Annotated in this window: 49 protein-coding genes (2 of these 49 running past the window's edge); 10 read left to right on the top strand and 39 right to left on the bottom strand. The window is 73.8% G+C overall.

Annotation, left to right across the window (positions count from 1 at the left end):
* The 7 genes from mraY to mraZ all read right to left on the bottom strand — a co-directional run.
* Positions 1-240, bottom strand: the 5' end (the start) of a protein-coding gene (mraY, locus tag ACGWYJ_RS12280; protein WP_395106028.1) for a phospho-N-acetylmuramoyl-pentapeptide-transferase. 822 nt of this gene lie to the left of the window's left edge; only the first 240 of its 1,062 coding nucleotides appear in the window; it begins with the start codon at positions 238-240; its stop codon lies off the left edge, out of view.
* Complete coding sequence (gene murF / locus ACGWYJ_RS12275; RefSeq protein ID WP_395106027.1) at positions 237-1,682, bottom strand: UDP-N-acetylmuramoyl-tripeptide--D-alanyl-D-alanine ligase; 1,446 nt, start codon at positions 1,680-1,682, stop codon at positions 237-239. Before murF ends, mraY begins: the two co-directional genes overlap by 4 nt.
* On the bottom strand, positions 1,679-3,289 hold the full coding sequence (locus ACGWYJ_RS12270; protein WP_395106056.1) for a UDP-N-acetylmuramoyl-L-alanyl-D-glutamate--2,6-diaminopimelate ligase: 1,611 nt from the start codon (positions 3,287-3,289) through the stop codon (positions 1,679-1,681). Before ACGWYJ_RS12270 ends, murF begins: the two co-directional genes overlap by 4 nt.
* Positions 3,290-3,394: 105 nt before the next feature.
* A complete protein-coding gene (locus ACGWYJ_RS12265) occupies positions 3,395-5,137 on the bottom strand; it encodes a peptidoglycan D,D-transpeptidase FtsI family protein (protein ID WP_395106026.1) in 1,743 nt (580 codons plus the stop codon).
* Between the two features lie 718 nt (positions 5,138-5,855).
* Positions 5,856-6,428, bottom strand: coding sequence for a hypothetical protein (locus ACGWYJ_RS12260; protein WP_395106025.1), 573 nt, complete (start codon positions 6,426-6,428; stop codon positions 5,856-5,858).
* Between the two features lie 19 nt (positions 6,429-6,447).
* Positions 6,448-7,431: a 16S rRNA (cytosine(1402)-N(4))-methyltransferase RsmH gene (gene rsmH / locus ACGWYJ_RS12255; RefSeq protein ID WP_395106024.1), complete on the bottom strand. Its 984-nt coding sequence runs from the start codon at positions 7,429-7,431 to the stop codon at positions 6,448-6,450.
* Between the two features lie 321 nt (positions 7,432-7,752).
* Positions 7,753-8,184 carry a division/cell wall cluster transcriptional repressor MraZ gene (gene mraZ / locus ACGWYJ_RS12250; protein ID WP_395106023.1) on the bottom strand — a complete coding sequence of 144 codons (432 nt, stop codon included), beginning with the start codon at positions 8,182-8,184 and terminating at the stop codon, positions 7,753-7,755.
* A 527-nt stretch (positions 8,185-8,711) separates the two neighbouring features.
* Here mraZ and ACGWYJ_RS12245 point away from each other — a divergent pair.
* The 3 genes from ACGWYJ_RS12245 (at position 8,712) to ACGWYJ_RS12235 (ending at position 13,974) form a co-directional block, all read left to right on the top strand.
* Positions 8,712-9,809 carry an AAA family ATPase gene (locus ACGWYJ_RS12245; protein WP_395106022.1) on the top strand — a complete coding sequence of 366 codons (1,098 nt, stop codon included), beginning with the start codon at positions 8,712-8,714 and terminating at the stop codon, positions 9,807-9,809.
* A 221-nt stretch (positions 9,810-10,030) separates the two neighbouring features.
* The gene (locus ACGWYJ_RS12240; RefSeq protein WP_395106021.1) at positions 10,031-11,371 is read left to right on the top strand and encodes a DUF58 domain-containing protein; all 1,341 of its coding nucleotides are present in this window, start codon (positions 10,031-10,033) and stop codon (positions 11,369-11,371) included.
* Positions 11,368-13,974: a transglutaminaseTgpA domain-containing protein gene (locus ACGWYJ_RS12235; RefSeq protein ID WP_395106020.1), complete on the top strand. Its 2,607-nt coding sequence runs from the start codon at positions 11,368-11,370 to the stop codon at positions 13,972-13,974. Before ACGWYJ_RS12240 ends, ACGWYJ_RS12235 begins: the two co-directional genes overlap by 4 nt.
* Positions 13,975-14,216: 242 nt before the next feature.
* On the opposite strand, the gene ACGWYJ_RS12230 is transcribed toward ACGWYJ_RS12235, so the two are convergent.
* The 9 genes from ACGWYJ_RS12230 to ACGWYJ_RS12190 form a co-directional block, all read right to left on the bottom strand.
* The gene (locus ACGWYJ_RS12230; RefSeq protein WP_395106019.1) at positions 14,217-14,636 is read right to left on the bottom strand and encodes a DUF3040 domain-containing protein; all 420 of its coding nucleotides are present in this window, start codon (positions 14,634-14,636) and stop codon (positions 14,217-14,219) included.
* A gap of 147 nt (positions 14,637-14,783) precedes the next feature.
* Positions 14,784-16,073 (bottom strand): DNA polymerase IV, encoded by a 1,290-nt coding sequence (locus ACGWYJ_RS12225; protein ID WP_395106018.1) that lies wholly within the window; start codon positions 16,071-16,073, stop codon positions 14,784-14,786.
* 77 nt (positions 16,074-16,150) lie between these two features.
* A complete protein-coding gene (locus ACGWYJ_RS12220; RefSeq protein WP_395106017.1) occupies positions 16,151-16,945 on the bottom strand; it encodes a methyltransferase domain-containing protein in 795 nt (264 codons plus the stop codon).
* A gap of 48 nt (positions 16,946-16,993) precedes the next feature.
* Positions 16,994-17,416: a transcription antitermination factor NusB gene (gene nusB, locus ACGWYJ_RS12215; RefSeq protein WP_395106016.1), complete on the bottom strand. Its 423-nt coding sequence runs from the start codon at positions 17,414-17,416 to the stop codon at positions 16,994-16,996.
* 54 nt (positions 17,417-17,470) lie between these two features.
* A complete protein-coding gene (gene efp, locus ACGWYJ_RS12210; RefSeq protein ID WP_285694103.1) occupies positions 17,471-18,028 on the bottom strand; it encodes an elongation factor P in 558 nt (185 codons plus the stop codon).
* Positions 18,029-18,109: 81 nt separating this feature from the next.
* Complete coding sequence (locus ACGWYJ_RS12205) at positions 18,110-19,186, bottom strand: M24 family metallopeptidase (protein ID WP_395106015.1); 1,077 nt, start codon at positions 19,184-19,186, stop codon at positions 18,110-18,112.
* Positions 19,187-19,243: 57 nt separating this feature from the next.
* Positions 19,244-20,290 (bottom strand): LLM class F420-dependent oxidoreductase, encoded by a 1,047-nt coding sequence (locus tag ACGWYJ_RS12200; protein ID WP_395106014.1) that lies wholly within the window; start codon positions 20,288-20,290, stop codon positions 19,244-19,246.
* A gap of 82 nt (positions 20,291-20,372) precedes the next feature.
* On the bottom strand, positions 20,373-21,038 hold the full coding sequence (locus ACGWYJ_RS12195; RefSeq protein ID WP_395106013.1) for an enoyl-CoA hydratase/isomerase family protein: 666 nt from the start codon (positions 21,036-21,038) through the stop codon (positions 20,373-20,375).
* 12 nt (positions 21,039-21,050) lie between these two features.
* Entirely contained in the window at positions 21,051-21,533 is a 483-nt protein-coding gene (locus ACGWYJ_RS12190) for a PaaI family thioesterase (protein WP_395106012.1), read from the bottom strand.
* Positions 21,534-21,602: 69 nt separating this feature from the next.
* On the opposite strand from ACGWYJ_RS12190, the gene ACGWYJ_RS12185 reads away from it, so the two are divergent.
* On the top strand, positions 21,603-22,178 hold the full coding sequence (locus tag ACGWYJ_RS12185) for a TetR/AcrR family transcriptional regulator (RefSeq protein ID WP_395106011.1): 576 nt from the start codon (positions 21,603-21,605) through the stop codon (positions 22,176-22,178).
* Positions 22,179-22,184: 6 nt separating this feature from the next.
* Here the strand turns inward: ACGWYJ_RS12185 and aroQ are convergent, their stop codons facing one another.
* From aroQ to ACGWYJ_RS12145, 8 genes are all read right to left on the bottom strand, one after another.
* Positions 22,185-22,634: a type II 3-dehydroquinate dehydratase gene (gene aroQ / locus ACGWYJ_RS12180; protein ID WP_395106010.1), complete on the bottom strand. Its 450-nt coding sequence runs from the start codon at positions 22,632-22,634 to the stop codon at positions 22,185-22,187.
* Positions 22,631-23,707, bottom strand: coding sequence for a 3-dehydroquinate synthase (aroB, locus tag ACGWYJ_RS12175; protein WP_395106009.1), 1,077 nt, complete (start codon positions 23,705-23,707; stop codon positions 22,631-22,633). The genes aroQ and aroB overlap by 4 nt, the downstream gene beginning before the upstream one ends.
* Positions 23,704-24,210: a shikimate kinase gene (locus tag ACGWYJ_RS12170; protein WP_395106008.1), complete on the bottom strand. Its 507-nt coding sequence runs from the start codon at positions 24,208-24,210 to the stop codon at positions 23,704-23,706. The genes aroB and ACGWYJ_RS12170 overlap by 4 nt, the downstream gene beginning before the upstream one ends.
* 11 nt (positions 24,211-24,221) lie before the next feature.
* A complete protein-coding gene (gene aroC, locus ACGWYJ_RS12165; RefSeq protein WP_395106007.1) occupies positions 24,222-25,400 on the bottom strand; it encodes a chorismate synthase in 1,179 nt (392 codons plus the stop codon).
* Between the two features lie 49 nt (positions 25,401-25,449).
* Positions 25,450-28,437, bottom strand: coding sequence for a glycine--tRNA ligase (locus tag ACGWYJ_RS12160; RefSeq protein WP_395106055.1), 2,988 nt, complete (start codon positions 28,435-28,437; stop codon positions 25,450-25,452).
* 114 nt (positions 28,438-28,551) lie between these two features.
* Positions 28,552-29,334, bottom strand: coding sequence for an SseB family protein (locus ACGWYJ_RS12155; protein WP_395106006.1), 783 nt, complete (start codon positions 29,332-29,334; stop codon positions 28,552-28,554).
* A gap of 107 nt (positions 29,335-29,441) precedes the next feature.
* On the bottom strand, positions 29,442-30,545 hold the full coding sequence (locus tag ACGWYJ_RS12150; RefSeq protein WP_395106005.1) for a ring-opening amidohydrolase: 1,104 nt from the start codon (positions 30,543-30,545) through the stop codon (positions 29,442-29,444).
* Between the two features lie 5 nt (positions 30,546-30,550).
* The gene (locus ACGWYJ_RS12145) at positions 30,551-31,537 is read right to left on the bottom strand and encodes a carbamate kinase (RefSeq protein ID WP_395106003.1); all 987 of its coding nucleotides are present in this window, start codon (positions 31,535-31,537) and stop codon (positions 30,551-30,553) included.
* A gap of 170 nt (positions 31,538-31,707) precedes the next feature.
* Between ACGWYJ_RS12145 and ACGWYJ_RS12140 the strand changes: the two genes are divergently transcribed.
* On the top strand, positions 31,708-32,508 hold the full coding sequence (locus tag ACGWYJ_RS12140) for a hypothetical protein (protein ID WP_395106002.1): 801 nt from the start codon (positions 31,708-31,710) through the stop codon (positions 32,506-32,508).
* Between the two features lie 9 nt (positions 32,509-32,517).
* Here ACGWYJ_RS12140 and ACGWYJ_RS12135 read toward each other — a convergent pair whose 3' ends face one another.
* The 8 genes from ACGWYJ_RS12135 to ACGWYJ_RS12100 form a co-directional block, all read right to left on the bottom strand.
* Positions 32,518-33,684: a pyridoxal phosphate-dependent aminotransferase gene (locus ACGWYJ_RS12135; protein ID WP_395106001.1), complete on the bottom strand. Its 1,167-nt coding sequence runs from the start codon at positions 33,682-33,684 to the stop codon at positions 32,518-32,520.
* A gap of 31 nt (positions 33,685-33,715) precedes the next feature.
* Entirely contained in the window at positions 33,716-35,017 is a 1,302-nt protein-coding gene (gene codA, locus ACGWYJ_RS12130) for a cytosine deaminase (RefSeq protein ID WP_395106000.1), read from the bottom strand.
* A gap of 16 nt (positions 35,018-35,033) precedes the next feature.
* A complete protein-coding gene (locus tag ACGWYJ_RS12125) occupies positions 35,034-36,365 on the bottom strand; it encodes a WD40 repeat domain-containing protein (RefSeq protein ID WP_395105999.1) in 1,332 nt (443 codons plus the stop codon).
* 45 nt (positions 36,366-36,410) lie between these two features.
* A complete protein-coding gene (locus tag ACGWYJ_RS12120) occupies positions 36,411-36,590 on the bottom strand; it encodes a hypothetical protein (protein WP_395105998.1) in 180 nt (59 codons plus the stop codon).
* Positions 36,591-36,854: 264 nt separating this feature from the next.
* The gene (locus ACGWYJ_RS12115; RefSeq protein ID WP_395105997.1) at positions 36,855-38,246 is read right to left on the bottom strand and encodes an acyl-CoA synthetase; all 1,392 of its coding nucleotides are present in this window, start codon (positions 38,244-38,246) and stop codon (positions 36,855-36,857) included.
* Positions 38,247-38,355: 109 nt separating this feature from the next.
* Entirely contained in the window at positions 38,356-38,775 is a 420-nt protein-coding gene (locus ACGWYJ_RS12110) for a nuclear transport factor 2 family protein (protein WP_395105996.1), read from the bottom strand.
* A gap of 48 nt (positions 38,776-38,823) precedes the next feature.
* The gene (locus tag ACGWYJ_RS12105) at positions 38,824-40,653 is read right to left on the bottom strand and encodes a hydantoinase B/oxoprolinase family protein (RefSeq protein WP_395105995.1); all 1,830 of its coding nucleotides are present in this window, start codon (positions 40,651-40,653) and stop codon (positions 38,824-38,826) included.
* Positions 40,650-42,707 carry a hydantoinase/oxoprolinase family protein gene (locus tag ACGWYJ_RS12100; RefSeq protein WP_395105994.1) on the bottom strand — a complete coding sequence of 686 codons (2,058 nt, stop codon included), beginning with the start codon at positions 42,705-42,707 and terminating at the stop codon, positions 40,650-40,652. Before ACGWYJ_RS12100 ends, ACGWYJ_RS12105 begins: the two co-directional genes overlap by 4 nt.
* A gap of 142 nt (positions 42,708-42,849) precedes the next feature.
* On the opposite strand from ACGWYJ_RS12100, the gene ACGWYJ_RS12095 reads away from it, so the two are divergent.
* Positions 42,850-43,224, top strand: a complete 375-nt coding sequence (locus ACGWYJ_RS12095) for an FKBP-type peptidyl-prolyl cis-trans isomerase (protein WP_395105993.1) — start codon at positions 42,850-42,852, stop codon at positions 43,222-43,224.
* Here ACGWYJ_RS12095 and ACGWYJ_RS12090 read toward each other — a convergent pair.
* Both ACGWYJ_RS12090 and ACGWYJ_RS12085 read right to left on the bottom strand, forming a co-directional pair.
* Entirely contained in the window at positions 43,217-44,146 is a 930-nt protein-coding gene (locus tag ACGWYJ_RS12090) for a carbon-nitrogen hydrolase family protein (protein ID WP_395105992.1), read from the bottom strand. The genes ACGWYJ_RS12095 and ACGWYJ_RS12090 overlap by 8 nt on opposite strands.
* Complete coding sequence (locus tag ACGWYJ_RS12085) at positions 44,143-44,841, bottom strand: carbon monoxide dehydrogenase subunit G (RefSeq protein ID WP_395105991.1); 699 nt, start codon at positions 44,839-44,841, stop codon at positions 44,143-44,145. Before ACGWYJ_RS12085 ends, ACGWYJ_RS12090 begins: the two co-directional genes overlap by 4 nt.
* A 282-nt stretch (positions 44,842-45,123) precedes the next feature.
* Here ACGWYJ_RS12085 and ACGWYJ_RS12080 point away from each other — a divergent pair, with 282 nt between their 5' ends.
* Positions 45,124-45,978 carry a polysaccharide deacetylase family protein gene (locus ACGWYJ_RS12080; protein ID WP_395105990.1) on the top strand — a complete coding sequence of 285 codons (855 nt, stop codon included), beginning with the start codon at positions 45,124-45,126 and terminating at the stop codon, positions 45,976-45,978.
* A gap of 15 nt (positions 45,979-45,993) precedes the next feature.
* Here ACGWYJ_RS12080 and cutA read toward each other — a convergent pair whose 3' ends face one another.
* From cutA to ACGWYJ_RS12055, 5 genes are all read right to left on the bottom strand, one after another.
* On the bottom strand, positions 45,994-48,405 hold the full coding sequence (gene cutA, locus ACGWYJ_RS12075) for an aerobic carbon-monoxide dehydrogenase large subunit (RefSeq protein WP_395105989.1): 2,412 nt from the start codon (positions 48,403-48,405) through the stop codon (positions 45,994-45,996).
* A complete protein-coding gene (locus tag ACGWYJ_RS12070; RefSeq protein ID WP_395105988.1) occupies positions 48,405-48,893 on the bottom strand; it encodes a (2Fe-2S)-binding protein in 489 nt (162 codons plus the stop codon). The genes cutA and ACGWYJ_RS12070 overlap by 1 nt, the downstream gene beginning before the upstream one ends.
* Complete coding sequence (locus ACGWYJ_RS12065) at positions 48,890-49,759, bottom strand: FAD binding domain-containing protein (protein WP_395105987.1); 870 nt, start codon at positions 49,757-49,759, stop codon at positions 48,890-48,892. The genes ACGWYJ_RS12070 and ACGWYJ_RS12065 overlap by 4 nt, the downstream gene beginning before the upstream one ends.
* Complete coding sequence (locus ACGWYJ_RS12060; protein WP_395105986.1) at positions 49,756-51,234, bottom strand: uracil-xanthine permease family protein; 1,479 nt, start codon at positions 51,232-51,234, stop codon at positions 49,756-49,758. The genes ACGWYJ_RS12065 and ACGWYJ_RS12060 overlap by 4 nt, the downstream gene beginning before the upstream one ends.
* Before the next feature lie 168 nt (positions 51,235-51,402).
* Positions 51,403-53,124: a PucR family transcriptional regulator gene (locus ACGWYJ_RS12055; protein WP_395105985.1), complete on the bottom strand. Its 1,722-nt coding sequence runs from the start codon at positions 53,122-53,124 to the stop codon at positions 51,403-51,405.
* Positions 53,125-53,587: 463 nt separating this feature from the next.
* On the opposite strand from ACGWYJ_RS12055, the gene ACGWYJ_RS12050 reads away from it, so the two are divergent.
* The 3 genes in view from ACGWYJ_RS12050 to ACGWYJ_RS12040 are tightly spaced (at most 37 nt apart) and all read left to right on the top strand, a layout consistent with a single transcriptional unit that may run on beyond the window.
* A complete protein-coding gene (locus ACGWYJ_RS12050; protein WP_395105984.1) occupies positions 53,588-54,526 on the top strand; it encodes a DUF2877 domain-containing protein in 939 nt (312 codons plus the stop codon).
* A 37-nt stretch (positions 54,527-54,563) separates the two neighbouring features.
* On the top strand, positions 54,564-56,024 hold the full coding sequence (locus tag ACGWYJ_RS12045) for an FdrA family protein (RefSeq protein ID WP_395105983.1): 1,461 nt from the start codon (positions 54,564-54,566) through the stop codon (positions 56,022-56,024).
* Positions 56,017-56,937, top strand: partial view of a DUF1116 domain-containing protein gene (locus ACGWYJ_RS12040; protein ID WP_395105982.1) — the 5' portion only. Its footprint extends 489 nt past the window's final position; only the first 921 of its 1,410 coding nucleotides appear in the window; the start codon lies at positions 56,017-56,019; the stop codon falls past the right edge of the window. The genes ACGWYJ_RS12045 and ACGWYJ_RS12040 overlap by 8 nt, the downstream gene beginning before the upstream one ends.

The raw sequence follows: 56,937 nt of genomic DNA, 5'->3' as shown, positions 1-56,937 counted from the left end.
GCCCGACACCGTCGGCGCGCTGCCGGTGAACAGGTGCGCGCCCGCGTACCCGGCCAGCGAGCCGGCGATGAACACCGCGCCGCCCATGGTGGGGGTGCCGCGCTTGCCGTGGTGCCCGGACGGCCCCTCCTCGCGGATCATCTGGCCGTAGCCCAGCCGGTTGACGATCCTGATCCACACCGGGGTCCCGACCATGCCGATGACCAGCGCGATCCCGGCCGCGATGATGATATTGGTCACGCCGGGTCACCCCCGGGGGAGGAGAGCGCGTCACCTGCGGAGGTGCGGCCTCCCACACCCCCCGCGGCCTCCAGCAGCCGCTCGGCGACCCGTTCCATCCCGGCGACGCGAGAGCCCTTCACCAGTACGACGTCCCGCGGCCGCAGCCGCTCGCTGAGCGCGGTCACCGCCGCGCCGACGTCCTCCACCTGTACGCACTCTCCCGTCCATGACGCCACCTGCGCGGCTCCTTCGGCCATCGGCGCGGCGTTCGCGCCGACGACGACGAGTCCCGCGATGCCGCTGCGCGCGACATGCTGCCCGATCTTGGCATGTTCCGCCACGGATCCGGGGCCCAGTTCGGCCATCTCGCCCAGCACCGCGTACGCGCGCCCGTCCCGCGCCATGTGCGCCACGACGTCCACCGCGGCCCGCATCGACTCGGGGTTGGCGTTGTAGGCGTCGTTGACGATCGTGACGCCGTCGGCCCGTTCGGTGACCTCCATCCGCCAGCGGCTGGCCGGGCGGGCGTCCGCGAGCGCCCCGGCGACCACCTCGACGGGCAGCCCCGCGGCCCGGCCCGCCGCGGCCGCCGCCAGCGCGTTGCCGACCGCGTGCGACCCGTGCAGCGCCAGCTCCACCGGCGCCGAGCCCTCCGGGGTCACCAGGGTGAAGCGGGGACGGCCCGCGCCGTCCAGCCGGTCGTCCACGGCCCGCACCGTCGCGGCGGGCGAGCGGCCGAAGGTGACGACCTCGCCCCGGGTCCGGGACGCCATCGCGGACACCAGCGGATCGTCGGCGTTCAGGATCGCCGTGCCGCCCTCCGGGACGGCCTCGGCGAGCTCGCCCTTGGCCTCGGCGATGCCCTCGCGGCTCCCGAACTCGCCGATGTGCGCCGAGCCCACGTTCAGCACCACGCCGACGCGCGGTGGAGCGATCCCGGTGAGGTAGGCGATGTGGCCGGCGCCCCGCGCGCCCATCTCCAGCACCAGGAAACGGGTCTCCTCGCCGGCGCGCAGCACCGTCAGCGGCAGCCCGATCTCGTTGTTGAACGAGCCCGGCGGCGCGATGGTCGGCCCGGCCCGCCGGACGACCTGCGCGATGAGGTCCTTGGTCGAGGTCTTGCCGGCCGAGCCCGTCACCGCGATCACGGTGACCCCGGGCAGCCGCTCCAGCACGCCGCGCGCCAGCAGGCCCAGCGCGCGCTGCACGTCCTCGACGACCACCGCGGGCCCGCCGACCGGCCGCTCGGCCAGCACCGCCGCCGCGCCGGCCTCGTACGCCGCCGCGGCGAAGTCGTGCCCGTCGGCCCGCTCTCCCCGGAACGCCGCGAACAGCGTCCCCGGCGCGGCCTCGCGGGAGTCGATGACCACGGGCCCGGAGACCACCGGGTCACGGCCGTCCGCGCCCGCCGGTGTGCCGCCCGTCAGCTCCGCGATCGTCGACAGCGGAAGTGGGATCACGCCTGCGTCCCGTCCCCTCTCACACGTCGTCTGGGCCGCCCGGTCCGTCCGGGGGGAGCCGCCGTCCCGGGGGCGCCGTGCCGGCGCAGCGCCTCCCTGACCACCTCGCGGTCGTCGAAGGGGAACACCTCGCCCGCCACGTACTGCCCCTGCTCATGGCCCTTGCCCGCCACGACGATCACGTCGCCGGGACGGGCCCGCCCGATCGCCAGATCGATCGCGGCGGCCCGGTCGGGCTCGACCACGACCCGCGCCCGCTCGGGACGCGGGACCTTGAGCACGCCCTCGACCATAGCGGCGAGGATCGCCAGGGGATCCTCCGACCTGGGGTTGTCGTCGGTGAAGAAGGCCAGGTCGGCCAGCCGGGCCGCCGCCTCCCCCATGAGCGGGCGCTTGCCGCGGTCGCGGTCGCCGCCGCAGCCGAGCACCACCATGAGCCGCCCCTCGGTGACCGGGCGCAACGCCGACAGCACCGCCTCCACCGCGCCCGGCTTGTGCGAGTAGTCCACCAGGGTCACGAAGTCCTGGCCCTCGTCCACCCGTTCCAGCCGTCCCGGGACTCCCGGCAGCGACGCCACGCCGTGCACCGCGGTCTGGAGCGGGATGCCCGCCTCCACCAGCGCCACGATCGCGGCCAGCGCGTTGGACACGTTGAACGGCCCGGCCAGCCGGACGGCCGCGTCCGCCTCGACGCCGCCGGGGCCGACCACCCGGAACACGCTGCCGTCCGCGCCGGTCCGCACGTCCTCGGCGTACCAGTCGGCGGCCGGGTCCCCGGTCCCGGAGTACGTCGTGAGCGGGATGGTGGCGATCTCCATCAGCTCGCGGCCGTAGTGGTCGTCCAGGTTCACCACGCCGGTACGGGTGTACTCGGGCGTGAACAGCCTCGCCTTCGCCGCGAAGTAGTCCTGCATGGTCGGGTGGTAGTCCAGGTGGTCCTGGGACAGGTTCGTGAAGATCGACACCTCGTAGCGGGCGCCGCCCACCCGGCCCTGCTCCAGCGCGTGGCTGGAGACCTCCATCGCCGCGGCCCCCACCCCGCGCTCCCGCATCATCGCGAAGATCGCGTGCAGGTCGGTGGCCTCCGGGGTGGTCAGCGAGCTGGGCAGCCTGGCGTCCTGGATCCGCATCTCCACGGTGCCGACCACGGCCGTCTCCACCCCGGCGGCGCGCAGCCCCGCCTCCAGCAGGTAGACGGTGGTGGTCTTGCCGCTGGTCCCGGTCACGCCGATCAGCGTCAGGTCGCGGACCGGCTCCCCGTACACCCAGGCGGCGGCGTCCCCCAGCACGGCCCGCGGATCGCGCACCACCAGCACCGGCAGCCCCGTCGCCGCGGCGCGGTGCCGCCCGGACGGGTCGGTGAGGATCGCGGCGGCGCCCGCGTCCACGGCCTGCCGGGCGAACTGGGCGCCGTGCGCGCGCGATCCCGGCAGCGCCACGTACAGGTCACCGGGCAGCACCGACCGCGAGTCGTGGGTGATGCCGGTCACCGACACCCCGTCCAGGGCCTCCGTCCGGGGCCCGATCCGGGGCCCCGTCAGCGTCTCGGCGCCGAGCAGGGCGGCGAGCCCCGTGAGCGGGCGGGCCGGGTTGGTCGTCGGGCGCATGGCGTGTCTTCCGGTACTGGTCGAGGTGCTGGACATGGCGGCCGGCCGGTGCCGGGGGCCGGACGCGGGTGCTGGGCTCACGGCGAGAGAGGGTACTCGCTGCGGTCAGCCGGGGGCGTGGATCTTGATGATCGGCGGTTTACTCCCCGTCGGTGGGATTTTCCGGGTCTGCAGGGCGAAGCTCATCACGTCCTTGAAGACGGGAGCCGCCGCATCGCCACCATAGTGGCTCCCCCTCGTCGGGCCCCGCAGGACGACCTGCACGACCAGTTGCGGGTCGTCCGCGGGCGCGAACCCGGCGAACGACGCGATGTAGCCGCTGCCGTCATAGCAGCCGCAACGCGGGTTCACGATCTCGGCGGTACCGGTCTTGCCCGCCACCCGGTACCCGGGGATCCGCGCCTTGGGCGCCGTGCCCTCCGGAGAGGCCACGCCCTCCAGCATGTCGCGGATCGAGCGGGCCGTGGCGGAACTGACGACCCGTCGGCTCCCGCGGCTCGGCGCCGGGGTGAACGACCCGTCCTCGCCGGTGGTCCCGGCGATCAGGGTGGGCGCGGCGCGGACGCCGTCGTTGGCGATGGTGGCGTACACGCTGGCCATCTGCACCGCGTTCACCGACACGGTCTGGCCGAACGCGATCGGGTACCGGTCGGTGCCCGACCACTTGTCCGGCGGCAGCAGCTGCCCCGCGGTCTCCCCGGGCAGGCCGACACCGGTCTTCTCCCCGAACCCGAAGGCGCGCAGCGACTCGTACAGCTCCCGCTGGGAGATCCGCTCGCTGGCCAGGATGGTGCCCACGTTGCTGGACGTGGCCAGCACCCCCGCGAACGTGAGCCGCTCCGTCGGATGCGGATGGGAGTCCTTGAACGTGCGGTCGTACCGGCGGACGCTGTCGGGGACGGTGAACGGCGTGTTCTGCGTGACCCCGCCCTTCTCCATCACCGCCGCCGCGGTCACGACCTTCCCCGTCGAGCCCGGCTCGTACGCTTCCTGGACGAGCGGGCTCCCCCACCGGCTGGGCGACGACCTGGTGTAGCGGTTGGGGTCGTAGCCGGGCGCCGAGGCCATCGCCAGCATCCGCCCGTCCCGCGGGTCCATCACGATGACGCTGCCACTGCGCGCGCCGGTCGCCTTGACCTGCCTCTCGATGGCCCGCTGCGCGTGGAACTGGATGTCGCGCATCAGGGTGAGCCGCACCCCGCTGCCGGGCACCGGCGGCCGCTTGGCGTCCTCGCCCATCGGGATGTGCTGGCCCTCCGGGCTGATCTCCACCCGCTGCCAGCCCGGCTGCCCGGCGAGCCGCGAGTTCAGCGCGTACTCCAGGCCGGCGGCCCCCTTACCCTCGGCGTTCACGAACCCTATGACGCTGGCGGCCAGGGAGTCGTTCGGGTACTCGCGGCGGTACTCCGGCAGGGTGCCGATGCCCGCGAACCCGTACCCCATGATCATCCGTGCCCGGTCGGGGCGGACGCCGTGCGCCAGGTACTCGAACCGGCTGTCCGGCTTGCTGATCGCCTTCATGACCGCGGCCCGGCTCATGCCCAGCGCCGGGGCCAGCGCGTTCACGATCTCCTGCCGCCGATCCGGCTTGATCATGTACGGGTCGGCGAAGATCGCGCGGGCCTCCACCGTCACCGCCAGCGGATGCCCGTCCGCGTCGGTGATCTCGCCGCGCACCGCGGGCAGATCGATGGTCTGCAGCCGCTGCCGCATGGCCAGCTCGCTGTAGGAGTGCGACTCGATCGTCTGCAACTGCACCAGGCGCCCCGCGAACAGCGACAACACGAACGCGATGACCAGCAGCCCCACGTTGAGCCGCTTCACCGGGTCGCGCCGGTGGAACGGCACGCGCGGACGCGGCGGCCTCCGCCTGGGCGGCCCGCCCCCGGCACCACGCCCCCGGGGTCCCTCCGCACGTCCCCGCGGCCGTGCCTTGCCTGCCGGGCCCTTGGACGCCGCACTCGAACCGGGCGGCCTCTTACCGGAAGCGCCCTGCTTCACGGCGCCACGCGCCTCCGCGCCCCGCCCCTGGACCTTCTTCCCCGCGCCCGCCGAACCGTTCTTGGAACCGCCCTTGGACGCGCCGTCACGCGGCGGCGGCACCATCCCGTTGCGGGACGGCCGCCGCGTCCCCGGTTTCCCCGGAGACCGCGGCGGCTCGCCCTTTCTGCGCCCGGACGCGCGCGCCGCGCCCGGGCCGCTCTTCTCCTCGCCCCCCGCAGGACCCCGGGACGCACGTCCACGCCCCCCGCGCCCACGCCCAGGCGGCACCCCCGCCCCACGCCCCGGCCCCGTCGTCACTGTGCTCTCCGCTCCGCTCCGGGACGGCACCTCGCGACCACTTCCCTCGTCACTCTGGTCGCAAGCTCCCGCCGCTCCTCACTCCAGCGGACGCGCCGCCCCTCCACTCCACACTGTGCTCTCCGCTCCGCTCCGGGACGGCACCTCGCGACCACTTCCCTCGTCACTCTGGTCGCAAGCTCCCGCCGCTCCTCACTCCAGCGGACGCGCCGCCCCTTCGCCTCGCTCACTGTGCTCCCGGCTCCTTAGATTGGCTCTGGCCGGGTCACGGCTTGGCGGGGACGGCGGCGGGGACTCCGTCGCCCGGGACGACGGCGCCGGGGATGCCGACGACGCCCGCGGCGCCCGCGGCCGCGGCGGCGGCGTGCGGGACCGGGCGGACCTGGCCGCCGATCACCTGGCCGGTGACGCCGTCGATGAACGCCAGGCGGGTGGGCCGCTGCATGCCGAGGGCCTCGGCGCGCTGCGCCAGCCGTTCCGGCGACTCCTCGCGGGCCAGCTCGATTTCGAGGGCCTGCTTCTGCTGGGCGAGCAGCTTGTTGCTCTGCTGCAGCCGGGTGAGCGCGAAGGCGTCCTCGGCCAGGACGGCGTTGAGCAGCAGCAGGCTCACCAGCGCGCCCGCCAGCAGCCCGCAGATGAGCAGCAGGAACGGCGCGCGCGGCGGCGTGTGGCGGCGCGCGGGCGCGGCGCGCTTGACCGGCCGGGCCGCCGGCCTCGTCTTGGTCGCCGTGGCGGCCGGAGCGCCGGGCGTCCGCGTACCGCGCTCGCGCTCCGGACGGGCCCGGGGCGGAGCGGCGGGCTTGGTGGCGCCCCGCGGGCGCCGGGTCGTCGTGGTCATGAGCCCTCGCTGCGCTCGGTCATGATGCCTCCCGGAGCCGTTCGGCGGCGCGCAGCCGGACCGACTCGGCCCGTGGGTTGGTCGTGGTCTCCTCGGCGGACGCCGGCTCGGCGCCGCGGGTGAGCAGCCGGAACCTCGGCCGGTGCTCGGGCAGCGCGACGGGCAGTCCCGGCGGGGTGGTGTCGGCCGCCTCGGCGGCCAGGACGCGCTTGACGATGCGGTCCTCCAGGGAGTGGTAGGACAGCACGACGATCCGGCCCCCGACCGGCAGCGCGCCGAGCGCGGCGGGCAGGGCCCGCCGCAGGATGTCCAGCTCCCCGTTGACCTCGATGCGCAGCGCCTGGAACGTCCGCTTGGCGGGGTTGCCCCCGGTACGGCGGGTGGCGGCGGGGATCGAGGTGCGCACCAGGTCGGCGAGCCGCCTGGTGGAGTCGAGCGGTGCGCGCTCGCGCTCGCGGACGATGGCGGACGCGATCCGCTGCGCGAACCGCTCCTCCCCGTACTCGCGCAGGATGCGGGCCAGCTCGGCGGGCGGGTACTCGTTGACCACCTCGGCCGCCGTCAGTCTCTGGCTACGGTCCATGCGCATGTCGAGCGGCGCGTCATAGGAATAGGCGAAACCGCGGTCGGCCTCGTCCAGCTGTGGCGAGGACACCCCGAGGTCGAACAGGGCCGCGTCCACGGTCGGCAGCCCGGCCCTTTCGAGGACCCCGGGCAGCTCGTCGTAGACGGCGTGCTCCAGCCGTACGCGGTCGCCGAAGCGCTCCAGCCTGCGGGCGGAGCGCTCCAGAGCGGTGGTGTCGCGGTCGAGGCCGATCAGCAGCGCCCGGGGATGGGCTTCGAGCACGGCCTCGGCGTGGCCGCCGAGGCCGAGGGTGGCATCGAGGTAGACCGGGGCCCGCGACGGGCCGGCGGCCTCCAGCGCGGGGCCCAGCAGTTCCAGAACGCGACCGAGCATGACCGGTACGTGACCGGTTCCGGCCGCGTGGTCCCCCACGTCCATGCTTCACCCCCTCGTGCTGCCACTTCGCTCGCGGACTGCGTGGCATCGCCGGTCCGGCGCCGGGCCCCCAACCCGGCGGGAAGAATCCGTTCGCCGCCCGTGCGACGGCCTGTCACCGGGCGCGTGGTCGGAGCCGGCGGCCTCGCCCGGCCAGGTCCCCATCCGCTGCCCGTTGAGGAAGTGCACCGCGACCGTGGTGTTCGATCGGGCCGCGGAGTGTCGCCTTCTGGCACCGGGGAAGCTGCGCCAGAGGGCCGGAGAGCGGCTGGAGACCTGGCCGAACGTGGGCCATTGCCGGTCATCGGACCGACGAGTGAATGCTCAAAGGATCCCGGGCAACACCTCCTCGGAGACGTCGGAGAAGCTCTGCTCCTCCTGCTCGAGGTAGGACTCCCACGCCGCGCTGTCCCAGATCTCCAGGCGCGTGTTGGCGCCGATCACGGTGCAGTCGCGGGACAGGCCCGCGTACGAGCGCAGCGGCGGCGGGATCGTGACGCGTCCCTGCTTGTCGGGCACCTCGTCCGAGGCGCTGGCGAAGAAGACGCGGCTGTAGGCGCGGACCGCCTTCTCGGTGACCGGTGCGGCACGAAGCGCCTCGGTGATGCGCTGGAACTCCGCCATGGGGAAGACGTACAGGCAGCGTTCCTGGCCCTTCGTGATCACCAATCCCCCCGACAGCTCCTCGCGGTACTTCGCAGGCAGGAACAGCCGTCCCTTGTCGTCGAGGCGCAGGGCATGGGTGCCGAGAAACATGGCCCCACCTCCCCGCACCGCGCGGGGCGCTACTGCTCCCCACGGCGCCCCACTCTACTCCACTCCTCCCCACCGTCAACTAGGAAAACACCTCTCCATCGCTGTAACGCTCCGGAAATTCGCAGGTCAGAGGGGTGGCGCGAAGTGGGGGGCCGGGCGCGGGCGCGCGCCCCGGACGCCGTCCCGGCGGGCGCCGCGCGGCGGCCTGTCAAGGGGCGGTCAGGGACGGGGGGGTGGGTGGAAGTGGGGCACGGGAGGGAAGGGCCGGAGCGCGTCCCGTGGGGCTGTGATGGTCATTTTGGTGGAGCACAATGGCTCCGGTTCGACATGAACATCGCGACAGCGCGCCCGACAACGTACTGTCGGTGGGAAAGGCACATGACGGGGCACCTGAACCAGGGCACGGAACAATGCCGTACCGGGTCGCTGAGACCGGGCCGCGGTGCCGGCCACGTGGGCGGGACGGACGTCCCGGGCGCGCGGGCCGCCGGCACGCCGCGCGGCCGTTCGGCTGAGGAGGGTTGCTGGTGGCAGTAGGCACGCACGGCGAGTCGTTCATGGACGCGTCCGCCGGCCCCGGGCGAACGGCCGCACCTGACGGGCTGTCCGAGGGAGCCGGGGGCGGGATCCGCGGCGGCGCGTCCACGTCCCGCGACCGTCCCGCCGGAGCGGATCCGGGCCTGGACGGCCTGGCCCAGGTCGCCAGCAAGATCCGGGACGCCGTGGAGTCGGTGATCGAGGGGAAGCCCCGGGTGGTCAGGCTCGCGCTGACGGTGCTGCTGGCGGAGGGACACCTGCTGATCGAGGACGTCCCGGGGGTCGGCAAGACGATGCTGGCCAAGGCGTTGGCCCGGTCGATCGACTGCTCGGTGCGGCGCGTGCAGTTCACGCCCGACCTGCTGCCCAGCGACATCACCGGGGTCAGCGCCTACAACCAGGAGCTGCGCGAGTTCGAGTTCAAGCCGGGGCCGGTGTTCGCCAACATCGTGGTGGGCGACGAGATCAACCGGGCCTCGCCCAAGACCCAGTCGGCGCTGCTGGAGTGCATGGAGGAGCGGCAGGTCACCGTCGACGGCACGACCTATCCGCTGGAGCGCCCGTTCATGGTGATCTCCACGCAGAACCCGGTGGAGATGGAGGGCACCTACCCGCTGCCGGAGGCGCAGCGGGACCGGTTCACCGCGCGGATCTCGATGGGCTATCCCGACCAGGCCGCCGAGCTGGAGATGCTGGACGTGCACGGGCAGACGTCCCCGCTGGACCGGCTGCGCCCGGTGGCGCACGCGGGCGACGTACGCGACCTCATCGAGGTGGTGCGGCACCAGCATGTCGCGCCGCAGGTGCGCCAGTACGCCATCGACCTGGTCACCGCCACCCGGAACCATCCGGACCTGCGGCTCGGCGCCTCCCCCCGCGCCACGCTGCACCTGGTGCGCGCGGCCCGCGCGTGGGCCGCGCTGGACGAGCGCGACTACGTGCTGCCCGACGACGTCCAGGAACTGGCGGTGCCGGTGCTGGCGCACCGGCTGCTGCCGACGGCCGAGGCGCAGGTCGAGCGGCGCCACCCCGAGCGCGTGGTGGCCGACCTGGTGTCCCGGCTGCCGGTGCCCAGCCCCCGGGCGTGATCGGCGGCATGACCGTGCCACTCACCGTGCCACTGACCGTGTCGTTGACCGTGCGACCTGAACGCCGGGCCGCGCCGCGTCCCGTGAACCGGGGCCGGCGCCGGCCCGTGAACGAAGCGGAGGCCGCCCGTGCCGAGCGTGGATCCGAGGCGGGAGCGGGCATGGCCTCTCCCGGCATGACCCCTACCGGGCCGAGCATGACTTCTACCGAGGCGTGAGCGTTGAGGAAGGCGCTGGCGGGGCTGACCACACGTGGCCGGTCCTTCGTGGCCGCGGGAACGACGGCCATCGTGTGCGCGTTCGTGCTGGGCGAGCGCGATCTGCTGCGGGCGGGCGTGCTGGTGCTCGTGCTGCCGCTGCTGTCGACCATGGCGGTGTCGCGGACCCGGTACCGCCTGGCCTGCGCGCGCCGGCTGGAGCCCGCGCGGCTGCCGGTGGGCCACGAGGCCCGCATGGACCTGCGGCTGGAGAACGTCTCGCGGCTGCCGAGCGGGCTGCTGATGGTGGAGGACCGGGTGCCGCACTCGCTGGGCGGCAGGGCGCGGTTCGTCCTCGACAGGATCGAGCCGCAGGGCTCGCGGCAGCTGAGCTACCGGGTCCGGTCGGAGGTGCGGGGACGCTACCGGGTGGGGCCGCTGACGGTGCGGCTGGCCGACCCGTTCGGGATGGTGGAGCTGGTCCGCTCGTTCAGCCTGACCGACACACTGACCGTGACCCCGCGGGTCGTGGCGCTGCCGCAGGAGCGGCCGGGCGGCGCGTGGGCGGGCGGCGGCGACAGCATCGCGCGGGCGGTCGCCGCCGCGGGTGAGGACGACGTGGCGCCGCGCGAGTACCGGCACGGCGACGACCTGCGCCGCGTCCACTGGCGCTCCACGGCCAGGCGCGGCGAGCTGATGGTGCGCCGCGAGGAGCAGCACTGGCAGTCCAGCGGCACGCTCTTCCTGGACACCCGGCGGATGGCGTACTGGGGCGAGGGGCCGTCGTCCTCGTTCGAGCAGGCGGTGTCGATCGCCGCGTCCATCGGGGTCCAGCTGGGCCGGTCCGGGATGGGCCTGCGGTTCGTGACCGACCAGGGTGAGGCGCTGCCGCGCATGTCCGGCGCCGGGGGCGGCACGGCGGGCGGCGGCTCGGGGTCCGGCGGCTTCGAGGGCCCGCTGCTGGAGGCGCTGGCGATGGCGCGCATGTCCAAGACCCGGTCGCTGACCGCGGGGCTGGCCGCCCTGCGCGGCGCGGGCGGTACGGGCGCGAACGGCACGGGACGGGACGGCGACGGCCTGGTGGTGGCGGTGCTGGGCGTCCTGAGCGCGGAGGAGGCGCGGACGGTCGCGTCGGCACGGCGCGGCAACGGCACCTCCATCGCCGTCATCGTGGACGCGGCCCCGCCCCGGAACGCCGGAGAACCGGACGGGGGCGACCGCCCCGAGGGCCAGGCGCGGCTGCTGCGCGCGGCCGGATGGCGGGTGATCGTCGTGCGGTCGGCCGCCGAACTGGCCGGTGCCTGGGCGTCCTCCGGGGATCCCTCGTCCCGCGGCGACCGTGACCTGGCCAGGGGCGCGTCATGAACACGGCCCGGGGCGCGCTGAACCTCCGCATGACCGTCATGGGCGGCATCGCCACGCTGTGCGGCGCCGCGGGGCTGTACCCGCTGTATTCGGGCGGCCCGTGGTTCTGGTCGGGCGTCGGCGCCGTGCTGGCCGTCATGGGCGGCGGGCTGCTGGCGCGGCGGTTCCCCCTGCACCCCGCCGTCAGCCTGCTGGCGGGGCTCGCGGCCCTGCTGGTCTACCTGACGCTGCGGTTCACCGCCGGCGAGGCCCTGCTGGGCGTCGTGCCGACGCCGGGGTCGGTCTCCCGGCTGGGCGCCCTGCTGAGCGAGGGCTGGGACGCGGCCAACCGCTACGCCGCGCCGGTGCCGCTCGTCCCGGGGATCGCGCTGCTGACCACGGCGGGCATCGGCCTGGTCGCGGTGACGGTCGACCTGCTGGTGGCACGGCTGCGGCGGGCGGCGCCCGCCGGGCTTCCGCTGCTGGCGATGTACAGCGTGCCCGCCGCGGTGCGCGAGGACAGCATCAACGTCGTGGCCTTCGGTATCGGCGCGGCGGGCTACCTCGCCCTGCTGGTCGCCGACTCCCGCGAGAACGTGAGCGGCTGGGGCCGGGTGGTGTACACGCGGCGCTGGACCGAGGCCGTCCCCATGGCCGGCAACACCGCGACCCAGGCGGGACGGACCAGGCCCGACTCCAGCGCGCTGGCGGCGAGCGGGCGGCGGATCGGGCTGGCCGCGGTGGCGATCGCGGTGCTGGTACCGGTGGCGGTCCCCGGCATCCACCCGCGCGGCCTGTTCGGGATGGGCACCGGCGGCGGCCGTGGCGGCGGCACCCAGACGGTGACCACGCCCGATCCGCTGGTCAGCCTGAAGCGCGAGCTGACCAGGGCCGACGACTCGGTGGTGCTGACCTACCGCACCACCGACCCGCGCCCGGACTACCTGCGCCTGTACGCGCTGGACCGGTTCGACGGCGACCGCTGGACCTACAGCCCGCTGGAGAGCACCGCACGCGACCGGCTCGACCGGCTCTTCGAGCGGCGCCTGCCCCCGCCGCCCGGCCTGACGCAGATGACGGGCGTCACCGTGGTGCAGACGTCGATCCGCATCCAGCGCAGGGTGCGGGAACTGACGTTCCTGCCGCTGCCGTACGCGCCGGCGCAGGTGTCGATCCAGGGCGACTGGCGGGTGGACCCGCAGTCGCTGATGGTCTATTCGCTGCGCGACTCGGCGGGCGGCCGCTCCTACGACGTGACGAGCCTGCGGGCGCAGCCCACCCCGGAGCAGCTCTCCACTTCGAGCGGCTATCCCAACGACATCATCCAGCACTACACCCGGGTGCCCAGGAACGTCCCGCCGCAGATCCACCAGCTCGCGCGGGACGTCACCAACGGCGCCACCAGCGCGCACGAGCAGGCCGTACGGCTCCAGCGGTGGTTCACCACCGAGGGCGGCTTCCAGTACGACCTGGAAGCGCCCCCGCCGCAGCACGGCAACGACCTCGTCGACTTCCTGCAGAACACCAAGCGCGGCTACTGCGAGCAGTACGCCGCCGCGATGGCCCTGCTGGCGAGGATCCTGGGCATCCCGTCCCGGGTCGCGATGGGCTACACGCCCGGCACGCAGACCTCGCGGGACACCTGGGTCGTGCGGTCGCGCGACGCGCACGCCTGGCCCGAGCTGTACTTCCCGGGGACCGGCTGGGTGCGTTTCGAGCCCACGCCCAGCGGGCCGGCCGGGCAGGGCACGGCGTTCACGCCGTCCTACTCCGACCCGAACGTCGCCGGTGAGAACGGGCAGCAGGAGGAGCCGGCGTCGCCGGTCCCGACCGACTCGGCGTCCGCGGACCCGAGCGCCGCCCCGGAGCAGGCGCAGCGCGACCAGCCCGAGGACCTGGGCCCCGCGGGCCTGGCGGAGCAGGGGCAGGACGACGACGGCCCGCCCTGGGGCTGGATCGCCGTGGGCCTCCTGGCCGTGCTGATCCTCTTGGCGCCGATGACCGCCAGGGCGCTGATGCGCAGGCGGCGCTGGGCGGCCGCCGCCCTGGGAAGGACCCCGGCGAGCGGTCCGGCGCCGAAGGCCGCGTCGATGCTGGGCCGGTGGCGGCGCCGCCCCGCGCCGGGCACCGCGGCCGGCGTCCCTCGCGAGAACGCGGCCGGACGCGGATTCGACGGGGTGAAGGGCAGGTCACGGCCCGACCCGGCCGAGGTGGCGCACGCGGCGTGGCAGGAGATGCGCGCGGACGCCCTCGACCACGGCCTGCCCTGGCGTGCCAGTGACAGCCCGCGCGCGACCGTCCGCCGCCTGGGCGAGCATCTCGAACTCGACACCGAGAGCGCCAAGGCCCTGGGGCGCATCGCCCGCGCCGAGGAACTGGCCCGGTACGCGCGGAGCCTTCCTCCGGCGCCCGCCGAGTCCCTTCAGGCGGACGTGAAGGCGGTGCGGCAGGCGTTCGCCTCGGCGGTGGGCCGCCGCGCCCGGCTGCGGGCCCGTTACCTGCCGCCGTCGAGCATCGCCACGTTCGGCGGCACCTGGTCCCGCGTCCTTGAGGCCGCCAGCCGCCTGAACACCGCCATCGCCGAACGCCTGGCCCGCGCGTTCCTGCCGCCCGCCGACCGCTGACCGCCGACACCGGCGGGCGGCCCGGCCCCGGAAACGCGAAGGCCGCCTCGTGGCTGCGGGCCACGGGCGGCATGGCGTTCTCAGGTCCTGCCGTTCTCGTGCCGTCGGTGTCGTGCCGTGTCGCCGGGGATCGCGGCGTGCGCCGCGGCCGCCGACGATCATGCCCGGCGGTCGCTCGCGGGCAGGGCGCTATCGGGCGGGACGCCACCAGGGGATCCGGGGGTCGCCCCCGCGGAGGCCCCTCACTCCCCTTCGGTGCGGCGGCGCCAGCGCTCCTCCATCCGCTCCATGAAGCCGCGGCGGCCGGCGCGGCCCCGGCGGGCCTGGCGGCCTCCCCCGGCGTCGCCCTCACCCGGATCGGCGGGTTCGGCGCCGACCCCGGTCATGCGCTTCCAGCTGGTCAGCGCCCAGACGCAACAGACGACCATGAGCAGGAAGCCGGTCACGCTCACGGCGATCGTGACCGTTCCGGCGTTCATGACCAGGCCGGTCATCAGCGCGCACACGCCCACCACGAAACCGAGGGTGGCCTTGACGATCCGGCGCTTGTAATGAACCTGTGGGTTGGTCGAGCGGACCGCGTGAGCGAACTTCGGATCCTCGGCGTACAACGCCTGCTCGATCTGGTCGAGCATGCGCTGCTCGTGCTCAGACAGCGGCACGGCGCCTCCCAACGACAGCCCCGCGACGGGGTATCCGGTGCAGGACGGGAACCTCAACGGTGATATGCCCAGAATACGAGCCGCGGGGAGGGGACGAAAGCGAACGGCCAACCGAAGACCATATGGGGGTCAACTCCGCGTGCGCTCTCATTCCCGTACGTCCCTGCCGTCTCGTGAGCCTTCTCGGGCCTCACCTTCTGCCTCACCGTGGGTCGCGCGGCGGACCAGCGCGGCCGGCCGGACGGCACCGCTGCCGAACCGGTGCGCGACCTGGTCCATCGCGCGTTCGGCCTCTCTCCAGCCGATCTCGGGTTCGTCGAGGGCCAGCTGGCGGGGGGCCTGGTCGGCGGGCCCCAGGTTCTCCACCCGGACGCCCACCAGCCGGAGTCGTACCCGTTCCAGGCCCGCCCCTTCGTACAGCTCGGTTGCTGTGACGTAGATCACACGAGCGAGATCGGTGGGCTCGCGCAGCGTACGCGACCGGGTGATGGTCTTGAAGTTCGCCATTCTCAGTTTGACGCTCACCGTGCGGCCCGCGTTCCCGCTCGCGCGGAGCCTGGCGCCCACCTTCTCGGCCAGCCGCAGCAGCTCCCGCCGGATGATCTCCGGGTCGTCGATGTCGGTGGCGAAGGTCTCCTCGGCGCCGATGCTCCTGTCGGGGGTGCGCGGGACGACCGGGCGCGGGTCCCGTCCCCACGACAGCTCGTGCAGGTGGCTCCCCACCGCGTTGCCCAGCTCACGCTGGAGCGTGGCGAGGGGGACGCGGGCGAGCTGGCCCACGGTCCGCAGCCCGAGGCGGGCCAGGGCCTCCTCGGTGCGTTCCCCGACCCCCCACAGGGCGGCCACGGGCAGCGGATGCAGGAACTCCTCGACGCCGTCGGCGGGCACCACCAGCAGCCCGTCCGGCTTGCACCGGGTGGAGGCGAGCTTGGCGACGAACTTGGTGGACGCCACCCCGACCGAGCAGGTGATGCCCTGCTGCTCGCGCACCTGCTCCCTGAGCGCCGCCGCGATCGCCGCGGGCGGGCCCAGGCGGCGCCGCGCGCCCGCCACGTCCAGGAACGCCTCGTCCAGCGACAGCGGCTCGACCAGCGGGGTGACGGTGCGGAAGATCTCGAACACGGAGGCCGACACCGTCGCGTACCGCTCGTGCCGGGGCGGCAGCACCACCGCCTGCGGGCACAGCCGCCGGGCCCGGCTCATCGGCATCGCCGAGTGGACGCCGTACTCGCGCGCCTCGTAGGAGGCCGCCGACACCACGCCGCGCGCCCCCACCCCGCCCACGATCACGGGACGCCCGCGCAGCTCCGGCCGCTCCAGCAGCTCCACGCTGACGAAGAACGCGTCCATGTCGACATGGAGGATCGGGCACCCGGAGTCGTCGGCCGGAGGCCCCGGTTGCGGCCCCGGCCGGTGCAGTTGCTGCTTACGGCTCATCCGGCCACCCCCGCCACGGCGATCGCACGCGGCGCCCGGCGCCGAGGGCGCCCGCCGTCGAACACGCCGGTGACACGCTAACGAACACGGTCCGCGACCACGTGCAGCTGGGTGGCCAGCTCCCGCAGGACCGGGTGGACGGCCGCGACCGCCTCCAGCGCGATCAGCGACTCGGCGTCCTGCTCGGCCTCCAGCAGCCCGGTCGGCACCAGATCGGCGAAGATCCGCACCCCGTGCAGCGCGCCGACCCGCAGACCGGCGTTCTCCACGAGCGCGGACAGCGACTGGCGGGTGAACCTGCGGGGCGTGTGGTCGTGCTCGCCCCAGCGCCCGGACGGGTCGGTCAGCGCCCGGCGGGCGTCGTCGAAATGCCCGGCGAGCGCGCGGTGCAGCGCCGCCGCGACCTGGCCGGGGACCAGCACGCTCACCGACCCGCCGGCGCGGACGGTGGCGGTCAGCGCGGCCATCGCCGCGGCCGGGTCGTCCACGTACTCCAGCACGCTGTGGCACAGCACCAGGTCGGCGGCGTCCCGGCCCAGCAGGTCGGGCAGGTCGACCGCGTCGCCCTGCACCGCGTGCACGGTGACGCCCGACTCCGCGGCGCGGCGTTCCAGGGCGGCCAGCGCGTCCAGGCTGGAGTCGACCACCGTCACCCGGTGCCCCAGCTCGGCCATCGGCACCGCGAAACCGCCCGTGCCGCCGCCGACGTCGACGATGTCATGGGGGGTCGCCCCGGGGTCGAGGCGGTCCAGCACCTTGCGCAGCGCGTCCCACAGGACGGCGCTGCGCACCTTGCCGCCGCCGCGGGGCCATCGCCCCTGGCGGGCGGCCGTGCCGGATCCCTTGATGTCGTGCTCCTCTGGCCTGCTCATCCCTCGTGGCACCCCCCACCCTAGCCAGCCGGGCCCGTCCGCGGGGGCCTAGCCGTCCAGCGAGAGGGACGGTTTGAGCTGCTGGAGCCGCGCCAGCAGGCCGTTGACGAACCGGGGGGACTCGTCGGTGGACAGGTCGGTGGCCAGCGCCACCGCCTCGCTCACCGCCACCCCGTCCGGGACGTCGTCCACCCACAGCAGCTCGAACGCGCCCATCCGCAGGATGTTGCGGTCGACCGCGGGCATCCGCTCCAGCGTCCAGCCGGTGGCGTAGGTGGACAGCAGCTCGTCGATGCGCTCGCGGTGCTCCTGGACGCCGCGCACCAGCCGTACCGCGTGGTCGAAGGCCGACAGCTCGTCCTGGTTGGGGCGGCCGCGCTGCTCCAGCACGGCGACCGGGCTCTCCTCGCGCAGCTCGGCGGCGAACAGGATGTCCAGCGCCAGCCTGCGCGCCTTAGTGCGGGCGGCCATGACCTCGCCTCCGGGCTCGCGTCTCCGGGCCCCGCGCCGGGCGAAGACCGGCCATCAAGCGCGGCCGAGGTATTCGCCGGACCGGGTGTCGACCTTGACCTTCTCGCCGGTGGTGATGAACAGCGGCACGTTGATCTGCGCCCCGGTCTCCAGCGTGGCGGGCTTGGTGCCGCCCGTGGAGCGGTCGCCCTGCAGGCCGGGCTCGGTCTGGGTGACCTCCAGCACGACGGCCGCGGGCAGCTCCACGTACAGCGGGTTGTCGTCGTTGAAGGCGATCACCGCGTTCTGCTCGGGGAGCAGGTAGTCGGCGGCGGTCCCCACGACGGTGCCCGGGATGTGCGGCTGGTCGTAGGTCTCGGTGTCCATGAAGACGAAGTCCTCGCCCTCGCGGTAGAGGTACTGCATCTCCCGCTTGTCGACGGTCGCCACGTCGACCTTGGTGCCGGCGTTGAAGGTCCTGTCCACGACCTTGCCCGACAGCACGTTCTTGAGCTTGGTCCGGACGAACGCGCCGCCCTTGCCGGGCTTGACGTGCTGGAACTCCAGGACCGTCCACAGCTGGCCGTCCAGGTTCAGCGTCATGCCGTTCTTCAGGTCGTTCGTCGTCGCCACGGCGTCCTCTCCCGGCGGGTCCCTCCCGCCTCGGTCGTTCGTCCCGCCCGTCCGTCCGCCCCGGCGGGCCTGGCCCGGCGTTCAGAGGACGAGCAGTTCCCTGGTCGTCTCGGTGAGGAGCTCCGGCCCGCTCGCCCGGACGACCAGCGTGTCCTCGATGCGGACCCCGCCCCGGCCGGCGAGGTAGACCCCGGGCTCGGCGGTGATCGGAACTCGATCCCTCAGCTTACCGGTCTTGTCGTACCCCATGAGCGGGGCCTCGTGGATCTCCAGGCCCACGCCGTGCCCGAGACCGTGGGTGAAGTGGTCGCCGTACCCCGCGTCCTCGATGACGTCGCGGGCCGCGGCGTCCACCTCCTTGGTCGCGGCGCCGGGCACCGCGGCCTCGACCCCGGCCCGCTGCGCCGCGCGCACCAGGTCGTACACCTCGCGCTGCCAGTCCACGGGCCCGCCCAGCGCGACGGTACGGGTCATGTCGGCGTGGTAGCCGCCGTAGCGGGCGCCGAAGTCGAAGGTGACCAGGTCGCCCTTGGCCAGCACCCGGTCCCCCGGGCGGTGGTGCGGGATGGCGCCGTTGGGCCCGGACGCGACGATGGTGTCGAACGCGGGGTTCTCGGCGCCCAGGTCGACCATGCGGCGCTCCAGGTCGATCGCCGCGTCCCGTTCGGTCATGCCGGGACGCAGGGTGGTGAGCAGGCCGGCGAAGGCGCGGTCGGAGATCGCGCACGCCTCGCGCAGCAGGTCGATCTCGTCCTCGTCCTTGACCATGCGCAGCTCTTCCACGGGACGGCCCGCGGGGCGCAGCTCGGGGGCGTCGTCGACCGCCTCCAGCTCGGCGTGCCGCTCGACGGTGACGTCGTGCGCCTCGAAGGCCAGCCGTCCCACGCCGTCCTCGGCGGCCCGCGAGGTGAGGGCGACGGCGGTGGGCCGCGCGACGACCAGCTCCAGCTCCGGGCAGATCCGCTCGGCGGTGCCGGCGTAGCGCGGGTCGGTGCACAGCACGGCACCGCCGTCGGCGGTCACCAGCAGCGCGGCGTTGGAACTGTCCAGCCCGGTCAGGTACCGGACGTTGACCAGCCGCGTGACGAGCACGGCGTCGGCGTCGGCGGCGATCCGGGCGGCGAGCGCCGCCCGCCGCCTCAGGTGCTGCTCTCCCATGAGCCGTACCCTATGGCGGCCGCCGCGCCGCCCCGAACCCAGGCCGTGCTCAGGCGGTCACGCCTCCGCCGCCAGCTCCTTGACCTTCTCGATGAGGGCCAGGCGGCCCTTGTGGTCGCCCGCGATGGGGTTGACGTTGAGGGTGGTGATGCCGGACTCCTTCAGGGCCGACAGGCGCTCGCGGACGTGGCCCTCCGAGCCGATCAGGGACATCTTCTCCAGCAGCTCGCGCGGCACCTTGGCGGCGGCCTCGTCCTTCTTGCCGTCCAGGTAGAGGTCCTGGATCTCCTCGGCCTCCTTCTCCCACCCGTACCGGCGGCACAGGTCGTTGTAGAAGTTGCGGCCCTTGGCGCCCATGCCGCCGATGTAGAGCGCGGCCATCGGGCGGCCGAACTCCAGGAAGCCCTGGACGTCGTCGCCGATGGCCAGCGGGGCCTGGCCGATGATGTCCAGCTCGCGCAGGGCCGGGTCGCGCTTGGCCTTGCCCTCGGCCAGGGACTCGCCCCACACCTCGGCGGCCTTCTCCGGGACGTAGAAGATCGGCTCCCAGCCGTCGGCGACCTCGGCGGCCAGCCGCACGTTCTTGGGGCCGATCGCGGCGACCAGGATGGGGATGTCCGGCCGCACCGGACGGTTGATGATCTTGAGGGCCTTGCCGAGGCCGGTGCCCTGGCCGGGGGGCAGCGGCAGCGTGTAGTGCTTGCCCTGGTGCTCCAGCCGCTCCCGGCGCCACACCTTGCGGCAGATCTCGATGATCTCGCGGGTGCGGCCGAGCGGCGCGGTGTACGGGACGCCGTGGAAGCCCTCGATCACCTGCGGGCCGGACGCGCCGATGCCCAGCGAGAACCGCCCGTCGGAGACGTAGTCGAGCCCGGCCGCGGTCATCGCGAGCAGGGTCGGGGTGCGCGAGTAGAGCGGCAGGATCCCGGAGGCCAGTTCGAGCCGCCGCGTCTTGGCGGCGATGTAGCCGAGCTGGCTCACCGCGTCGAAGCTGTACGCCTCCGGGACGAAGACGATGTCCAGGCCGGCCTTCTCGTAGTCGGCGAGCTCGTCGACGGTCTCCTTGAAGCCGCCCGCGTAGTTGAGGCCCATCCCGATGCGCATCCGGCATCCCTCCTGAGTCCCGCGGAGTCCGCGGCGTGTCTCGACCAACGACCGAATCGGATTCTAGGTGACGGGGTCCCGGTCACCCCAGGACGGGGCCGCGCAACGCCTCGACCGCCCGTCCGTACAGGTCCCCGCGGATCCTGCCGATCACCGCGCCGTCCTTGCCCGCCAGAGCCGCGGCCCTCTCGACCGCCGCGGGCAGCACCCCGGCCTCGTCCGCGGTGCCCGCGACGATCCCGGCGGCCAGCGCCTCCTCCGCCGTGTACCGGCGCCCGGTGAGCATCGCCTCGTGCGCGACGGCCACCGGCAGCCGGGACGAGATCAGCGCGTTCATCCCGGGCGTGAAGCTCATGCCGAGATCGACCTCGGGGAGGCAGAAGTAGCCGCGGCCGGTGCGCATGACGGCGACGTCGTGGCAGAGCATCAGCATGGCCCCGCCCGCGAACGCGTGACCGTTGACCGCCGCGACGGTCGGCATGGGGAAGGTCAGCAGCCGCGCGAACAGCTCGTGGACGCGGACGAGGTACTCCTCCAGCGACCCGGGGTCGGCCCCCAGCCAGTCCAGGTCGAGGCCGTTGGAGTAGAACCTGCCGGTCCCGGTGGTGACCAGGGCGCGCGGCCCGTCCGCCTTCTCCACCTCGTCCAGGGCGCCGCCGACCTCGTCGAGGAACCCGGGGGAGAACCGGTTCTCCCCCTCGTCGTACCGCAGGACGAACACCGCGCCCTCACGCCGCAGGTCGATCACGCCGGGCTCCCTTCACCGCCGAGGCTGGAAGATCATGCAGGTGGTGGTGCCGTGGGCGATCAGCTTGCCGGCGGCGTCGGTGATCCGGCCCTCCGCCGTGGCGATCGTGCGCCCCACATGGACCGTACGCCCCTCGCACCGCAGCCGCCCGCCTTCCAGCGCCACCGGGCGGATGAAGTTGACCTTGAGCTCCACGGTCGTGTAGCTCGCGCCGCCGGTGAGCGAGGTGTGCACCGAGCAGCCCATCGCCGAGTCCAGCAGCGTGGACAGCACCCCGCCGTGCACGACGCCCAGCGGGTTGGCGAACTCGGGACGCGGCCTCAGCCCCAACACCGCCAGGCCCGGCTCCAGCGCGTCGACCTCCATACCGAGCAGCGACCCGATGCCGAAGCCAAGCTCGTCGTTCCGTCCCAGCAGGGTCCGGAGCTGCTCCAGTCCCGCGGTCGGCCGTTCGTCCATGGCGACCCGCCTCGCGTTCGGTATTACGTTCGTCATAGCGAATCATCCCTATGACGAGCGTCATGGAGAAGCGTCTCCTCATATGATGAATGTCATAATCCTTGCATGGGGACCGACAGCCGGGAACGCATGGTGCGCAGCGCCGCCTACCTCTTCCGCGAGCGCGGGTACAGCGGCACCGGATTCCGCGACGTCATCGCGCACAGCGGCGCCCCGCGCGGTTCGATCTACCACCACTTCCCCGGCGGCAAGACCCAGCTGGCCGAGGAGGCGGTGCGCTACGCCGGCGACTTCCTCAACGCCGGCATCCAGGCGGCCGTCGAGGGCGGCGACGCCGCCTCGGCCGTGGAGGCGTTCGTCACCTGGTGGCGGCAGGTGCTGATCAAAAGCGAGTTCCGGGCCGGCTGCCCGATCGTCGCGGTCACCGTCGAGTCGCACGAGGAGGCGCCGCAGCTCGCCGCGGCCAGCGCCGCCGCGTTCGGCCGCTGGCAGGACACGCTGGCCACCGGGCTGGAGAACGCGGGGGTCCCGGAGCCGCGCGCCGTCCGGCTGGCCACGCTGATCGTCGCCGCCGTCGAGGGCGCCACCATCCTGTGCCGCGCCCACCGCGACGTCCGCCCGCTGGACGAGGTCGTCGCCGAGCTCAAGGACCTGGTCCGCGCCGCCGCGACCGGACCCTGACCGGGCTCAGGCCGTGCCGTCGCCCGCGAGCAGCTCGGCGACGGCCCGCAACGCCAGGACGTACGACGTCATCCCGAACCCGGCGATCGTGCCCGTCGCCACGCCCGCGACGACCGAGGTGTGCCGGAACTCCTCCCGGGCCGCGGGATTGGAGATGTGCACCTCGACCAGCGGCGCTTTCAGTTGCGCCAGCGCGTCCCGCAGCGCGTAGGAGTAGTGCGTGAACGCCGCCGGGTTCAGCACCACGGGCAGCCGCTCGTCGGCCGCCTCGTGCGCCCAGCGGATCATCTCCGCCTCGTCGTCGGTCTGCCGCACGTCCACCTGGAGGCCGAGCCGCCGCCCGGCGTCGCGGCACAGCGCGGTCAGGTCCTCGAAGGTCGCCGACCCGTACACCTCCGGCTCCCGCACCCCGAGGCGCCGCAGGTTCGGGCCGTTCAGCACGAGCACTCTGGTCATCGGGCGACCCTCTCGTAGGCGGCCGCGAGGAGCTCCTCCGCCGGGCCCTCCAGACGGCCCGGCTCGGCGAGGCCGTCGAGGACGACGAAGCGCAGCGTGGAGCCCCGCGACTTCTTGTCGATGGCCATGGCGGCGCGCAGCGCGGGCCACGCCCCGGCCCGGTACGACACGGGCAGCCCGGCGGCGGTCAGCACCGAGCGGTGCCGCGCCACCACGTCCTCGGAGAGACGCCCGGCGAGGGCGGACAGCTCGGCGGCGTACACCATGCCGATCGCGACGGCGTGACCGTGCCGGAACCGGTAGTCCTCCTCCTTCTCGATGGCGTGCGCGAGGGTGTGGCCGTAGTTCAGGATCTCGCGGAGCCCGGCCTCGCGCAGGTCGGCGGACACCACGTCCGCCTTGACCCGCACGGCGCGCTCGACCAGCTCCAGGGTGTGCGGCCCGGACGGCGACGCGGCGCCCGCGGGATCCTTCTCGACCAGGTCGAGGATGGCCGGGTCGGCGATGAAGCCGGCCTTGACGACCTCGGCGAGCCCGCTGACGTAGTCCTCGCGGGGCATGGCCGCCAGCGTGGCCAGGTCGCACAGGACGCCGCCCGGCGGGTGGAACGCGCCGACGAGGTTCTTGCCCTCGGGGATGTTGATGCCGGTCTTGCCGCCGACCGCCGCGTCCACCATGCCGAGCAGCGTGGTGGGGACCAGCACGCTCCGCACGCCGCGCAGCCATGACGCGGCGGCGAATCCGGCGAGGTCGGTGGTGGCTCCCCCGCCCACGCCCACGATCGCGTCCGAACGGGTCATGCCCAGCTCGGCGAACCGCGACCACAGCCCGACGAGCACATCGGCCTCCTTGGCGGCCTCGCCCTGGGGGACGGGCAGCGCCGCCACGCGGTACCCGGCCTCCGTCAGGGCCGTCACGACCGGCCGCGCGATCTCCGCCAGCGCGCCGTCGTGGATCACCGCGACCGTCCGTGCCGCCGTCCCGACCAGCCCCGGCAGCTCGCCCGCGATGCCGGTGCCGATCACCACGTCGTAGGGGCCGGCCCCGCCGACCCTGATCCTCCTGGCGCTCACCCGAGCTCCTTGGCGATCTGGTCGGCGATCTCCTCCGGGGCGCGGCCGTCGGTGTCGACGTGCAGCGTGCCCAGGCGCTCGTAGATGGGCAGCCGCTCCTCCAGCAGCCTGCGGAGCCGACTGCGCGGGTTCAGCACGAGCAGCGGCCTGGCCGAGGCGAGGCCGACGCGCTTGACCGCCTCCGACAGGCCCACCCGCAGGTAGACGACCGTGTGGCCCGCTTCGAGCAGCTCCTGCGTCTCCGGGTGCAGGACGGCGCCGCCGCCGAGGGCGAGGACGCCCTCGTGCTCGGCCAGCGCCGCGCGCACGGCGGCGTGCTCCAGCGCCCTGAAGGTCTCCTCGCCGTCGTCGATGAAGATCTCGCCGATCGGCTTGCCCGCGGCGGCCTCGACGTCGGTGTCGGTGTCGCGCAGCGGCAGCCCGAGCCGTCCGGCCAGCGCGGTGCCGACCGTGGTCTTGCCCGAGCCCGGTGGGCCGATCAGCACCGCCTTGGGTCGCACCATGGTCCTCTCCGTCATTTGATGGCCAGGGAGGACAGGTACCCGCGCAGGTTGCGGGCGGTCTCCTCGGCCGAGTCGCCGCCGAGCTTCTCCAGCGCCGCGTCCGCCAGCACCAGCGCCACCATCGCCTCGGCGACCACGCCGGCGGCGGGCACGGCGGTCACGTCGCTGCGCTGGTTGATCGCCTTGGCGGGCTCGCCGGTGCGCACGTCGATGGTGTCCAGCCGGCGCGGCACGGTGGAGATCGGCTTCATCGCGGCGCGCACCCGCAGCACCTCGCCGGTGGTCATGCCGCCCTCGACGCCGCCCGCCCGGTTGGTGCGGCGGCGGACGCCCTCGGGCGTGTTGTCGATCTCGTCGTGCGCCCGGGACCCGGGACGGCGCGCGGTGGTGAACCCGTCGCCCAGCTCCACGCCCTTGATCGCCTGGATGCCCATGACGGCGGCGGCGAGCCGGGAGTCCAGGCGCCGGTCCCAGTGGACGTGGCTGCCCAGCCCCGGCGGCAGCCCGTAGGCCAGCACCTCCACCACCCCGCCGAGGGTGTCCCCGGCCTTCTTGATCTCGTCGATGTGCGCCACCATCGCCTCGGACGCCGCGGCGTCGAAGCAGCGCACCGGGCTCTCGTCCACCGTGGCCAGGTCGGCGGGGCCGGGCAGCACGCCCTCGGGCGCGCTCACCTCGCCCAGCGCGACCACGTGGCTGAGGATCTCGACGCCGAGCGCCTGCCGCAGGAACTGCTTGGCGACCTCGCCGAGCGCGACGCGCGCCGCCGTCTCCCTGGCGCTGGCCCGCTCCAGCACGGGACGGGCGTCGTCGAACCCGTACTTCTGCATGCCGGCCAGATCGGCGTGGCCGGGCCGCGGCTGCGTCAGCGGCGCGTTCCTGGCCTGGGCCTCCAGGACCGCGGCCTCGACCGGGTCGGGCGACATGACCGTCTCCCACTTGGGCCACTCGCTGTTGCCGACCTCGATCGCGACCGGGCCGCCCAGCGTCACGCCGTGGCGCACCCCGCCGATGATCGTGACCTCGTCCTGCTCGAACCTCATCCGGGCTCCCCGCCCATGGCCGAGCCGGCGGCGGCGCAGGGCCTCGGCGATGTCGTCCGAGGTCACGCGCACACCGGCCGGCAGGCCCTCGACGATGGCGGTCAGGGCCCTGCCATGGGACTCCCCCGCGGTCAACCAGCGCAGCATGCGAACAATCCTTCCATCTCCCCGGCCGTGCCCCGTACGCGCCGGGCCTCTAGGCGATCTGGCGCCAGTCGAGGACGCCCGCCACCCGGTCGCGGACGGCGGCGAGGAAGCCGAGCCGGTTGGCGCGCAGCTCCGGGTCGTCCGACATCACCATGACGTCGTCGAAGTACCGGTCGATGGGCTCGGCCAGCGGCAGCGCGGCCGTGGTGAACTCCGGGAGCGACGGCCGCTCCGGCAGGTCCGCCTCGACCTGGGTGAAGGTCTCGTACAGGCGGCGCTCGGCGGGCTCGGTGAACAGCGCGGGGTCGTAGCCCGCGGACGTCCCGTCCGGGACGATGCGCAGCACCCGCTGCAGCGCGGTGGTGAGCCGCATGAAGCGCTCGTCGGTGAGCAGCTTGGTCAGGTCGGCGGCGGCCTGCTCGGCGTACGCGGGCGAGTCGGCGTGGACCAGGACGGCCCGGACGACCGCGACGGGATGGCCGTCGTCCAGGAACGCCTGCTCCAGCCGGCGGGTGATGAACCGGCCGGCCTCGGCGAGCGCCTCCGGGGTCACCTCGACCGGCTGGTGCCCGGCCGCGATCCTCAGGGCGTCCGTGACGGTCAGCGCGCCCAGCCGGGGGTTGCCGCGCAGGATCGCGGTGAGGGCGAGCGCGGCGCGGCGCAGCCCGAACGGGTCGGAGCTGCCGCTGGGGACCGAGCCGACCGCGAACAGGCCGGTCAGCAGGTCCAGCCGGTCGGCGGCCGACAGCAGCGCCCCGGCCACGCCGGACGGCAGCGCGTCACCGGCCGAGCGGGGCAGCTCCATCTCGTACAGGGCCTGGGCGACGGCCTCGTCCTCGCCCGCGCGGAGGGCGTACTCGCGGGCCATCGTCCCGGCCAGCCCGGACAGCTCGATCACCATGGCGGAGGCGAGGTCGAACTTGGCCAGCTCCCCGGCCCGGCTCAGCACGGCCCGCTCCCGCTCGTCCAGGTCCACCCGTGCGGCCAGCTCGGCGGCGATCGCGCGGATCCGGGCGGAGCGGTCGGCCATCGAGCCGAGCCTCTCGGTGAAGGTGAGCCTGCTCAGGCCCGCCATCAGCTGCTCGGGGGTGCTGCGCAGGTCCTGCTGGAAGAAGAACGCGGCGTCCTCGTAGCGGGCGCGCAGCACGGCCTCGTTCCCGGCGCGGACGGCGGCGTGGTCGCAGTCGCCGTTGGCGACGGCCACGAAGTGCGGCAGCAGGCCGCCCTCGCCGCCCGCGCCGCGGACGGGCAGGTAGCGCTGGTGCTTCTTCATGACCGTGGTGAGGATCGGCTCGGGCAGCTCCAGGTAGGACGGGTCGAACGAGCCGAGGATCGCGACCGGTTCCTCCACCAGGTTGACGATCTCCTCGACCAGGGGCCGCTCGGCGGCGAAGTCGATGGTGCCGGACACCTCGGCGGCCAGCGCCCCGGCGGTCTCGACGATCTGGGAGCGGCGGCGCTCCACGGCGGGCTCGACGCCGTGCGCGCGCAGCGCCGGGATCAGCGCGCCCGCGTCGGGGATGGACACGTCCGAGATGGTGGCGGTGCGGTGCACGTGGGTGATGCGGCCCGAGACCAGGCCCCCGGCCTCGAACGGGATCTCGTACTCGTCCAGCAGCGCGAGCACCCACCGGATGGGACGGGCGAACGACAGGCCGGGCGCGTTCCACCGCATGTTCTTCTCGGCGCGCAGGCCCTCGACGATCCGCGGCAGCAGCCCGGCCAGCACGCGGGCGGCGGACCGTCCCGCGATCGGGCGGACGAGCCCGGCGTACTGCCCGCCGCCCACGGTGACCGTGCCGACCTCGGACGGGTCCACGCCCTGGCCGCGGGCGAAGCCCAGCAGCGCCTTGGTGGGGTTGCCGTCGGCGTCGTAGGCGGCGGCCAGGCGCGGCCCCTTGACGACCTGCTCGGTGTCGGGCTCGCGCGGCCGGATGTCGCCGATCACGACGATGACGCGGCGCGGGGTGGCGTAGGTGTGCACCTCGCCGCCCTCGGTGAGCAGCCCCGCCTCCTCCAGGCCCTGGGTCAGCCCGGCCCTGACCTGCTCGACGGCACGGCCGACCTCGTGCGGCGGCAGCTCCTCCACGCCGATCTCCAGCGCGAGGGTGCCGGGCGCGGAGATCTCCGGGTACAGGACGGCGGGCGCCTCCAGGCCCTCGGCGGGACGGGTGGACGCGTCGCCCAGGGGGTGCCCCAGCTCGGCGCGCCGCTCCACCCACAGCTCCGCGACGTCGTGGGCGAGGCGGCGCATCCGGGCGAACGAGCGGGCCCGCTCGGTGGCGCCGATCGCGCCGCGCGCGTCCAGGACGTTGAACGCGTGCGAGCACTTGAGGACGTAGGAGTGCGCGGGCACGGGCAGCCGCGCGTCCAGCATCCGCCGGGCCTCGGCCGCGTACGACTCGAACAGGCCGCGGACGGTGCCGATGTCGGCGTCGTCCAGGTAGTAGCGGCTCATCTCGTACTCGGCCTGGCCGAACGCCTCGCCGTAGCTGATGCCGGGGGCGTAGACGATGTCCTTGAAGTGGGACACGCCCTGGAGCGCCATGATGATGCGCTCCATCCCGTAGGTGATCTCGACGGCGACCGGGTCGAGGGTGAGCCCTCCGGACTGCTGGAAGTAGGTGAACTGGGTGATCTCCAGGCCATCCAGCCAGACCTCCCAGCCCAGGCCCCAGGCGCCCAGCGCGGGCGAGGCCCAGTCGTCCTCGACGAACCGGACGTCGTGGGCGCGCAGGTCGATGCCCAGCGCCTCCAGGCTGCCCAGGTACAGCTCCTGCGCGTCGCCCGGCTCCGGCTTGAGGATCACCTGGAACTGGGTGTGGGTCTGCAGCCGGTTGGGGTTGTCGCCGTACCGCGAGTCGTCGGGACGCACGCTGGGCTCCACGTAGGCGACCCGCCACGGCTCGGGCCCGAGCACGCGCAGCGCGGTGGCCGGGTTGAGGGTTCCCGCGCCGACCTCGGTGTTCATCGGCTGGGCGATGAGGCAGCCGTGCCCCGCCCAGAAGTCGGTGAGCCGGATCAGGGCGTCCTGCATGGTCAGCACGGGGTGTCTCTCCTACAGGGAGGGGCGGGGCCTCTTCCTCAGCGTACGGGGCCTCAGCGTACGGGTCCGGTTCAGCGTACGGGGCCTCAGCGTACGGGGCCGGGCTCAGCGGCGGGCGATGGTCAGCTCGACCCCGCCGACGATCTTGCCGCGCAGCAGCTCGGCGAGCCGGTCGGAGACGCGCTGGACGGCGGCGCGCTCGTCGTGGCCGGGCCGGACGGAGAACCGGATCGCCAGCTCGGCGGCGGAGCCCGCGCCGACCCGCACGCCCGCGACGGCCTCCTCGGAGCCGAACGCGGCCTCGACGGCGGCCAGCACGTCCGGGTCCTCGTGCGGCGGGGGCACCGGGCGGCCCTCGGCGAGCAGGTGCAGCCGCAGGCCCTCCACGGCGAAGGGCACCGGGCCGGCGACGTCCACGACCAGGGCGTCCGCGCCCTCGTCCAGCGCGGTCAGGCACGCCTGCGCGGCGGTCACCGGCATGGGGCGCGCGTCCGGCCGCCACGCCTTCAGCGTCTCGGCCGAGGTGAAGCCGAGCACGCCGCGCCGCCCGTCGTCCCCGATCAGGGTGGGCATCGCCATCCGCCCGGACCGCCCGCCGCACGACCCGTCCGGATGCTCGTCATCGTGGCACTCGTCGCCGCATTCCTCGTGGCCGCCCGCGCAGGCACCCGTGTGGGCGCCCGCGTGAGCGTCGGTTCCCGCGTCCGTTCCCGCTTCATCGGGGGCGGCGACGACGGGGACCAGCAGCCGCGCCTCGGCCAGCCGGTCGAGCACGTGGTGCGGGCCGACGCGCCCGGCGGCGTACCCGGCGAGCGCGTCGTGCAGCCGCGGGTCGGCCGAGCCGTCGTCGGACGGGAACTGCGGTTGGTGAAGGGTCGGTCCGGGCACGGCTCCGAGGCTATAACCTCCCGCCGCACCACACGCCCGGGAGTCCTCACACTCCCCGGAACGATCTCGTCACGGGTGGTGACGTCTCCGGTCGCGGCCCGGTGCGGTCAGGGTTCCACGATGGCGGCCACCGTGCCGCCTCCCGACGGTCCCTGGTGGACGGCGGCGACCGAGACGAACACCGCCGGGTCGCCGGTGACCGAGGCCGCGACGCCGCCCACGCACGCCTTGATCTGGCGGTGCCAGTGGACGTCGGAGTCGTCCAGCATGATGTTCCGGCGGCCCCTGACCTTGCCGCCGGGGTCGGCCTCGCACTTGATGAACACGTTGACCAGGCGGTCCCGCAGATCGTCGGGGTGCGGGCGGTCGGGCAGGTCCAGGCCCGCCGAGCGGATCGCGTCCCAGATGCCGTCGGCGTCCAGGGCGTCCCGCATCACGCCGTGCCCGGCGCGGAAACGGCCGCCGATGCCGCGCACGTTGCCGACCACCACGATCTGCGCCCGGTCCAGCTCCACGCCCGAGGAGCAGGACGCGACCGAGGAGTACAGCGACAGGTCCTTGTGGATCTGCGCGGCGTCGGGCATCTCGATCTCGCCCAGCGCGACGGCGATGCCGAGGGCGGTGGTGGAGTTGGAGATGTCCATGGACTTGAGGGTGTCCTCGGTGACCACGTCGTTGCCGCGCGACCTGGCGTCGTTGATGGTGTCGAGGGTGAGCAGCGGCGTCTTGGTCTGGACGTAGTGGACGTCGGCCGGGTCCTCGATGCCCGCGATCTTCATGGCCTCGCGCACGCCGGCCGCGACCGTCCGCACCATCGCGGGACGGCCGATGTCCTCCGGCAGGATGATCTCGCTCATGGCGACGCCGACCGACAGCCGCGGCTCGTCCGTCGCGGGCGCCTTGGCGGGGTCGGTGGTGGCGAACACGGTGGCGTGCGGGCTGAGGACGCCGTCGGTGCCGCCCGACCACACCAGGGGGACGCCCGCGACCTCCTCCGCGCTCCGCGTGCCCTTGGCGGCCAGCACCTCGCGGAACGCGCGGTCGGCCAGCAGCCGCGTGTAGTCGTTGACGCCGCCGTTGCCCTCGGTCTTGCCGATCACGGCCAGCACCCGGTCGGCCTCCAGCTCGCCGTCGTCGATCAGCCGGGCCAGCCCGGAGGCGTCGGTCACGCTCTCGATGGGGATCTTGCGTACTTCGATCGGATCGGGCACGTTCGCTACTCCTCGATGATCGTTCCGGCCTTGCCGTGCGCGGCGTCGGCGATGCGGTTCAGCGAGCCGATCGCCGCGCGCCGCCGTGTCCCCCCGCCGGGGCCCGCGGTGACGAACCGCAGCGCGGCCTCCACCTTCGGGCCCATGCTGCCGCCCGCGAAGTGCCCGGCGGCGGCCAGTTCGCGCAGCTCGGCGACCGTGGTACGGCCCAGCGGGCGCTCGCGGGCGGTGCCGTACCCGGCCATGACGTGCTCCACGTCGGTGGCGATGACGAGCGTCGCCGCGCGCAGCCGCCGGGCCAGCAACTGCGCGGCCAGGTCCTTGTCGACCACGGCCTCGACGCCGCGCAGCGTCCCGTCCGCGTCGCGGACGACCGGGACTCCCCCGCCGCCGGCCGCCACCACGATGTGCCCGGCCTCCATGAGCGCGGCCGCCGCGTCGGCGTCCAGGATCTCCAGGGGCTCGGGCGAGGCGACCACCCTGCGCCAGCCGCGGGCGCCGAACGACCGCCACGACTGCCCCAGGGCGGCGAACCGCTCCGCCTCGGACTCGGGGAAGTACCGTCCCACCGGCTTGACCGGGTCGGTGAAGCCGCGGTCCCCGGCGTCCACCAGCGTGCGGGTGACCACGGCCGACACCGGGCGCGGCACGCCGCGCGCCGCCAGCGCCCGGTCCAGCGCGTTCATGATCAGCACCCCGATGGTGGCCTGGGTCTGCGCGCCGCACCAGTCCAGCGGCACCGGCGGCACCACGTGCGCGGCGAGCTGGTTCTTGATCAGCAGATTGCCCACCTGTGGGCCGTTGCCGTGCGTCAGCGCGACCCGCGCGCCCGCCGCGACCAGGTCGGCCACCCGCTCCATGGCGCGGCCGATCGCCTCGGCCTGCCCGTCCGGGGTGGCGCTGCCGTCCGGAGCGGTCATCGCGTTGCCGCCCAGAGCGATGAGGACCCGCCCCGCCACGGGCGTCTCACCGGCACCTCCCCCGTTGCTCACGGGCCGACCGTAACCGCGCCGCCGCGCCCGCTCACCGGCGAAACACGCCCAACCAGCGCCGTTCTTTCGGCATCTCGCGCTGATGGCCCGTTACCGAGCACGCTTTCCGGACACTTCCGGCATGCGGCCGGAACGGCGCGCCAGGGCCCCGGGTCGGTAGGGTCCCTGGCATGCGACCGACGACCACCGCTCCGACCGCGCCGTCCCGTCGCCGGTCCGGGCGGCCGCCGTCGTTCGCGGCCGTCGCGTGGACGATCACAGTGGTGCTCGTCATGGCGAACGCCGCGCTGGACCCGCCGATCGGGCGGGGCGGCCCTGTGACCTTGCTCGCCACGGTGCCCGCCGCGGCCGGCTGCCTGCTCTACAGGATGTGGCTGCGGCGCCGCTTCCTGGCCTCCTACCGGATGCGGTGCGTCCACGCCTCCGCCGCGCCGCGGTCGGGTCCCGGTGAGGAAGTGGCCGTACGGGTCGACGCCTACCGGGTGCGGCTTCGCCACGGGTCCGTCCCGCTCGCGTTGTTCGTGTGCGGGATCACGCTGACCCTCGGATATCCGGCGCTCATGCCGGCCTACTGGGTCGTCTTCGGCGGCTTCATCGTGGCGGGCCTGGTGCCTTCCTTCCGGGCGGCGCCACGCCTGTATCTCCGGGCGGACGGCCTGGAGCTGCGCCGTCCCGCCGTGGGCGTCCCGTGGAGCGCGTTCACCGAGATCCGCGTCGCGCCGTCCCACGGGGCGTGGCTCACCAGGAAGGGACGGCAGGCGGTGGTGTTCGTCGCCGCCGACGCCGAGGAGCTGATCTCCGGTCTCCGCCCGTTCCGGGTCAGGTCGCGCGCCCGTTCGGCGCTGAAGGCGTTCGGAGGGCCGCTGGTCGTCGAGGACTTCGAGCTCGACCGGTCCGCCGAGGAGATCGCCACGGCGGCGTCGGCGCTGAGCGGGCTTCCCGTGCGCTCCTGCGCCCGTCCCGGCCCCTGACGTCGCGGCTCAGCCGGACAGTTTCCGGAGGCGTTCGACCGCCGCGTCGATGACCTCGTCCTTCTTGCAGAACGCGAACCGGACGAAGTGCGCGCCCTCCTCCGGGTGGTCGTAGAACACCTGCGTCGGGATCGCCACCACGCCCGCCCGCTCGGGCAGCGACCTGGCCAGCTCCCTCCCGTCGGTGAAGCCGAGCGGGCGGATGTCGGCCTGCACGAAGTAGGTGCCCTGCGGCCGGTACGTCGTGAAGCCCGCCTCCTCCAGGCCGAGGATCAGCCGGTCGCGCTTGGCCTCCAGCGACTTGCGCAGCTCCTCCACCCAGGGCAGCTCGTTGCGCAGCGCGTAGGCGGCGGCGCGCTGCCAGGGCCCGCCGGTCGCGTAGGTGAGGAACTGCTTGACCGTCTGCACCGCCCGAATGTACCGGGCGGGCGCCGTCACCCAGCCGGTCTTCCAGCCGGTGACCGAGAAGCTCTTGCCGACCGAGGAGACGGTGACGGTGCGCTCGCGCATGCCGTCCAGCGTGGCCAGCGGGATGTGCTCGGCCCCGTCGAAGGTGAGGTACTCGTAGACCTCGTCGGTGACCGCGACCAGGTCGTGCTCAAGGCACACGTCCGCGATCGCCTGGAGCTCCTCGCGGGTGAAGACGGTGCCCGCCGGGTTGTGCGGCGAGTTCACCAGGATCAGCCTCGTGCGAGGCCCCACAGCGGCCCGCAGCTCGTCCGGGTCGAAGGTGAACCGCCCCTCCACGGGGCGCAGCATCACCGGCCTGCGGACGGCGCCCGCGAGCGCGATCACCGCCGCGTACGAGTCGTAGTACGGCTCGAAGACGATCACCTCGTCGCCGGGCTCCGCCAGCGCGAGCACCGAGGACGCGATGCCCTCCGTCGCCCCGACCGTCACGTACACCTCGGCGGCCGGGTCGAACTCCAGCCCGTACCGCTCCCGCCGCTGCTCGGCCACCGCCTCGCGCAGCGCGGGAAGCCCCGGGCCGGGCGGGTACTGGTTGCCGTCGCCGCGGATCGCCTCCACGGCGACCTCCAGCATCGCGGCGGGGCCGTTCTCGTCCGGGAATCCCTGGCCGAGGTTGATGGCGCCGGTCCGAACGGCGATGGCCGACATCTCGGCGAAGATCGTCTCCCCGAACTCCCGCATGCGTCCGACCAGTGGCTCGCTCACGGCACCAGCGTAGAGGCCCGGGACCCGTTCCTCAGGCCCCCGGGGCCTGCGCGCGGTCGGCGGGACGGGTGAAGGTGACCTCTCGCGGAGGCTCGCCGGGCCAGGTCAGGTGGGTGGCGGTCACGGGGGTCTCGGCGATGAGGCGGCCCTTGGAGACGACGTGGGTGGGACGGGTCTGACGGCGGACGGCGTCGTAGGCGGACGTGGCCGGGAGGACGACCAGGTCGGCCGGGCGTCCCTCCGCGACGCCGTAGGCGTCGCCCAGGCGCAGGACGCGGGCGGCCCGCTCGGTGACCATGGCGAACGCCTCGTCCATCTCGGCCTTGCCGGTGAGCTGGGCGGCGACGATCCCTATCAGGGCCACCTGGAGCGACGAGGCGGTGCCCAGCGGGGACCAGGGGTCCATGACGTCGTCGTGGCCGAAGGCGACGTTCACGCCGGCGGCCAGCATCTCCTTGACCTGGGTGAGGCCGCGCCGTTTGGGGTAGGCGTCGAACCGGCCTTGCAGGCACAGGTTGGCGATGGGGTTGCAGACCAGGTTGATGCCGGAGCGGGCCAGGATGCGCTGGAGCTTGTAGGAGTAGGCGCCGTTGTAGGAGCCCATCGCGGTGGTGTGCGAGGCGGTGGCCCGGTCGCGGAGGCCGGTGCGGCGGGCGAGGGTCGCCAGGACCTCCACGAAGCGGGACTGCTCGTCGTCGATCTCGTCGCAGTGGGCGTCCAGGAGCAGGCCGTGGCGCTCGGCGATGTCGAAGGCGATCTCCAGGGAGCGGACGCCGTCCTCGCGGGTGTCCTCGAAGTGCGGGATCGCGCCGATGACGTCGACGCCGCGGCGGGCCGCCTCTTCGAGAAGTTCGGCGCCGTTCTCGTAGGAGACGATCCCCTCCTGCGGGAACGCGACCAGTTGGAGGTTGATGACGTCGGCGACCCGCTCGCGGACCTCCAGCATCGCGTCCAGGGCCGTGAGCGAGGGGTCGGTGACGTCCACGTGGCTGCGGACGTGCAGGACGCCGTTGGCGGCGTACCAGCGCAGCACCTCGGTGGCGCGGGCGATCACGTCGTCGCGGGTGAGGGTCCGTTTGCGCTCGCTCCAGACCGCGATGCCCTCCCACAACGAGCCCGACGCGTTCCAGCGCGGCTCCCCGGCGGTGAGGGTCGTGTCGAGGTGAACGTGCGGTTCGACGAAGGGGGCGGTGACCAGGCCGCCTCCCGCGTCGACGAACGTCTCGCCCTCGCCTTCGCCGGCGGGGACGATCCGGGCGATACGGGTGTCGTCGAGCTCGATGTCGTGGACACCGTCCCGATCGAGGAACCGGGCATTGCGCAGCAGTCTCACGGATCCACCATAGCGATCATGGTCGGCCCGCCGTCGGCAGGCGGACCAGGTCGCCGTCCTGGATCGCGGCCAGTTCGGCGGCGCGCGGATGGTGGCGCCGGGGGTGGAAGCCGGGGACGGAGGCGGTGCGTTCACCGGTGGAGGGGTCCCAGATCTGGAGGCCCTCGTCGCCGTCCGAGTAGAGCCGCCGGCCGTCGGCGAACAGGACGTCTCCGGACGGACCGGGGAAGGTGAGGGTCTCGGTGCCCGTCGAGGCGTCGAAGACGCGGACGCCGTCCAGCAGCGTCTCGTCGTCGGACCCGATGCCGAAGACGGCGACCAGGCTCTCGGAGACCCAGCACACCGGCCTGTTCCAGGCGTAGTCGCGCACGCAGAGGGAGCGGCGGGAGGGGCCGTCCTCGGACTCGAAGGGGTTCTCCTCAAGCCAGCGGCGCAGATCCCAGACCGTCGTCCCGACCCCGGGGTAGCCGAGCCTGCCGTTGTCCGCGATCCACCGGCCGTCCGGGGAGATCCGCAGCGCGCCGTGCCAATAGGTGAGGTGGTGCTCCCCGCGCCGTCCCTCCGGATCGTCTTGGCGGGTGGCGTCCCGTGCGGTGAGGAGGTCCCCCGTGGCCGGGTCGGAGACGTCCAGGCGGTTGCTGGCGGTGCGGTGCACCATGACGTCGCGCCCCTGGTGCGTGGCGAAGGCGAGCGCGAAGGGCATGATGTGGGTTCCGTAGTGGCCGCCGTCGAGGGTCATGGTCGTCCGGCCGGTCCGGAGATCGACGACGGCTCCCCGGGAGCCGTGGTCGTTGACGACCGCCGCGTACCGCCCGCTGCGCGACACGTGCAGGTGGGGACGCAGCCTGAGGGAGATCTCGACGCGGCGGGCGGGCCTCTCCACCGTGTCGTCCGGGACGCTCACCGTGGCGAGACGCTGGAACCGGCCGCTGAGGGCGTCGAAGCGGACGAGGTCGCGGCGTCCGGTGAGGAAGAGGTAGGCGGCGCCGTCCGTGCCGGGCAGCGCGGCCCAGTCGAGCGGGCGGCGGAGGGCGGGCGGCAGGCGGAGGCGGGCCGGTTCGCCCCGGTGCCCTTCGGGGCGCTCCCGGATCTCCGGCCGTCCCCGCCAGCCGACCATGCCGGTCTCGTCCTCCTCGGCCCGGAACGCGCAACCCTCGCAGACCACCAGGAGTTCGGGTGCCGTGCCGGCGCGGTCGCACGTCCGGCAGCACAGGTCGTACTCGATGCCGCGCCCGGTGAGGACCCGCACGTACTCGATGTCGTCGGGTGGTCCGTCGGGGCCCAGCAGATGGCGGCACAGGCGCACGCGGCTCGCGCGGGCGACATGCCCGCAAGGAAGTACGTCCATCGCCTTTTCCTCCTCGACGGCTGATGCATAGACGCCTCCCGTGTTCTAACGGGGACGCCAGCGGACGACCTCGTCCTCCTGGACGGCGGCGAGTTCGCCTGTGCCTGGGTGGCGCCGTTCGGGGTGGAAGCCCGGGACGGTGCCGGTGCGCTCGCCGGTGTAGGGGTCCCACAGCTCCAGGCCGCCCTCGCCGGCGGAGTGGAGCCTGCGGTCGTCCGCGAACAACGCGCGGCATGGTGAGGTTGCCCTCGTCGTCGACCCGCTCCGCGCAGCCCTCGCACACCTGGACGAGCTCCGGGCCGGCCTCGGTCTTGTCGCACTCGACGCAGCACAGGTCGTACTCCATGCCGCGCCCGGTGAGGACCCGCACGTACTCCACGTCGTCCGATGGCTCCCGCCCCTCAGGGCCGAGCAGGTGCCCGCACCTCCGGCTGGTACTCGCATGGGCGACATGGCCGCACGGGAGAACGTCCATCGCCCCGATCCCTCCTAGCCGCCGTTGAGGCGGGCCTTCACCACTTTGCCCATGGCGTTGCGGGGAAGCGCATCCACCAAATGAACGATCCTTGGACGCTTATGTGCCGAGAGGCGTTCGGCGACGAAGTCGATGAGCTCCTTCTCCCCGGCGCCTTCGGCGACCACGTACGCGGTGACCCGCTCGCCCAGATCCGGGTCCGGTGTGCCGATCACGGCGGCCTCTCGTACGGCGGGGTGGGCCAGCAGGGCGTTCTCGACCTCGCCCGCGCCGATCCGGTAGCCGCCGCTCTTGATGAGGTCGGTGGACGCCCGCCCGACGATGCGGTGCCAGCCGTCCGGTCCGATGGTCGCGATGTCGCCGGTGCGGAACCAGCCGCCGGTGGTGAACGACGCGGCGGTCGCCTCGGGACGGTCGAGGTAGCCGTCGAACATCATCGGCGCGCGGACGTGCAGCTCGCCGGGCGTCTCCCCGTCCGCGGGCACGGGCGTGCCGTCCTCGGCGGCCAGGCGGGTCTCCACTCCGGCGAGCGGCAGCCCCACCTGCCCGGGACGGCGGTCGCCGGACGCGCGGGCGCTGATGGTGATCAGGGTCTCGGTCATCCCGTACCGCTCGACGGGACGGTGCCCGGTGAGGTCCGCGAGCTTCTCGAACACCGGGACGGGGAGGGGCGCGCTGCCCGAGACCAGGAGCCGCGCCCCGCGCAGGGCGCGCGCCGAGTCCGGGTCGGCGCAGACGCGGGACCACACGGTCGGGACGCCGAAGTACAGCGACCCGCCCGCCGCGGCGTACGCCTCCGGCCGGGGCCGTCCGGTGTGGACGAGCGGCGAGCCCACGCGCAGCGCGCCCAGCACCCCCAGCACCAGCCCGTGGACGTGGAACAGCGGGAGGCCGTGCACGAGAACGTCGTCGGGCGTCCACTCCCAGGCGTCGGCGAGCGCGTCCAGTCCCGCGGCGATCGCGGCCTGCGAGATGAGGACGCCTTTGGGCGCGCCGGTCGTCCCGCTGGTGTAGAGGATGAGCGCGGTCGTCTCCCCTGACGCCTGCACGCCGCCGGGACTCGACGGCGGCAGGTCGTCGACGGGGACGAGCGGCGGCTCCCCCTCGCCCGGCGGGTACGCGCCGCGCGCGGCCAGGAGCAGGCTCGCCCCTGAGTCGCGCAGGATGTGCGCGCGTTCGTCCGGTCCCGAGTCGGGCGGCAGCGGGACGACGGGGACGCCCGCGAGCAGTCCCCCGACGACGGCGACGACCGTCTCCAGGGACGCGGTGGCGTGGACGGCGACCGACCGGGCGCCGCCGATCTCCGCGGCGACCCCGGCGGCCCGTTCCATCAGCTCCGCGCGCGTCACCTCGCGCTCCCCGACCCGCACGGTCTGGTCGCCGGGGCCGTCGCCGAGCAGGTTCATCGTGCGTCCCTTCCGTCCGGCCAGGCCATTACGGCGCCATTGTGCTCGACCGGTGGCGGTGGGCGGAATGCCGGCGGTGGCGCCCTCACATTAGTGCGAAGGCCGGACCTCAGTCGTGGGTGCGTTGCCAGCGCAGGGAGATTCGCATGGTCGCGAGGCGCCACCCGTCCGGTGTGCGGGTCAGGGTGTAGTCGACACGCAGACCGGAGGTCTGGAACAGCTCCCCGCCGGGCCGGTAGAAGTACACGACCTGGTTCGCCGCCAGCGTCGCGCCGTCGCCGTCCACGGCGACGGCGAAGTCGGAATGGGCGTGGAAGGTGCGCTGGTCCCGCGGGCTGGTCTCGCGCAGATGCTCCAGCACCTCCTCAAGTCCCCGGTAGACGCCGGACGGGCTGTGGACGAGGACGTCCTCGGCATAGAGGGCACGGCCGTCGTCGGTGTCGAACCCCCGCTCGTCCAGCCAGGCGCCCAGGCGCACGGCCAGGTCGACGATCGCGTCGCGGTCGGTCAGGGTCGCGGATCCTCGCATCACAACTCCATGGGTGGGACCAATGTTGGTGATACCAACGAATATACCTCACCCTTCCGGCCACCCTTCCCGCCCGTCGACCTCCGCCGACGTGCGGCCGCCCGAGAGGGACGGGTAACCGGGGCCGCGGTCGAAGAACGGCGGCTCGCCGCGTTCGGCCCGCATCCGCTCGCGGAGGGCGTCGGTGGCGTCCTTGTCGTAGGAGCCGCCGTCGATGACCACGCCGTAGTCGTCGCGGGCGCCGTCGACCGACACCTTGCCGTCGCGCACGTCATCGGCGACCCGGGCCGGGTCGCGGTTCAGGGGGTCGCCCCAGCCGCCGCCACCCGTGGTGCGGATGCGGATGACCTGGCCGGCCCGCACCGGCTGGTCGTCGACCAGGCCCTCCATCTCCTCGCCGTCGACGTCCACGCGGAACGGACGGCCCGCGCGGCCTCCGTTGACGCCCCAGCACGACAGGATGGAGCGGTCGGCGATCGACATGTAGTGCGCGTCGCGGAGCATCCGCAGGTGCTTGTCGTAGCCGAGACCGCCGCGGAACTCCCCCGGCCCGCCCGAGTCCTGGGCCAGGCCCAGCCTCTCCACGACGAACGGCCAGCGGGCCTCGGCGAACTCGGCGGGAATGTTCCGCGAGTCGGGGACGATGTGGATGGTGTCCTCGCCGTCCGCGTAGGGCCGCCCGCCCGACCCGCCGCCCAGCACCTCCCGCATGAGGTACGGCCCGCGGTCGTCCTCGCCGTACACGCCGGTGTAGCGGATCGTCTCCTGGTCGGCCGGCATCCGCCCGCCGGTGGCCTTGGCCAGGACCCCGGCGAGGACGCCGAGGAGGCGGAGGATGACGAACGTGCGGGCGTTGGTGGGCGCCGGGAAGACAGGGGTGAGCAGGGTGCCCTTCTCGGGGAAGCGCATCTCGATCAGCGGGACGACGCCCTCGTTCACGTCCAGCTCGGCCGCGCGTTCGGGGGTGTCGGCCAGGTTGCGCAGGATGGGCGCCAGCCACTTCTTGAGGAACACCCCGTCGGCGTAGTCGCCCGCGTGGTTGATCGGGCCCTTGGCCTGCGGGGACGTCCCGGTGAAGTCGATGATCAGGGGGACGTCGGCCGCGTTGTCCACGGTGAGGGTGATGCGCTGCGTGTGCAGGCGGGGCGGGTCGACGCCGTCGTGCTCGGCGTAGTCCTCCCACACGTACACCCCGTCGGGGATCTTCGACAGCAGCTCGCGGCGGAACGTCGCGGTGGTGTTGTCGATGATCGCGTCGAAGCACTCCTCGACCGCCGCGCGCCCGTAGCGGGCGAACAGCTCGGCGAGCCTCCGCGCGCCCATCAGGCAGGCGGAGCACTCGGCGTCCAGGTCGCCGGCCAGGGAGTCGGGCATGCGGGAGTTGCGGGTCATGATGGTCAGCGCCGCCTCGTTCGGCACGCCCCGGTCCCACAGCTTGATCGGGGGCACCATCAGGCCCTCCTCGAACGCGCTGCGGGCGTGGCCGGGCATCGACCCGGGCACGGCGCCGCCGATGTCGTCGTGGTGCCCGAACGCCTGGACGAACGCCACGACCTCGTCCTCATGGAACACCGGGACGGTGACGCACAGGTCCGGCAGGTGGCCGATGCCGCCCTCGGACAGGTACACGTCGTTGTGGAAGAACACGTCGCCCGGCCGCATCGTCTCCACCGGGAAGTCGCGGGCGACGGGGTGGACGAGCGCCGAGTACGAGCGGCCGGTGAGCTTGCGCAGCCGCCGATCGTGGATGCCCGCGCGGAAGTCGTGCGCGTCCCGGATCATGGGTGACCGGGCGGTCCGCGCGATGGCCGTCTCCACCTCGCGCTCCACCGAGGCGAGCGTCCCCTCCACGATCTCCAGCAGCACGGGATCGGTCATCGCGCGGTCACCACCAGGTTGCCGTAGGGGTCGGTCTCGGCCTGGAAGCCGGGGTGCAGGGGCAGGGTGGACCCGAATTCCTGGATGACCGCCGGCCCCTCGACGACGTCCCCCGGGCCGAGGCGGGCGCGGTCGTGGACGGGGGTGTCCGTCCAGCCCTCGCCGAAGTGGACGGGACGGGTGCCGGTCAGCGAGGGGCCGCCGTCTCCTCGCGGACGCTCCCGGAGGCGGGGGCGCGGGATGGGGCCGATCCCGGAGACGCGGAAGTTGACCCACTCCACCGGATGCCGGTCCGGGTCGTCGCGGTAGCTGTAGCCGTACAGGGACCGGTGCGCGTCGTGGAAGCCGCGCAGCACGTCCGAACGGAACTCCTCCGAGACGGGCCCCGCCGGGGCGGGGACGCGCACCTCGAACGCCTGGCCGTAGTAGCGCAGGTCGACCGAGCGGACGTAGCGGTGCGCGGACGCGGGGAAGCCCTCGCGGTCCAGCGCGGCGGCGGCCTCGGCCTCCAGGCCCTTGAAGATCTCCGCCATGGCGGCCAGGTCCAGCTCGGTGTCGCGCATGACGCGGGTGCGGACGTGGTCGTTCTTCACGTCCACGGTGAGCAGGCCGAACGCCGACAGGTTGCCGGGGTCGCGCGGGATCACGGCGGCGGGCAGGCCGAGCACGTCCAGCAGGCGGCAGGCCAGCAGCGGCCCCGAGCCGCCGAACGCGACCAGCGGGTAGTCGCGGACGTCCAGGCCGCGCTTGACGGTGATCTGGCGGATGGCGTTGGCCTGGTTCCAGACGGAGATCTCCAGGATGCCGGTGGCGGCGCGTTCCAGGGTCAGGCCGAGCCGCCCGGCGAGGGACTCCAGGCCACGGCGCGCGGCGGCCACGTCCAGGGGGATCTCCCCGCCGAGCAGGTGCGGCGGGATCCGGCCGAGCACGGCGTGCGCGTCGGTGACGGTCGGCTCGGCGCCGCCGCGCCCGTAGCAGAGCGGGCCGGGGTCGGCCCCGGCGCTGCGCGGGCCGACCTTCATCGTGCCCTCGGGGGACGTCCAGGCGACCGAGCCGCCGCCCGCGCCCACCGTCACGATGTCGATCATCGGGATCTTGACGGGATGGCGGCCGATCGACCCCTCGGTGGTGAGCGTGGGCTCGCCGTCCAGCACCACGGCCACGTCGGTGGAGGTGCCGCCGCCGTCCAGGGTGACCACCGAGCGGCGCCCGGTGCGGGCCGCCACGAACGCCGCGCCGAGCGCGCCCGCGGCCGGTCCCGACAGCACGGTGGTGATCGGCTGCCGGACGACCTCCTCGGCGGACAGCACGCCGCCGTTGCTCTTCATCACATGCAGGCGGGCCGGGGCGCGCTCGGCGATCCGCGCCAGGTAGCGCGACATCACCGGTTTGACCGCCGCGTCCACCAGGGTCGTGACCGAGCGCTCGTACTCCCGGTACTCGCGCAGCACCTCGCACGACAGCGACACCACCGCGTCCGGGTGCTCGCGCCGCAGCACCTCGCGCATCGCCAGTTCGTGGGACGGGTCGGCGTAGGAGTGCAGGAAGCACACGCCGATCGCGCCGATCCCCTGCTCCCGGAACCAGCGCGCCGCCGCGACCGCGCCCGCCTCGTCGAACGGGCGCAGCTCCGCGCCGGTGTGGTCGAGCCGCCCGCCGACCTCGCGCACCCGGTGGACGGGGACGATCCGCGGCGGCTTGACCCAGAAGTAGGAGTTGCCGTAGCCGTCGGGGACGCTCTGCCGGGCGATCTCCAGCACGTACCGGAACCCCTCGGTCGTGATGAACCCGAGGTCGTCGATCCGGTCCTCCAGGAGCGTGTTGGTCGCGACCGTGGTGCCGTGCGACAGCGCGGTCACGTCGGCGCCGCCTCCGCCCGGCCCCGCCGCGTGCGCGGCCAGCACCTTCCGCACGGCGGCCAGGAAGCCCTCGGCCGGGTCGGACGGGGTGGAGGGGGTCTTGGTGGTGACGATCTCACCGGTGTCCTCGTCCAGCGCCACGACGTCGGTGAACGTCCCGCCGGTGTCGATGCCGAGCCTCAGCCTCCGTGCCATGACCTGAGGTCTACCGGACGCCTCCCGCGGCGCGAACCGTCGCAATCTGCCAATCAGCGGGTCGTTCTTTGGCGACTCGCGCGGCCCACTAGGCTGGGCGGACTCCTTTCGCAGATCCCGACGACACCGCTGGAGCCCGCCGATGGCGCTTGAACGGCCCGAGATCGACTTCCCCGAGGGGGAGCCGCCCCGCTATCTCGACATCACCGACATCACCGAGGGCGACGGGCCCGAGGCGGTCAAGGGCTCGAAGGTGTCGATGCAATACGTGGGGGTCGCGTTCTCCACGGGCGAGGAGTTCGACGCGTCCTGGAACCGTGGCGCCACGCTCGACTTCGAGCTGGGCTCCGGCCACGTGATCAAGGGCTGGGACATGGGCATCCAGGGCATGAAGGTCGGCGGGCGCCGCAAGCTGGTCATCCCGCCGCACCTGGCCTACGGCAGCCGCAGCCCCAGCCCGGCGATCAAGCCCAACGAGACGCTGATCTTCGTGGTGGACCTGGTCGCGGTCAGCTAGCGCCGTTCACCCGCCCCGGCGGCCCGCCGTGCGGGAACGCGGTCTCCGCCGGGGCCACCAGGTCGGAGGCGTGCTTCTCGTACAGCGCCAGGTTGCGCTCGGCGAGATGGTCGAACCCGTGCGGGACGGACGAGCCCGGCGTCAGCGACCCCATCGCGGTGCCGGGGTCCAGGCGGGCGGCGGCCCAGCCCTCGTGGCTGGCGGCGCGCGCCACGACCTCGGCCACCGGCGTCACGATCAGGGAGTTGCCGAAGTACAGCGTCCCGGCGGGGTCGGCGCCGACCGCGTTGGCGCCGACGACGTACACGTGCTCGTCGTAGGCGCGGGCGCGGCAGGTCAGCTCCCAGATGTCGGCCGAGCGCAGCAGCGCCGAGGGCCGGCAGATCAGCTCGGCGCCCCGCACCGCCTGGATGCGCCACAGCTCGGGGAAGTCGCCGTCGAAGCAGATCGCCATGCCGATCCGGCCGAGGTCGGTGTCGGCGACGCAGACCTCGGAGCCGGGCGTGGTCCAGCCGCCGCGGCGGACGTCCTCGACGCGGAACGGGTGGGTCTTGCGGTAGACGCCGAGCACGCCGCCGTCCGGGCCGATGAGGACGGCCGAGTTGTAGACGGTCCCGGGGTCGGGCCCACGTTCGTAGGTGCCGAGGCACAGGTGCACGCCGAGGTCGCGCGCGGTGTCCTGGAACGGTTCGGTGACCGGGCCGGGGACGTCCGAGACCAGGCTCCACAGGTCCTCGGCGCCCATGCCCGGGTCGAACCCCGTCGTGCACGTCTCGGGCAGGACGATCAGCTCGGCGCCGGTGCTCTCGGCGCAGCGGCGCGTCCAGGCCGTGGCCTTGCCGATGTTGTCCTGGACGGAACGGGCGGTGAGCGGTCCGGGTACGGGCGCCAGTTGGACGGCGGCCGCGGTGAAGGGCCTCATGGTCTCGCTGCCTTCCTGAGCGTCGAGCGTCGCCCTAGGACGTACCCGATGACGACGCCCGCCAGCGCCACCGCGCCGCCTGAGGCGAACGCGGACAGCGTGGGGACGGGACGCGCGGCCCGAGGCTCCCCCATGTAGACGGCGCCCGGCCGCGGCGGCTCCACCGGCTCGCCGATCGGCGGCGCCTCCCCGCCTCCGGCCCGCGCACGCGCGGGCATGCGGACGATCTCGGCGCCGGCCTCCTCGGCGATCATCCCGGCGGCGGTCAGCGACCGCTCGACCGCGGCGAAGAACTCCCCCGCGGTCTTGCGGGCGACCGAGCCGAGCATCCGCTGCCCGACCCCGCCGATCATCCCGCCCACGACGGCGTCGGCGTCGTAGTCCACGCGGGTGCCGTCCTCGGCCGCCGACAGCCGGACGCGGACGGTCGCGTCGACCGTTCCGGGCGCGCCCCGTCCCCGCGCGCGCAGCACGAACGAGCGCGGCGGGTCGGGCTCGGCCAGCTCGACACTTCCTACATAGGTTCCTTTGATGGACGCGACTCCGGCCGAGACCGTCATCCTGTAGGCGTCCCGGCCGGTGGCCTCCAGGGAGTGGCAGCCGGGGATGGTCCGGGCCAGGACGGCCGGATCCTGCAACGCGTCCCACACGCGCGGCGGCGGCGCGGCGATGGTGGCACTGCCGGTGACCTTCATGCTCCATCACTGTGGGGGGACGACCCCCCACACCCCCCGCCTAGAAACAGCATCATGCCCTCGCTTCGCATCGGTCATGATGCGACTCTAGAGAAGCCTGGACCGCGCGCCGTACGGCAACATGTGCCAGGTACACGCCCGGTGTTGGTCAGATACGCCCTGTCCGGTCCCTATAGGTGAAGAATGTCCTCGCACGGATCGCGTGATCAAGGCGAACTCCGCGTCGCTTCCGCGCGTCATCCGATGCGACGCCCTTGATGAGGTGGACGGAGAAGGCGGCTGATGCGAGGGACTTTGCCCGTGGTGGCCTCGGTGGTGGCGGGCGTGATCGGGGTGGCGGCCGGAACCTGGCCGACGTTGCGGGCACAGGCCGCCGACGAGGGCCCCTCCATGCGCACCCAGCTCGCCACGGTGCTGGCGGACCAGCGCTGGGCGATGCCGAAGGCGGGCTCGTGGACGCCGCCGAAGGCCGCGCCGGACGGGCTGCCCCCGGTGATCCGCCGGATCACCACCCAGGACAAGGTGGTCTTCCTGACCATCGACGACGGCTACGAGTACGACCCCGAGTTCGTGAACCTGGTCCGCAAGCACCGGGTGCCGATCCTGACGTTCCTGACCTCGACCTACGTGAAGGGGCAGGGGCAGTACTTCTGGGCGTTGCGCAACGCCGGGTCGCGGATGGAGAACCACACGGTCAACCATCTGAACATGGCGATCCAGACGCCGGAGAAGCAGAGGCAGGAGATCTGCGAGGCGTCCGACACCATCGCCAAGCAGTACGGGCGGCGCCCGCAGATCTTCCGGCCGCCGTTCGGGAGCTTCAACCAGACCACGCGGCAGATGGCCAAGGCATGCGGGATCAAGTCGATCCTGCTGTGGTCGGCGGAGTTCTACAACGGCACGTCCGGTCCCGGCGTGGGCTTCAACGGGTTCGCGCGGGGCGACGGCGGCACGGGCTTCCGGCCCGGCGACATCGTGCTGATGCACTACCGCAAGGGACTCGCGCAGCAGTTCCAGATGATCCTCACCTGGATCAGGCAGCAGGGTTTCCGTCCCGCCGCGGTCGAGAACTACCTGCCCAAGTCGCTGGGCGGCAACGCGCCCGACCAGCCCGCCTCCCCCGGCAAGGCCGAGTAGAGGCGAAGGCGGAGGTCAGCGCGCGGCCGCCCGCGAGGCCCTCGCCGTGTGCAGGGACGCGTCGTCGCGGGCCCGCAGCCGCAGCTCGAACAGGTCGTCCGGCGACATCGGCATGGACGTGACGCGCAGGCCCTCCGCGTCCTCGACGGCCGAGGCGATCACGGCCGACACCGGGATGACGCCCGCCTCGCCCGCGCCCTTGATGCCGAGCGGGTTGAGCGGCGACGGCGTCTCCAGATGGCCGGTCCGGATGCGCGGGATCTCCGTCGCGTACGGCATGAGGAAGTCCATGAACGAGGCGTTGAGCAGCTGACCCGACTCGTCGTAGGCCATCCGCTCGTACAGGGCGCCCGCGATGCCCTGCGCCACTCCCCCGTGGATCTGCCCCTCGACGACCATCGGGTTGATGAGCCGGCCGCAGTCGTGCACGACCGCGTACCGCAGGATCGCGACCTCGGCGGTGTCGGGATCGACCTCGACGACCGCGGCGTGCGCCCCGGACGCGAACGTCGAGCGGACGGGCGAGTAGTAGCCGCGCCCCTCCAGTCCGGGCTCCTCGCCGGGCGCCACGGGCGGCCGGTCCGGTGACGCGGCCGTGGCGAACTGGGTGGCGCGCCCAGCCTCCTCGTCGAACGCGTACCGCAGCGGGTTGGACAGCACGGCGACGGTGCGCAGCGGAACGGCCGACGACCGGTCCCCGCGCACATGCACCACGCCGTCGGTGATCTCCAGGTCCGCGGGGTCGGCCTCCAGCGCCTCGCCCGCGATCCGCAGCGCCTTCTCCCGCACCTTGCGGCAGGCCAGCGCGATCGCGTTGCCGCTCATCACGGCGGCGCGGGACGCGAACGTGCCGACCGCGTACCCGAACCGCCGGGTGTCGCCGGTGGTGACCCGCACGTCCTCGATCGGCACGCCCAGCTCGGACGCGGCGATCTGCGCGAACACCGTCTGGTGGCCCTGCCCCTGCGAGGTGAGACCGGTGGAGACGTGCACCCGTCCGGAGGAGTCGATCTCGACGTGGCCGCCCTCGTAGGGGCCGACGCCGGTGCCCTCCACATAGCAGCCGATGCCGATGCCGAGCCGGCGGCCGGACGCGGCGGCCGAGGCGCGCTCCTCCTCGAACCCGTCCCAGCCGATCAGCTCCTTGAGCTTGCGCAGCAGCTCCGGGTAGTTCCCCGAGTCGTAGACCAGCGGGCGGCCGTCCTGGAACGTGAGCCCCTGGTCGTAGGGGAACTCGCCGGGCTGGATCAGGTTGGCCTCGCGCACCTCCGCCCGGTCGCGTCCCAGATGGTCGGCGATGCGGTCCATGGTGCGCTCCATGCAGAACACGCCCTGCGGGCGGCCCGCGCCCCGGTACGGGGTGACGATCAGCGTGTTGGTGTAGAGGCTGCGCACCTCGGCCCGGTACGCGCCGATCTTGTACGGGCCGAGCAACTGGGTGGACGTGACGATCGGGATGATGATCCCGTACGGGGTGTAGGCGCCGTGGTCGTGCAGGATCCGCACGTCCAGGCCGAGCACCCGGCCCTCGTCGTCGAAGCCGACCCGCACCCGCTGGAGCTGCCCGCGCTCGTGCGCGGACGCCACGAAGTGCTCGCGCCGGTCCTCGGCCCACTTCACCTCGCGGCCGAGCAGCCGCGCCGCCCACGGCACCAGCACCTCCTCCGGCCACGGGTGGACGATCTTGACGCCGAAGCCGCCGCCGACATCGGGGGCGATCACCTCGACCTGTCGCGGCGCGAGGTCGAGCTTGGCGGCGATCGCGGCGCGCACGCTGGTGGACGCCTGCGTGGAGCTGTAGACCCGCAGCGTCTCGTCGTCGGCGTCCCAGCGCGCGTACACGCCGCGTCCCTCCAGGGGCATGGACGCGCTGCGCTCGATGTCGAGACGGAACTCCAGCACGTGCGGGGCCGCCGCGATGGCCGCGTCCACGTCCCCGGTCTCCTGGAGCAGGACGCCGCCGAGATTGCCGGGGACGTCGTCGTGGACGAGACGGTCGGCGCGGTCGGCGGCCTCGATCCCGACGACGGGGGGCAGCGGCTCGTACTCGACGGCGATCCGGTCGACGGCGTCCTCGGCCAGGTAGCGGTCCGCCGCGACCACCATCGCGACCGGCTCCCCGACGTGCCGGACCACGTCCCGCGCGAGCGGGTACCCGGTGCGGCCGTGGGTGAGGGACGGGTGCGGGATGAGGAGCGGCAGCGGCTCCCCCACCCGACCCGGAAGGTCCTCCCAGGTGTAGACGGCGACCAGGCCCTCGACGTCCAGGGCCTCGGTCACGTCGATGTCGACGATGCGCGCGTGCGCGTGCGGCGACCGGACGAACGCCACCGCCAGCGCGTCGTGCCCCAAGTCGTCCACGTACCGTCCCTGGCCGGTGAGCAGCCGCGGGTCCTCGCGCCGCACCACGCCTTCCCCGAACCCCATCAGGACTCCTCGTCCATCAGGTCGGCGGCGCGATGCACCGCTTTGACGATGTTCTGGTAGCCGGTGCAGCGGCACAGGTTGCCCGAGATGCCCTCCAGCACCTCGTCCTCCGTCGGGCGGGGATTGTCGCGCAGCAGCGCGGTGACCGTGCAGAGGAAGCCCGGCGTGCAGAACCCGCATTGCAGGGCGTGGCATTCGTGGAAGGCGCGCTGGACGGGTGAGAGCGTCCCGTCCGGCCCGGCCAGGCCCTCGACGGTGGTGATCTCGTGGCCGGAGGCGGTCACGGCGAACATCAGGCACGACCGCACCGGCTCGCCGTCCATCAGGACCGTACAACAGCCGCACACGCCGTGCTCGCAGCCGACATGCGTGCCGGTCAGCCTCAGGTCGTGGCGCAGCAGGTCCGACAGCAGCCGGCGCGCGGGGGCCCGCGCCGTCCGGTGCACGCCGTTGACGGTCAGCGCGATCTCGAAGGTCTCCTCGGTCATCGTGCCTCCCGTTGGACGGCGTCGCGGGCCGCGGCGCGCAGGGCGCGTTCGGTGAGCACGCCCGCCAGATGGCGGCGGTACCCGGCGCCGGCGTGGATGTCGCCGTCGGGGTCGAGGCGCTCGCGGGCGTACGCGGCGACGGCGGACCAGTCGCCGGTGCGCGCCGCCGACTCCGCGGGCTCGGACAGGTCCAGGACGAGCGGGACGCCCGCGACGCCGAGGTATCCGGCGCGGGCCGAGGTCACGCGCAGGTCGTCGTCCAGCGCGACCACGGCCGCGACGCCCGCCAGGGCGTAGTCGCCGTGCCGCCTGGCCGTCTCGGCGAACGCGGTGCCGGTGAGCCGGGGCGCGGCGGGGAAGAACGCCGACAGGGCCAGCTCGTCCTCGTCCAGGCACGACTCCAGCGGCCCGGTGAACAGGTCGGCGGCGGCGACGGCGCGGCGGCCCCCGGCCGAGGCGACCTCGACCGTGCCGCCGAGGACGGCCAGGACCGCGGGCAGCTCGGCGGCCGGGTCGGCGTGCGCGAGGCTGCCCACGACCGTGCCGCGGTTGCGGATGACGGGGTGGGCGACGTGCCGCAGCGCCTGCCCGATCAGCGGCTGGACGGCGGCGGCCCGCTCGTCCCGCTCCACCCGCGCGTGCCGGGCGAGGGCGCCGACCCGCACGCCCTCGCCGGTGACCTCCACGGTGTCCAGACCGGCCACGCCGTTGATGTCGACGAGCCGGGCGGGCGCGGCCAGGCGCATGTTCAGCAGCGGGATGAGGCTCTGCCCGCCCGCGAGGACCTTGGCGCCGCCGCCGGCGAGCGCGTCCAGGGCCTCCTGGGTCGTGCACGGCGCGCGGTAGTCGAACGGCGGCGGCTTCACGGCCGGGCGTCGCCTCCCCCGGCCTCGGGCGCCGCGGTCCCCGACGGATCGAGCGGGGCGGCCGCCTCCGGGGGCACGACCCCGGAGATCCGGTCGGAGATCTGCCGGAGCAGGTGGTAGCCGGCCAGGACCACGATGGTGCCGAGCGCGATGCCCTCCAGCGTGAAGTCCTCGTTGATCTGGTGCACCACCGGTCCCACGGCCAGGATGATGCCCGCGCCGGCCGGGACCATGTTGACCGGGTCGGCGAAGTCCACCCGGTTCTCGATCCAGATCTTGGCGCCGAGCAGCCCGATCATCCCGTACAGGATCACCGTGACGCCGCCCAGCACGCCGCCGGGGGTCGCGGCGACCAGCGCGCCGAACTTCGGGCACAGGCCGAACAGGATCGCGATCACCGCGGCGATGTAGTACGCGGCGGTGGAGTAGATGCGGGTGGCGGCCATGACGCCGATGTTCTCGGCGTAGGTGGTGGTGGGCGAGCCTCCGACGGAGCTGGTCACCATGGTGCCGACGCCGTCGGCGACGATGGTGCGGCCGATCATCGGGTCCAGGTCGGTGCGGGTGATCTCGCCGACCGCCTTGACGTGCCCCGCGTTCTCCGCGATCAGCGCGATCACGGCGGGCAGCACCAGCAGGATCGCCGACAGCTTGAAGTCGGGGGCGTGCGTGGAGGGGAACCCGAACCAGTCGGCGCTCTCCACACCGGCGAAGCTCACCCGGTCGTGCGCGAACGCGGTGGCCACGCAGTACGGGCCCTCGGGCTGGCACGCCTGCCCGGCCGCGTCGCGCAGGTTCTGGCCGGGCAGCACCGAGGTGACCTGCCCGACCGTGAGGTCGAGGATCCACGACAGCACGAACCCGAACACCAGTCCCAGCAGGATGGCGATCCGGCCGATGAACCCGCGGAACACCACCATGACCAGGAAGACGAACACCATGGTGACCAGGGCGACCCAGTGGTCCTGCGGCCAGTAGGTGTCGGCGACCACGAACGCCAGCCCGAACCCGATCAGCATGACCACGGCGCCCGTCACCACGGGCGGGAACACCTGGTGGATGACCCGGACGCCCAGCACGTGGATCAGCACGCCGCACAGCGCCAGCACCGCGCCGGCGACCAGGATCGCGCCGGTCACCCAGGCGTCGGTCTGCGCGCTGTCGACCCCGGCGCGGATCGCGAACACCCCGCCGACGAACGAGGCGCTGGTCCCCAGGTAGCTGGGCACCCTCCCCTGGACGATCAGCAGGAACAGGATGGTGGCGACGCCGGACATCATCACCGCGAGGTTCGGGTCCAGCCCCATGACGAGCGGGAACACGAACGTCGCGCCGAACATCGCGACCACGTGCTGGGCGCCGATGCCCGCCGTGCGCGGCCAGGACAGCCGTTCGTCGGGTGCGACGACCTCCCCGGGGGGCGGTGTCTTCCCGTCGCCGTGCACCTTCCAGCCGAACCTCAGCCCGTTGGCCATCCGTGCCCCTCCCCAGGAGTGCCCGCGCCGTGCCGGGTTCCGGTCGGCCCTGGCACGGCTTTGCGCGCAACCTAAGGCGACCCAGGTCAGCAGGCATCGGCGAGTTTTGCCAAAGCACCTCCCCTGCGTTGGGAGACGATGTGCGGTCGCCGGTGTAACGCCTCGCCGTCAGATGCCGCGCATGCGCAGCACGTGCAGCGCGAGGGTCAGGTTGAGGCGAAGGTGGGCGTCCTCGGTGAACGGGCCGAGCATCCGTTCCAGCTTCCCGATGCGGTACCGCAGGGTGTTGTAGTGGAAGTGCAGTCTGCGGGCCGTCTCGGCGACGTTGAGGTTGGTCTCCAGCAGCACCTGCAGCGTGCGGCGCAGGTCCACCAGTTCCGGCTCGTCGTCGGAGGCCAGCTCGCCCAGCGTCTCGCGGACGAACGCGTGCAGCTCACCGGCGTCGGAGACCAGGCTGAGCAGGCGGTAGACGCCGAGCTGGTCGAAGTGGGCGCGGGCGCCCGCGCCGTGGAGCTGCCGCCCGACCCGCACCGCCTTGACCGCCTGCTCGTACGCCTCGGGCAGGGCGGCGGGCGAGCGCACGGTACGGCTGATGCCGGTGGAGAAGGTGCGGCGGTGCTCGGAGAACACCGCGGCGGCCTCCTTGACGATCGACTGGACGGGGCCGCCGGAGAGGGCGGCCGCGTCGTCCCCGTCCGCGCCCACGACGGCGACGACCTCGTGCGCGAAGCTGGCCACCGCCGCGCCCCGGTCGTACCGGCGCACCGCCGTGGTCCACGCGGCGGCGAGCCGTTCCTGCGCGGAGCGTTCCTCGGCGCCGCGGCCCGCCTCCCCGCGCATCGGGTCGCGCCCCTGCTCGCCCCGCGCCCCGTCGCGGGCGCGGTCGGCCTCGCGCGGGCCGTCGGACCCGCGCGGACGTCCGTCCAGCTCGGCGACCAGCACCATCATGGGGCGGTCCAGATCCCAGCCGAACCCGGCGCAGTGCGCCACCACCCGGTCGTCGTCGCCCGCCCGTCCCGACAGGATGTCGCGCAGGAAGTCGGCGCGGTACTTGCTCTCGACCGCCGCGACCGCCTGCTGCTTGGTCACCACGAGCGCCGCGACGGTGGCGGCGCGCTCCAGGATCGTCTGGTCGGCCTCGCGCAGCGTCCCGCTCGGGCTGTAGGCGACGATCCTGCCGTGGTCGAACCCGCCGGCGACGACGGGCACCACCAGGTGGTCGCCGTCACGGGACGGGCCGCGGCCCAGCGCGCGCATGGCCTGGATCTGCTCCTCGGGGCCGGAACCGGCCAGCACGCGCTGCTCCCCGTCCAGCGCGACGACCGCGACCTCCAGTAAACCGGCGACCTCGTCGACGACCTCCTGCAGCCCGCCGCCGCACAGGACGATCTGCAGCAGCGCCCGGTGCACCTCCTCGGTGCGGGCCAGCACCGCGGCCTGCCGGTTGAGGATGTCGGTGAGCACCTGGTTGAGGATGTCGTCGAAGCCGACGTCGTCGGGCAGCAGGATCAGCGGGAAGCCGCGGCGGTCCGCCTGCTCGATCATCTCGGCGGGCAGCGAGTCCAGGTAGCGGCCGAGCTTGACGCCGAGCGCGGCCAGGCCGCGCTCGTCGAGGTCGGCGACCAGGTTGTCCAGGGACTGCGGGGTGTTGCGCAGCGGGTAGCCGGTGGTCAGCAGCAGTTCGTTCGGCTTGACCCACGCCAGGATGTCGGGGACCTCCATGACGTTGAGCCGCTGCACGATGCGGCCGAGGCCGCTGCGGCCGGCGATGAGCCTGGCGCCCTTGAGGGTGGAGACGCCCAGGACCTCCCCGACCGGCAGCCCGTAGGTGAGGGTTCCCGTACTGGCGAGTCGCAGGGCCGGTGGGCCCGGGTCCACGGGGACTGGCATCAGATGACTCCCAACTGGGTCGGCTCCGGCGGCGGGTTCTCCGGCCGCCGGCGTGCGCGGGCGGGGCCCTGGTGGGGTCCGGTCCGCTGGGCCGGGGTGCCGTCCCGGCCCATGGTGTGATCGCACGCGTGGTCGGACGCGTGGTCGGACACGCCTCTGCGCGGTGAGCGGGGACGAGGGACGAACCGTGGGAAGGGGGGAAGGCGAGGACGCTCGAAAGGCCGCCATCCCGCGGCGGGCAGTCGCTGCTGACTCACGGGAACGGTCACCTCGCTCCTTGGTGCTGACATCGCCCCGACGGGCGTGATCGCTACCGCTGCTCGATCAACACTGACAACAAAGACGAAGGATGACAACCAGGCTTGGCAGTTTTCTCCATACGAGACGCCGTGTGCAGGGCCTTACGGTCGCGGCTAGAGAGGCCGGCCGGCAAGGACGACGACACCGGCCTCGGGAGGACCCCGTGACCGCTCTCGTGCGAGACCCGATCCCGCTCGCCCCGCAGCCGGGCCGCAGGCCGCCGGCCGCGGGCGCCGCGAGCCTCGCGCTGCGCCCGGTGCTGGACGCGCCGCGCCGCCCCGCCCGCGTGATCGCGGTGTTCCCCTCGGCGGTCTACCTGGAGTCGCGCACAGGGACCGAGCCGCGGGTGGTGGCCGTGGTCACCTCCGACGCCGTCCGGCTGCCCAACGCGGTCGTGGTGGTCGCCACCTGCCGCGAGCGCCCGTTCCGCGCCGTGCGCGAGGGCGCCGAGGCGTGGGCGGGCGAGGGCCGCGTCGAGATCGACGGGCTGGAGACCAAGGTGAGGCGCTGGTGGGACCCGTCCCCCGCGCTGGGGCCCGTGCCGGTCGCGACGCTGGCGCACGGCCTGCGGTCCCTGGAGGCGGCGCTGGCGGACGCGGGCGGCACCGCGCGCGGCGGGCTGTACGGCCATCCCGATCCGGTGCTGCTGGCCGACCGGTGCGAGGCCGGTGACCTGGCGGGCACCATCGAGGCGGCCGAGCGGATCGTGGGTCTCGGGCCGGGGCTGACGCCCAGCGGCGACGACATCCTCTGCGGGCTGCTGCTGTCCCTGCGGCTGCTGGGCGGCGCGGCGCGCCCGGGAGGCCGGGCGGTGTGGCTGGCCGACTGGCTGGGCGCGGCCGTCACCGCGGACGCCGGCACCCGCACCACGGCTCTCGCCGCGACCCTGCTGCATTGCGCGGCGTCCGGCGCCGCGGGCGCGGAGGTCGCGGCGGTGCTGCGCGCGGTGGCGGGGCTGGAACCCGCGGCGCCGGCCGTGCGGCGGCTGCTGGCCGCCGGGCACACGTCGGGCGCCGACCTGGCCTCGGGCGTGCTCGCCGGCTGCCGCGCCGTGCTGGCGCACACCGCCATGGCCGGCCAGGGCAGCAGGGTGTCGGCGTGACCCGGACCCTCGTGCCGCCGGCCCGGCGGGTGGTCCCATGAAATGGGTCGAGGTGCGGAGGGGGGCGTACCACGACTCGGTCACGCTGATGCGGGTCAGCCAGCGGGTCGGGGAGCTGGCCGGCGTGGACGGCGCGATGGCCGCGATGGGGACACAGTTGAACCTGGAGATGCTGGCCAGAATGGGTTTCGAGGCGCCCGGGGACGCGGGACCCGCCGATCTGGTGGTGGCGGTCAGCGCGGACGGCGAGGCGCTGGACGCCGCCCGCCGCGCCCTGGACGACCTGCTGGCCTCGGCGGGCGCCGGGCCCGCGGGGAACCGTTCTGGGGTGGTGCCGGGAACGCTCCCGCCGGCGCGCACGACCGGCGCGGCGGCGCGGCGCGCCGGCGCGGGGATCGCGCTGGTGTCGGTGCCGGGCCCGTACGTGTTCCCCGAGGCCATGGACGCCCTCGCGGCCGGGCTCAACGTGATGGTCTTCAGCGACAACGTGCCGCTGGAGCAGGAGATCGCGCTCAAGGACGCGGCGGCCAGGCACGGGCTGATCGTGATGGGCCCGGACTGCGGCACCGCGCTCGTCGGCGGCGCGGGCCTGGGCTTCGCCAACGCCGTCCGTCCCGGTCCGGTCGGCCTGGTGGCGGCGTCGGGCACCGGCGCGCAGCAGGTGATGTGCCTGCTGGACGCGGCGGGCGTCGGCGTCGGGCACGCGCTGGGCGTCGGGGGCCGGGACCTGTCGCTGGAGGTCAGCGGCCGGTCGTCGCTGGCCGCGCTGGCGGCGCTGGACGCCGACCCCGGCACCGAGCTGATCGTCCTGGTGTCCAAGCCGCCCGCGCCGCAGGTGGCCGATCTCGTCGCGGAGGCGGCGCGCAGGCTCGGCACCCCGGTGGTGTTCGCGTTCCCGGGTCCGGAGGACGATCTGACCAGGGCCACCGAGCGGGCGCTGAGGCGCCTGGGCAGGCCGGTGCCGGAGTGGCCGCGCTGGCTGGCCCCTCCCCCGCCGCGCCCGGTGACGGGCGCGCTGCGCGGCCTGTTCTCCGGAGGGACGCTGCGGGACGAGGCCGAGGCGATCGCGAGCACCGCGCGAAGCGGCAGGACGGGCGGCAGGACGGCACGGGGCCACGAGCTGATCGACTACGGCGACGACGCCTACACCCGGGGCCGCGCCCACCCGATGATCGACCCGACGCTGCGGCTGGAGGCGATCGCGAAGCAGGCCGCCGACCCCGCGTGCGGGGTGCTGCTGCTCGACGTCGTCCTGGGGTACGGGGCCGACCCCGACCCCGCGGCGTCGCTGGCCCCGGCGATCGCCGCGGCCCTGGAGCGGCGCGACGACCTGGCCGTGGTGGTGTCGCTGTGCGGCACGCCCGCCGACCCGCAGGGCAGGGACGGGCAGGCGGAGGCGCTGCGGGCGGCCGGCGCGTCGGTCTTCGCGTCCAACGCCGAGGCCGCGCGGTACGCGGCCGGGCTCCGCGCCGGCGAAGGGAGGGGCGCCGATGGATGACTCCCGGTCCCGGCTGGGCGGGCTGCTGGCCCGCGAGCCGAGGGTGGTGACGGCCGGCGTGGGGGTGCTGGCCGAGGCGCTGGAGGCCCAGGCGGTGCCGGTCGAGGCCGTGGACTGGCGCCCGCCGCCCGAGGGCACCGAGGACGCCCTGGTCGCGGTGATGGGACGGCCCGGATTCATCGAGGCGAACGAGCGCGCGGTCGGCCGGATGCTCAGCGCGCGCCCCCACCTGGTGGACGTGCGTCCCGCGGGCGAGGTGCTGGGCTTGGAGAGCGGCACGTTCCTGCACGCGGGCCCTCCGCTGGAGTGGGAGCGCGCGTCCGGTCCCATGCGCGGCGCGCTGATCGGGGCGATGCTGCTGGAAGGGCTGGCCGACACGCCCGAGAAGGCCCGGGAACTGCTGGAGAAGGGCGCGGCGACGCTCGACCCGTGCCACCACCACGGGGCGGTGGGCCCGATGGCGGGCGTGGTGAGCCCGTCCATGTGGATGCTGGTGGTGGAGGACGCCGAGCACGGCGGCACCGCGTACTGCTCGCTCAACGAGGGGCTCGGCAAGGTGCTCCGGTACGGCGCGTACGGCCCGGAGGTGATCGAGCGGCTGCGGTGGATGTCGGACGTGCTGGGACCCGTCCTGCGGAAGGCGGTGCGGCGGCACGGCCCGCTCGACCTGCTGTCGATCATGGCGCAGGCGCTCCAGATGGGCGACGAGCTGCACAACCGGAACCGGGCCGCGACCTCACTGTTCCTGCGCGAGCTGGCACCCGGCATGGCCGAGGCGGACGCGCCGCGCGACCAGGTGGCCGAGGCGCTGCGCTTCGCCGGCGGCAACGACCACTTCTTCCTGAACCCGGCGATGGCCGCGGCCAAGGCCGCCGCCGACGCCGCCCGCGGGGTGCCGGGGTCGAGCCTGGTG

It is taken from the genome of Actinomadura sp. SCN-SB (assembly GCF_043906805.1).
Taxonomy (GTDB): domain Bacteria; phylum Actinomycetota; class Actinomycetes; order Streptosporangiales; family Streptosporangiaceae; genus Spirillospora.
Note: the sequence above shows the minus strand (reverse complement) of the source record. Positions and strands in the feature narration are given on the sequence as shown.

Excerpts from the sequence above, each read along its gene's own strand:
- ACGWYJ_RS12270 (WP_395106056.1), bottom strand. The coding sequence starts at position 3,289 with ATGCGCCCGACGACCAACCCGGCCCGCCCGCTCACGGGGCTCGCCGCC.
- ACGWYJ_RS12260 (WP_395106025.1), bottom strand. The coding sequence starts at position 6,428 with ATGACCACGACGACCCGGCGCCCGCGGGGCGCCACCAAGCCCGCCGCT.
- rsmH (WP_395106024.1), bottom strand. The coding sequence starts at position 7,431 with ATGGACGTGGGGGACCACGCGGCCGGAACCGGTCACGTACCGGTCATG.
- mraZ (WP_395106023.1), bottom strand. The coding sequence starts at position 8,184 with ATGTTTCTCGGCACCCATGCCCTGCGCCTCGACGACAAGGGACGGCTG.
- ACGWYJ_RS12235 (WP_395106020.1), top strand. The coding sequence starts at position 11,368 with ATGAACACGGCCCGGGGCGCGCTGAACCTCCGCATGACCGTCATGGGC.
- ACGWYJ_RS12225 (WP_395106018.1), bottom strand. The coding sequence starts at position 16,073 with ATGAGCCGTAAGCAGCAACTGCACCGGCCGGGGCCGCAACCGGGGCCT.
- ACGWYJ_RS12220 (WP_395106017.1), bottom strand. The coding sequence starts at position 16,945 with ATGAGCAGGCCAGAGGAGCACGACATCAAGGGATCCGGCACGGCCGCC.
- nusB (WP_395106016.1), bottom strand. The coding sequence starts at position 17,416 with ATGGCCGCCCGCACTAAGGCGCGCAGGCTGGCGCTGGACATCCTGTTC.
- ACGWYJ_RS12205 (WP_395106015.1), bottom strand. The coding sequence starts at position 19,186 with ATGGGAGAGCAGCACCTGAGGCGGCGGGCGGCGCTCGCCGCCCGGATC.
- ACGWYJ_RS12200 (WP_395106014.1), bottom strand. The coding sequence starts at position 20,290 with ATGCGCATCGGGATGGGCCTCAACTACGCGGGCGGCTTCAAGGAGACC.
- ACGWYJ_RS12190 (WP_395106012.1), bottom strand. The coding sequence starts at position 21,533 with ATGACGAACGTAATACCGAACGCGAGGCGGGTCGCCATGGACGAACGG.
- ACGWYJ_RS12185 (WP_395106011.1), top strand. The coding sequence starts at position 21,603 with ATGGGGACCGACAGCCGGGAACGCATGGTGCGCAGCGCCGCCTACCTC.
- aroQ (WP_395106010.1), bottom strand. The coding sequence starts at position 22,634 with ATGACCAGAGTGCTCGTGCTGAACGGCCCGAACCTGCGGCGCCTCGGG.
- ACGWYJ_RS12170 (WP_395106008.1), bottom strand. The coding sequence starts at position 24,210 with ATGGTGCGACCCAAGGCGGTGCTGATCGGCCCACCGGGCTCGGGCAAG.
- aroC (WP_395106007.1), bottom strand. The coding sequence starts at position 25,400 with ATGCTGCGCTGGTTGACCGCGGGGGAGTCCCATGGCAGGGCCCTGACC.
- ACGWYJ_RS12160 (WP_395106055.1), bottom strand. The coding sequence starts at position 28,437 with ATGCAGGACGCCCTGATCCGGCTCACCGACTTCTGGGCGGGGCACGGC.
- ACGWYJ_RS12140 (WP_395106002.1), top strand. The coding sequence starts at position 31,708 with ATGCGACCGACGACCACCGCTCCGACCGCGCCGTCCCGTCGCCGGTCC.
- ACGWYJ_RS12125 (WP_395105999.1), bottom strand. The coding sequence starts at position 36,365 with ATGGACGTACTTCCTTGCGGGCATGTCGCCCGCGCGAGCCGCGTGCGC.
- ACGWYJ_RS12115 (WP_395105997.1), bottom strand. The coding sequence starts at position 38,246 with ATGAACCTGCTCGGCGACGGCCCCGGCGACCAGACCGTGCGGGTCGGG.
- ACGWYJ_RS12110 (WP_395105996.1), bottom strand. The coding sequence starts at position 38,775 with ATGCGAGGATCCGCGACCCTGACCGACCGCGACGCGATCGTCGACCTG.
- ACGWYJ_RS12105 (WP_395105995.1), bottom strand. The coding sequence starts at position 40,653 with ATGACCGATCCCGTGCTGCTGGAGATCGTGGAGGGGACGCTCGCCTCG.
- ACGWYJ_RS12100 (WP_395105994.1), bottom strand. The coding sequence starts at position 42,707 with ATGGCACGGAGGCTGAGGCTCGGCATCGACACCGGCGGGACGTTCACC.
- ACGWYJ_RS12095 (WP_395105993.1), top strand. The coding sequence starts at position 42,850 with ATGGCGCTTGAACGGCCCGAGATCGACTTCCCCGAGGGGGAGCCGCCC.
- ACGWYJ_RS12090 (WP_395105992.1), bottom strand. The coding sequence starts at position 44,146 with ATGAGGCCCTTCACCGCGGCCGCCGTCCAACTGGCGCCCGTACCCGGA.
- ACGWYJ_RS12085 (WP_395105991.1), bottom strand. The coding sequence starts at position 44,841 with ATGAAGGTCACCGGCAGTGCCACCATCGCCGCGCCGCCGCCGCGCGTG.
- ACGWYJ_RS12080 (WP_395105990.1), top strand. The coding sequence starts at position 45,124 with ATGCGAGGGACTTTGCCCGTGGTGGCCTCGGTGGTGGCGGGCGTGATC.
- cutA (WP_395105989.1), bottom strand. The coding sequence starts at position 48,405 with ATGGGGTTCGGGGAAGGCGTGGTGCGGCGCGAGGACCCGCGGCTGCTC.
- ACGWYJ_RS12070 (WP_395105988.1), bottom strand. The coding sequence starts at position 48,893 with ATGACCGAGGAGACCTTCGAGATCGCGCTGACCGTCAACGGCGTGCAC.
- ACGWYJ_RS12060 (WP_395105986.1), bottom strand. The coding sequence starts at position 51,234 with ATGGCCAACGGGCTGAGGTTCGGCTGGAAGGTGCACGGCGACGGGAAG.
- ACGWYJ_RS12055 (WP_395105985.1), bottom strand. The coding sequence starts at position 53,124 with ATGCCAGTCCCCGTGGACCCGGGCCCACCGGCCCTGCGACTCGCCAGT.
- ACGWYJ_RS12045 (WP_395105983.1), top strand. The coding sequence starts at position 54,564 with ATGAAATGGGTCGAGGTGCGGAGGGGGGCGTACCACGACTCGGTCACG.